This is a genomic window from Brevundimonas sp., from assembly GCF_047617075.1.
Lineage (GTDB): Bacteria > Pseudomonadota > Alphaproteobacteria > Caulobacterales > Caulobacteraceae > Brevundimonas.
In genome coordinates this window covers 217,476-262,596 of sequence record NZ_JBLGCI010000005.1, presented here as the reverse complement: position 1 = coordinate 262,596, position 45,121 = coordinate 217,476, and the positions used below count along the sequence as shown (strand labels likewise).

General features: G+C 68.6%; 45 protein-coding genes (1 of these 45 running past the window's edge). 27 read left to right on the top strand and 18 right to left on the bottom strand.

Annotation, left to right across the window (positions count from 1 at the left end; all coding sequences use genetic code 11):
* Positions 1–142: 142 nt before the first annotated feature.
* The gene (locus ACI8U3_RS07845) at positions 143–940 is read right to left on the bottom strand and encodes a WecB/TagA/CpsF family glycosyltransferase (RefSeq protein WP_415014308.1); all 798 of its coding nucleotides are present in this window, start codon (positions 938–940) and stop codon (positions 143–145) included.
* A gap of 150 nt (positions 941–1,090) precedes the next feature.
* On the opposite strand from ACI8U3_RS07845, the gene ACI8U3_RS07840 reads away from it, so the two are divergent.
* Entirely contained in the window at positions 1,091–2,395 is a 1,305-nt protein-coding gene (locus ACI8U3_RS07840; protein ID WP_415014307.1) for a UDP-glucose dehydrogenase family protein, read from the top strand.
* Positions 2,396–2,398: 3 nt separating this feature from the next.
* Here the strand turns inward: ACI8U3_RS07840 and ACI8U3_RS07835 are convergent, their stop codons facing one another.
* Positions 2,399–3,691 carry an MFS transporter gene (locus ACI8U3_RS07835; protein ID WP_415014306.1) on the bottom strand — a complete coding sequence of 431 codons (1,293 nt, stop codon included), beginning with the start codon at positions 3,689–3,691 and terminating at the stop codon, positions 2,399–2,401.
* Positions 3,688–4,164, bottom strand: a complete 477-nt coding sequence (locus ACI8U3_RS07830) for a cupin domain-containing protein (RefSeq protein WP_415014305.1) — start codon at positions 4,162–4,164, stop codon at positions 3,688–3,690. Before ACI8U3_RS07830 ends, ACI8U3_RS07835 begins: the two co-directional genes overlap by 4 nt.
* A 42-nt stretch (positions 4,165–4,206) precedes the next feature.
* Between ACI8U3_RS07830 and dapE the strand changes: the two genes are divergently transcribed.
* Positions 4,207–5,355, top strand: coding sequence for a succinyl-diaminopimelate desuccinylase (dapE, locus tag ACI8U3_RS07825; RefSeq protein WP_415014304.1), 1,149 nt, complete (start codon positions 4,207–4,209; stop codon positions 5,353–5,355).
* 263 nt (positions 5,356–5,618) lie between these two features.
* Here dapE and secA read toward each other — a convergent pair whose 3' ends face one another.
* Entirely contained in the window at positions 5,619–8,540 is a 2,922-nt protein-coding gene (gene secA, locus ACI8U3_RS07820) for a preprotein translocase subunit SecA (RefSeq protein ID WP_415014303.1), read from the bottom strand.
* 262 nt (positions 8,541–8,802) lie between these two features.
* Here secA and ACI8U3_RS07815 point away from each other — a divergent pair, with 262 nt between their 5' ends.
* From ACI8U3_RS07815 to ACI8U3_RS07800, 4 genes are read left to right on the top strand one after another with little or no spacing between them, the layout of a single operon-like run.
* Entirely contained in the window at positions 8,803–9,738 is a 936-nt protein-coding gene (locus ACI8U3_RS07815; RefSeq protein WP_415014302.1) for a peptidyl-prolyl cis-trans isomerase, read from the top strand.
* A complete protein-coding gene (gene argJ, locus ACI8U3_RS07810) occupies positions 9,735–11,108 on the top strand; it encodes a bifunctional glutamate N-acetyltransferase/amino-acid acetyltransferase ArgJ (protein ID WP_415014301.1) in 1,374 nt (457 codons plus the stop codon). Before ACI8U3_RS07815 ends, argJ begins: the two co-directional genes overlap by 4 nt.
* Entirely contained in the window at positions 11,105–11,515 is a 411-nt protein-coding gene (locus ACI8U3_RS07805) for a (deoxy)nucleoside triphosphate pyrophosphohydrolase (RefSeq protein WP_415014300.1), read from the top strand. Before argJ ends, ACI8U3_RS07805 begins: the two co-directional genes overlap by 4 nt.
* 19 nt (positions 11,516–11,534) lie before the next feature.
* Complete coding sequence (locus ACI8U3_RS07800) at positions 11,535–11,720, top strand: Flp family type IVb pilin (protein ID WP_415014299.1); 186 nt, start codon at positions 11,535–11,537, stop codon at positions 11,718–11,720.
* On the opposite strand, the gene fliP is transcribed toward ACI8U3_RS07800, so the two are convergent.
* Positions 11,717–12,490, bottom strand: coding sequence for a flagellar type III secretion system pore protein FliP (gene fliP / locus ACI8U3_RS07795; RefSeq protein WP_415014316.1), 774 nt, complete (start codon positions 12,488–12,490; stop codon positions 11,717–11,719). The two genes, ACI8U3_RS07800 and fliP, sit on opposite strands and share 4 nt — an antisense overlap.
* A gap of 56 nt (positions 12,491–12,546) precedes the next feature.
* Complete coding sequence (locus ACI8U3_RS07790) at positions 12,547–12,822, bottom strand: flagellar biosynthetic protein FliO (protein ID WP_415014298.1); 276 nt, start codon at positions 12,820–12,822, stop codon at positions 12,547–12,549.
* Positions 12,823–12,969: 147 nt separating this feature from the next.
* On the opposite strand from ACI8U3_RS07790, the gene flgB reads away from it, so the two are divergent.
* The 4 genes from flgB to ACI8U3_RS07770 all read left to right on the top strand — a co-directional run bounded on the left by flgB (position 12,970) and on the right by ACI8U3_RS07770 (position 17,637).
* Positions 12,970–13,383 carry a flagellar basal body rod protein FlgB gene (gene flgB, locus ACI8U3_RS07785; RefSeq protein ID WP_415014297.1) on the top strand — a complete coding sequence of 138 codons (414 nt, stop codon included), beginning with the start codon at positions 12,970–12,972 and terminating at the stop codon, positions 13,381–13,383.
* Between the two features lie 11 nt (positions 13,384–13,394).
* Entirely contained in the window at positions 13,395–13,814 is a 420-nt protein-coding gene (gene flgC / locus ACI8U3_RS07780; RefSeq protein ID WP_415014296.1) for a flagellar basal body rod protein FlgC, read from the top strand.
* 10 nt (positions 13,815–13,824) lie between these two features.
* Positions 13,825–14,133, top strand: coding sequence for a flagellar hook-basal body complex protein FliE (locus ACI8U3_RS07775; protein WP_415014295.1), 309 nt, complete (start codon positions 13,825–13,827; stop codon positions 14,131–14,133).
* Positions 14,134–14,232: 99 nt separating this feature from the next.
* On the top strand, positions 14,233–17,637 hold the full coding sequence (locus ACI8U3_RS07770) for an amidohydrolase family protein (RefSeq protein WP_415014294.1): 3,405 nt from the start codon (positions 14,233–14,235) through the stop codon (positions 17,635–17,637).
* Positions 17,638–17,701: 64 nt separating this feature from the next.
* Here the strand turns inward: ACI8U3_RS07770 and ACI8U3_RS07765 are convergent, their stop codons facing one another.
* The 3 genes from ACI8U3_RS07765 to ACI8U3_RS07755 all read right to left on the bottom strand — a co-directional run bounded on the left by ACI8U3_RS07765 (position 17,702) and on the right by ACI8U3_RS07755 (position 20,084).
* Positions 17,702–18,169, bottom strand: a complete 468-nt coding sequence (locus ACI8U3_RS07765) for a class I SAM-dependent methyltransferase (protein WP_415014315.1) — start codon at positions 18,167–18,169, stop codon at positions 17,702–17,704.
* A gap of 191 nt (positions 18,170–18,360) precedes the next feature.
* Complete coding sequence (gene aroB / locus ACI8U3_RS07760; protein ID WP_415014293.1) at positions 18,361–19,473, bottom strand: 3-dehydroquinate synthase; 1,113 nt, start codon at positions 19,471–19,473, stop codon at positions 18,361–18,363.
* A complete protein-coding gene (locus tag ACI8U3_RS07755; protein ID WP_415014292.1) occupies positions 19,470–20,084 on the bottom strand; it encodes a shikimate kinase in 615 nt (204 codons plus the stop codon). The genes aroB and ACI8U3_RS07755 overlap by 4 nt, the downstream gene beginning before the upstream one ends.
* Positions 20,085–20,093: 9 nt before the next feature.
* Here ACI8U3_RS07755 and ACI8U3_RS07750 point away from each other — a divergent pair, with 9 nt between their 5' ends.
* The 3 genes from ACI8U3_RS07750 (at position 20,094) to ACI8U3_RS07740 (ending at position 22,606) form a co-directional block, all read left to right on the top strand.
* Positions 20,094–20,999, top strand: coding sequence for a site-specific tyrosine recombinase XerD (locus ACI8U3_RS07750; protein WP_415014291.1), 906 nt, complete (start codon positions 20,094–20,096; stop codon positions 20,997–20,999).
* A 100-nt stretch (positions 21,000–21,099) separates the two neighbouring features.
* The gene (locus ACI8U3_RS07745; RefSeq protein ID WP_415014290.1) at positions 21,100–21,897 is read left to right on the top strand and encodes a DUF1295 domain-containing protein; all 798 of its coding nucleotides are present in this window, start codon (positions 21,100–21,102) and stop codon (positions 21,895–21,897) included.
* 76 nt (positions 21,898–21,973) lie between these two features.
* Positions 21,974–22,606 (top strand): hypothetical protein, encoded by a 633-nt coding sequence (locus ACI8U3_RS07740; RefSeq protein WP_415014289.1) that lies wholly within the window; start codon positions 21,974–21,976, stop codon positions 22,604–22,606.
* A gap of 6 nt (positions 22,607–22,612) precedes the next feature.
* On the opposite strand, the gene pyrF is transcribed toward ACI8U3_RS07740, so the two are convergent.
* Complete coding sequence (gene pyrF / locus ACI8U3_RS07735; protein ID WP_415014288.1) at positions 22,613–23,311, bottom strand: orotidine-5'-phosphate decarboxylase; 699 nt, start codon at positions 23,309–23,311, stop codon at positions 22,613–22,615.
* Between the two features lie 110 nt (positions 23,312–23,421).
* On the opposite strand from pyrF, the gene ACI8U3_RS07730 reads away from it, so the two are divergent.
* Complete coding sequence (locus tag ACI8U3_RS07730; RefSeq protein ID WP_415014287.1) at positions 23,422–24,120, top strand: MarC family protein; 699 nt, start codon at positions 23,422–23,424, stop codon at positions 24,118–24,120.
* 6 nt (positions 24,121–24,126) lie between these two features.
* Here the strand turns inward: ACI8U3_RS07730 and ACI8U3_RS07725 are convergent, their stop codons facing one another.
* The gene (locus ACI8U3_RS07725) at positions 24,127–24,546 is read right to left on the bottom strand and encodes an HIT domain-containing protein (RefSeq protein WP_415014286.1); all 420 of its coding nucleotides are present in this window, start codon (positions 24,544–24,546) and stop codon (positions 24,127–24,129) included.
* Positions 24,543–25,259: a ribonuclease PH gene (gene rph / locus ACI8U3_RS07720; RefSeq protein ID WP_415014285.1), complete on the bottom strand. Its 717-nt coding sequence runs from the start codon at positions 25,257–25,259 to the stop codon at positions 24,543–24,545. The genes ACI8U3_RS07725 and rph overlap by 4 nt, the downstream gene beginning before the upstream one ends.
* 52 nt (positions 25,260–25,311) lie before the next feature.
* Between rph and ACI8U3_RS07715 the strand changes: the two genes are divergently transcribed.
* From ACI8U3_RS07715 to grpE, 3 genes are read left to right on the top strand one after another with little or no spacing between them, the layout of a single operon-like run.
* The gene (locus tag ACI8U3_RS07715) at positions 25,312–25,866 is read left to right on the top strand and encodes a GNAT family N-acetyltransferase (RefSeq protein ID WP_415014284.1); all 555 of its coding nucleotides are present in this window, start codon (positions 25,312–25,314) and stop codon (positions 25,864–25,866) included.
* Positions 25,863–26,948: a heat-inducible transcriptional repressor HrcA gene (gene hrcA, locus ACI8U3_RS07710; protein WP_415014283.1), complete on the top strand. Its 1,086-nt coding sequence runs from the start codon at positions 25,863–25,865 to the stop codon at positions 26,946–26,948. Before ACI8U3_RS07715 ends, hrcA begins: the two co-directional genes overlap by 4 nt.
* Complete coding sequence (gene grpE / locus ACI8U3_RS07705) at positions 26,945–27,577, top strand: nucleotide exchange factor GrpE (RefSeq protein WP_415014282.1); 633 nt, start codon at positions 26,945–26,947, stop codon at positions 27,575–27,577. The genes hrcA and grpE overlap by 4 nt, the downstream gene beginning before the upstream one ends.
* A gap of 3 nt (positions 27,578–27,580) precedes the next feature.
* Here the strand turns inward: grpE and ACI8U3_RS07700 are convergent, their stop codons facing one another.
* Together ACI8U3_RS07700 and ACI8U3_RS07695 are read right to left on the bottom strand one after the other, a co-directional pair.
* Entirely contained in the window at positions 27,581–28,453 is an 873-nt protein-coding gene (locus tag ACI8U3_RS07700; protein ID WP_415014281.1) for a dienelactone hydrolase family protein, read from the bottom strand.
* 70 nt (positions 28,454–28,523) lie between these two features.
* Positions 28,524–29,156 carry an alpha-ketoglutarate-dependent dioxygenase AlkB gene (locus ACI8U3_RS07695; RefSeq protein WP_415014280.1) on the bottom strand — a complete coding sequence of 211 codons (633 nt, stop codon included), beginning with the start codon at positions 29,154–29,156 and terminating at the stop codon, positions 28,524–28,526.
* Between the two features lie 226 nt (positions 29,157–29,382).
* Between ACI8U3_RS07695 and dnaK the strand changes: the two genes are divergently transcribed.
* From dnaK to ACI8U3_RS07670, 5 genes are all read left to right on the top strand, one after another.
* On the top strand, positions 29,383–31,299 hold the full coding sequence (dnaK, locus tag ACI8U3_RS07690) for a molecular chaperone DnaK (protein ID WP_415014279.1): 1,917 nt from the start codon (positions 29,383–29,385) through the stop codon (positions 31,297–31,299).
* Positions 31,300–31,493: 194 nt separating this feature from the next.
* A complete protein-coding gene (gene dnaJ, locus ACI8U3_RS07685) occupies positions 31,494–32,690 on the top strand; it encodes a molecular chaperone DnaJ (RefSeq protein WP_415014278.1) in 1,197 nt (398 codons plus the stop codon).
* Positions 32,687–33,436 (top strand): 4-hydroxy-tetrahydrodipicolinate reductase, encoded by a 750-nt coding sequence (gene dapB / locus ACI8U3_RS07680; RefSeq protein ID WP_415014277.1) that lies wholly within the window; start codon positions 32,687–32,689, stop codon positions 33,434–33,436. The genes dnaJ and dapB overlap by 4 nt, the downstream gene beginning before the upstream one ends.
* Before the next feature lie 137 nt (positions 33,437–33,573).
* On the top strand, positions 33,574–35,274 hold the full coding sequence (locus ACI8U3_RS07675) for a glycoside hydrolase family 43 protein (RefSeq protein WP_415014276.1): 1,701 nt from the start codon (positions 33,574–33,576) through the stop codon (positions 35,272–35,274).
* A 56-nt stretch (positions 35,275–35,330) separates the two neighbouring features.
* Positions 35,331–35,672 (top strand): phage holin family protein, encoded by a 342-nt coding sequence (locus ACI8U3_RS07670; protein ID WP_415014275.1) that lies wholly within the window; start codon positions 35,331–35,333, stop codon positions 35,670–35,672.
* Here the strand turns inward: ACI8U3_RS07670 and ACI8U3_RS07665 are convergent, their stop codons facing one another.
* Positions 35,673–36,245 carry a DUF3828 domain-containing protein gene (locus ACI8U3_RS07665; protein WP_415014274.1) on the bottom strand — a complete coding sequence of 191 codons (573 nt, stop codon included), beginning with the start codon at positions 36,243–36,245 and terminating at the stop codon, positions 35,673–35,675. It abuts the gene before it with no gap.
* A 223-nt stretch (positions 36,246–36,468) separates the two neighbouring features.
* Between ACI8U3_RS07665 and ileS the strand changes: the two genes are divergently transcribed.
* Positions 36,469–39,333, top strand: a complete 2,865-nt coding sequence (gene ileS, locus ACI8U3_RS07660; RefSeq protein WP_415014273.1) for an isoleucine--tRNA ligase — start codon at positions 36,469–36,471, stop codon at positions 39,331–39,333.
* An 8-nt stretch (positions 39,334–39,341) separates the two neighbouring features.
* Here ileS and ACI8U3_RS07655 read toward each other — a convergent pair whose 3' ends face one another.
* A complete protein-coding gene (locus ACI8U3_RS07655; protein ID WP_415014272.1) occupies positions 39,342–39,722 on the bottom strand; it encodes a hypothetical protein in 381 nt (126 codons plus the stop codon).
* Between the two features lie 150 nt (positions 39,723–39,872).
* On the opposite strand from ACI8U3_RS07655, the gene rpoN reads away from it, so the two are divergent.
* The 3 genes from rpoN (at position 39,873) to ACI8U3_RS07640 (ending at position 42,677) form a co-directional block, all read left to right on the top strand.
* Positions 39,873–41,399 carry an RNA polymerase factor sigma-54 gene (rpoN, locus tag ACI8U3_RS07650; protein ID WP_415014271.1) on the top strand — a complete coding sequence of 509 codons (1,527 nt, stop codon included), beginning with the start codon at positions 39,873–39,875 and terminating at the stop codon, positions 41,397–41,399.
* A gap of 87 nt (positions 41,400–41,486) precedes the next feature.
* Entirely contained in the window at positions 41,487–42,131 is a 645-nt protein-coding gene (hpf, locus tag ACI8U3_RS07645; RefSeq protein WP_415014270.1) for a ribosome hibernation-promoting factor, HPF/YfiA family, read from the top strand.
* A gap of 81 nt (positions 42,132–42,212) precedes the next feature.
* Positions 42,213–42,677: a PTS sugar transporter subunit IIA gene (locus ACI8U3_RS07640; protein ID WP_415014269.1), complete on the top strand. Its 465-nt coding sequence runs from the start codon at positions 42,213–42,215 to the stop codon at positions 42,675–42,677.
* Here ACI8U3_RS07640 and ACI8U3_RS07635 read toward each other — a convergent pair whose 3' ends face one another.
* Both ACI8U3_RS07635 and ACI8U3_RS07630 read right to left on the bottom strand, forming a co-directional pair.
* Complete coding sequence (locus tag ACI8U3_RS07635; protein ID WP_415014268.1) at positions 42,678–42,932, bottom strand: DUF1150 family protein; 255 nt, start codon at positions 42,930–42,932, stop codon at positions 42,678–42,680.
* A gap of 84 nt (positions 42,933–43,016) precedes the next feature.
* Positions 43,017–43,436 carry an Hsp20 family protein gene (locus ACI8U3_RS07630; RefSeq protein WP_415014267.1) on the bottom strand — a complete coding sequence of 140 codons (420 nt, stop codon included), beginning with the start codon at positions 43,434–43,436 and terminating at the stop codon, positions 43,017–43,019.
* 210 nt (positions 43,437–43,646) lie between these two features.
* On the opposite strand from ACI8U3_RS07630, the gene ACI8U3_RS07625 reads away from it, so the two are divergent.
* Positions 43,647–45,121: the 5' portion of a methyl-accepting chemotaxis protein gene (locus ACI8U3_RS07625; protein WP_415014266.1), read on the top strand. 346 nt of this gene lie beyond the right edge of the window; the window shows 1,475 of its 1,821 coding nt (coding positions 1–1,475); it begins with the start codon at positions 43,647–43,649; the stop codon falls past the right edge of the window.

Below are 45,121 nucleotides of genomic sequence, written 5' to 3'. Positions count from 1 at the left end.
ATCAACTTCTAAGACCCAGACCTCCCGGCTCCGGCCGGGAGGGACGGACCTGGAAGATGTCGACGGCCATCGGCCAAGACTTCAAACGCCCCGCCCGGCTCTCGCCAGGCGGGGCGTTTTCTTGTGGAACGTGCGTGGAGGCTCAGGCCGTTCGGAACAGTCGGCGCCGGATGTCGCCCGTCGCCTGGGGCGCCAAGGCCCACGGCTCGACGAAATAGCGGTGGAACAGACGCTTCGGCTCGGTGGCGAAGCGCCAGAGCCATTCGACGCCCAGCCGTCCGGTCCACCGGGGCGGGGTCGCCACCGCCCCCGCCTCATAGGCCAGGGCGCCGCCGATGGGCATGATCACGCACGGCGGCAGGCGATCCCGGTTGGCCTCGATCCAGGTCTCCTGGCGCGGCATGCCCATGCCGATGAGCAGAATGTCGGGCCTATGGCTGCGGATGGACGCCAGAACGGCGTCGTTCTCAGGCCCCGCCACATCGAAGAAGCCGTTGCGTGTGGCCAGCTTCAGCGCAGGATGGCGTTCTGTGATCGCCGCGACAGCCTTTTCACCCACGCCGGGCGCGCAGCCCAGGTGAAACACCCGCCAGCCCTCTGAAGCCGCTCGCGCCCAGAACGCCTCGCGCCAGTCCAGATAGGTCAGGCGGTGGGCGCGGCTGACGTCATGGCCCATCAGCCGGCCCCAGGCGATCAGGGGGGTGGAATCGATCTCGATCCGGTCGGCGCGGGCGTATAGCGCCGCCATTTCAGGCGTATGTCGCCACAGATGCAGACTGTGCAGATTGTGATTGGCGATCAGGGCCGGGCGGCGGGCCGTGACCCGGCCCGCGATGAAATCCAGCAACTGATCCGCCGTCATGACGTCCATCTCCCCGCCCAGAAGGCGGATGCGACGCGGCGGCGCGGCCGGATCGTTCAGGTCGGCGACATCCCTCATGCGGCGAGAGTCGCACAACAGGGTTTCCCGGCCCTCAGCAAGAACGGTTAACCCGGTGTGACCAATGCATGAAGCGCGGCCGCACGGGGTGGCGCGGGCGCCTTGGTCCCGCTATGCCGCACACAAGCATTCCCCAATGAGGACCAGCCCATGCGCGTGGCGATGATCGGAACCGGCTATGTGGGCCTCGTCTCGGGCGCCTGTTTCGCCGACTTCGGCCACAGCGTGGTGTGCATCGACAAGGACGAGGCCAAGATCGCGCGCCTGAAGGACGGCGGCATTCCCATCTATGAGCCCGGCCTGGACGCGCTGGTGGCCAACAATGTGCGGGACGGCCGGCTGAGCTTCGCCACCGAGCCGGCCGAGGCGATCGCGCAGGCCGACGCCGTGTTCATCGCCGTGGGCACCCCGTCGCGGCGGGGCGACGGTCATGCGGACCTGTCCTACGTCCATGCCGCCGCCGCCGAGATCGCGGACCTGATGCAGGGCTTCACCGTGGTGGTGACAAAGTCCACAGTGCCGGTGGGCACGGGCGACGAGATCGAGCGCATCATTCGCGAGCGCCGCCCCGACGCCGAGTTCGCCGTGGTGTCCAACCCCGAGTTCCTGCGCGAGGGCGCGGCCATCGAGGACTTCAAGCGTCCGGACCGGGTCGTGGTGGGCGCCGATGACGAGCGCGCGCGCGAGGTGATGCGCGAGCTGTACCGGCCGCTGAAGCTGAACGAGACGCCGATCTTGTTCACGGGGCGGCGGACATCCGAGCTGATCAAATATGCGGCCAACGCCTTCCTGGCCATGAAGATCACCTTCATCAACGAGATGGCGGACCTTTGCGAGGCGGTGGGCGCGGACGTGCAGCAGGTGGCGCGAGGCATCGGCCTGGATAACCGGATCGGGTCCAAATTCCTGAACGCCGGGCCGGGCTATGGCGGAAGCTGTTTTCCCAAGGACACCCTGGCGCTGGTGCGGACCGCCGACGATGCGGGCTCGCCCGTACGGCTGGTGAAGACCACGGTGGAGGTCAATGACGCGCGCAAGAAGGCCATGGCCGGACGGGTCTCGGCGGCGGCGGGCGAGCTGAAGGGCAAGACGGTCGCCATTCTGGGTCTGACGTTCAAGCCCAACACCGACGATATGCGCGACGCGCCGTCGCTGGACGTGGTGCCGGCCCTGCTGGCCATGGGCGCCGCCGTGCGGGCGTTCGATCCCGAGGGCATGGAAGAAGCGGCCAAGGTTCTGGAGGGCGACGTCACCTTTGTAGACGGGCCCTATTCGGCGGTGGAGGGGGCCGACGCAGCGGTGATCCTGACGGAGTGGGATCAGTTCCGGGCGCTGGATCTGGACCGGGTCAAGCTGCTGATGAAGGCGCCGGTGGTGGTGGATCTTAGAAACGTCTATCGGCCCGAGGACATGCGGGCCCGCGGCTTCAAATACAGCTCCATCGGGCGAGCCTGACGCTCAGGTCAGCTTGTCAGCCTTGCGCAGGTCGGGGAACAGTTTGGCCCAGATGCCGGTGGAAGCCAGGGCGCCGAAGCCGCCGAACACCGCCGCGCCCACGGGGCCCAGAAAACGCACCGCCACGCCGGAGTAGGCCTCGCCCAGCTCGTTGGACGCGCCGATGAACAGCATGGAAACCGAGCTGACCCGCCCGCGCATGTGGTCGGGCGTGGCCAGCTGGATCAGGGTCTGGCGGATGTTGACGCTGATCATGTCCGCCGCCCCGCCCAGGAACAGCACGAAGGCCGACAGCCAGAACCAGTGGGACAGGCCGAAGGTCAGGGTGCAGACGCCGAACAGGGCCACGGCGCCGAACATCCAGGTCCCGCCGCGCCGCCGGATGGGAAAGCGCGACAGCCACACGGCCATGGTCAGGGCGCCCACGCCGAACGAGGCGCGCAGCAAGCCGAACCCTTCGGGTCCCACATGCAGGATGTCGCGGGCGAAGATGGGCGTCAGCAGGGCCACGCCCGCCAGCAGCACCACGATCAGGTCCAGCGAGATGGCGCCCAGCACCATCTTGGTCTTCCAGACATAGGCCAGCCCCTCCTGCACCGCCGCGAAGCGGGACGGGCCGCCAGGGACCTTCTCGGGCTTGCCGCTCGTGCGGATCAAGGCGATGGCGGCGGCCGCCGCAATGAACATGGACAGGGCCACCGCATAGGCCAGCGGCACGGAGATTCCGACGATCACCCCGCCCAGCGCCGGGCCGGCGATGGCGCCGGTCTGGAAGGCGATGGACTGGGCCGCGATGGCCGGCGGCAGGGCGCGGCGGCCCACCACCATGGGCAGGAAAGCCTGGGACGCGGGGGCCAGGAACGCCCGGCAGGCGCCGAACAGCGCCGCCACGGCCAGCAGACCCCACAGGGGCGGCGAGCCGTGGATGGCCATGGCCAGAAAGCCTACGGCGCACAGCCCCTCGACGATCACCGAAATGATGACGGTCAGCTTGCGGTCGCGGCGGTCTGCCATTTCCCCGGCGGGCAGGGTGAAGGCCAGCAGCGGCAGGAACTGCACCAGCCCCACAAGGCCCAGATAGAGGCTGGCCTGTTCGATGGGGTGGTCGCGCCGGGCGATCTCATAGACCTGCCACAGCAGGGCCGAGGACTGGGTCTGGATGGCCAGCACCGCCAACACGCGGCCGATCCACAGATAGCGGAAGTCGCGGATGCCCCAGGGGCTTTCGTGGCCGCCGCCCGGGATGTCCGGCTCGCGGGCGGACGGATTCGGATTTTCGGGGCTTTCTACGCTCACGACCGCCGCTGATACTTCGGATAGGGCGTCCCGTCGCGGTGGAAATAGCGGTCCGCGCCCTTGGGCAGGACCATGTCGATGTCCGGATAGTCGCAGCCGTCCCCACCAGGGGTGCGGGTTCCGACCTCGAGCAGCACGGCCAGCGCATCAGAACGGTTCTCGATCTTGTGGCCGTTGGGGACGCCCGCCTTGAAGCCCGCGCAATCGCCCGCGTTCAGGAGAGTCTCGCCGTCCTCCTCGACCAGCACCACCTGACCTTCAAGCACCCAGACGAACTCGTCCTCGCCCTCGTGCCAGTGGCGCTGGCTGGACCAGTCGCCGGGCGCCAGATGTAGCAGGTTGACCCCGAACTGCGACAGGCCCGCCGCATCGCCCAGACGCCAGCGGCGGCGGCCCAGACACGGCCCGGCGTGCTCGTCCGGATAGGTGGTTCCGTGGCCGGTGGAGGCGGCGTCCAGATCAATCTTCGGCATGACGGCCTTCTCGCGGGCGGCGGCCCGTCCTAAAGCTGGGCCATGACCGCATCTGTCGATCCCGTGCGCCTGACGCAAGACCTGATCCGTATTCCGTCCATCACCCCCGCCGACGAGGGGGCCATGGATATGGTGCAGGCCCAGCTGGAACAGCTGGGCTTCACCTGCCGCCGCATGCCGTTCGAGGGCATCGAGAACCTGTACGCCCGGCGCGGGACCGAGGGGCCGAACCTGTGCTTCGCCGGCCATACGGACGTGGTGGCCACCGGGCCGCTGGAGGCGTGGCGCCATCCGCCGTTCGCCGCCGAGATCGAGGACGGCTTGCTGTACGGGCGCGGCGCCGCCGACATGAAGGGCTGCATCGCCGCCTGGATCGCGGCGGTGGACGCCGTCCTGGCGAAGGGTGAGCCGGCCGGCTCCCTGTCGCTGCTGATCACCGGCGATGAGGAAGGCCGCGCCATCCACGGCACGAAAGCGGTGGTCCAGGCCCTGATGGATGAGGGCGAGGTGATCGACGCCTGCGTGGTGGGCGAGCCATCCTCGGCCCGCGCGCTGGGCGACACCATCAAGATCGGGCGGCGCGGGTCGCTGAACGCCTGGATCACGGTGAAGGGGCGGCAGGGCCACGTGGCCTATCCCGAGCGGGCGGCCAATCCGGCGCCGGTGCTGGCGCGGCTGCTGGCCGAGCTGGACGGCCATGTGCTGGACGAGGGCTATCCGGAGTTTCCGCCGTCCAACCTTGAGATCACCACCATCGACATCGCCAATCCGGCCATGAACGTGATCCCGGATACGGCCACCGGCCGGCTGAACATCCGCTTCAATCCGGCCCACACGGGCGAGAGCCTGATGGCCTGGATCCGCGAGCGCGTCGAGGCGGCGCAAGGCGCCAGCGGCTGCGGCGTGGGGGTGGAGTTCCTCCACTCCGGCGACGCCTTCCTGACCGAACAGGGGCCGTTCGTTCTGGCGGTTCAGGACGCGGTGGAGGCGGTGACGGGCCGCCGCCCCGAGCCCTCCACCAGCGGCGGCACCTCGGACGCCCGCTTCATCACTCGCATGGCGCCGGTGCTGGAACTGGGCCTGGTGGGCCAGACCATCCACCAGATCGACGAGCGCGTGCCGGTGCAGGAAATCATCGACCTGACGCGGGTGTATGAGCGCGTGATCGAGAGTTACTTCGCCCGGGCGTGAGCTCTTTTTTGTGCGCTATCGCTCGGCGCGCGGCGCGTCACTACTTGAGTGCGTTCTTTCCCTCCCCGTTCGGGGAGGGCGGTCGGCGCGAAGCGACGGCCGGGTGGGAAGGGCTCCACGACACGAGGGCGGTGTTTCGCGCGGCATGGCCCGCAGTCTGTGCGCGGCCTCGCCGAGCCGCCCCCACCCGCTTCGCCTTCGGCTCAGCCCTTCCCCGGACGGGCAGGGAAAAGGCGAGCCACGCGGCCCGCCCTTTCCCAGCGTCAGACCAGGGCGCCGTGGCAGTGCTTGAACTTGCGGCCGGAGCCGCAGGGGCAGTCGGCGTTGCGGCTTGTGCGCTCCCAGTTCGGCGGCAGGGCGTCCACCGGCAGGCGGGCGCGGTCGTCGCCGGAAAGGGCGCCTTCGGGGTTCTGGGCGGCCGGATTGTTCATCTCGTTCTCGCCGGTCAGCGGATTGAGGTGAATTTCCTGGAAGTCGCCCGCAGGCGGGGGCGGCGGCTCGAAGCGGAACTCCACCGTCATGACCCAGCGGGTCACATTGTGCCGCAGGTTGGTCAGCAGGGTCTCGAACAGCGAGAAAGCCTCGGTCTTGTATTCGTTCAGCGGGTCGCGCTGGCCGTAGCCGCGCAGGCCGATGACGCCGCGCAGGTGGTCCAGATGAACCAGATGCTCGCGCCACTGCATGTCGATCATCTGCAGCAGGAACTGGCGTTCCAGACCGCGCATCTGATCGGCGCCGATCTGGGCCTCGCGCTCGACCGCGCGGGCCTCGGCGGCGGCCTGAAGGCGCTCCTCGATCTCCTCGTTGGACACGCCTTCCTCGGCGGCCCAGTCACGCACCGGCACGTCCAGACCCAGCACCTTGCGGACCTGTTCGTCCAGGCCCTCGATGTCCCACTGCTCGGCGTAAGCCTTGGGCGGCATGTGGGTTTCGACCAGATCGGAAACCGTGTCGCGGCGGAACTCGCCCACCAGCTCGGACAGGTCCTCGGAGTCCAGGAACTCCTGACGTTGTTCGAACACCGCCTTGCGCTGGTCGTTCACGACGTCGTCGTACTTCAGCAGGTTCTTGCGGATGTCGTAGTTGCGCTGTTCGACCCGCTTCTGGGAGGTCTCCACGGCGCGGTTCAGCCACGGGTGGCTGATGGCCTCGCCCTCGGCCACCTTGAAGGTCTCCATGATGGAGGCCAGGCGATCGCCGGCGAAGATGCGCAGCAGATCGTCGTCGGTGGCCAGGTAGAATTTCGACGTGCCGGGGTCGCCCTGACGGCCGGTTCGGCCGCGCAGCTGGTTGTCGATGCGGCGGCTTTCGTGACGCTCGGTGCCCAGCACGAACAGGCCGCCGGCCTCCAGGGCCGCCTGTTTGTTGCGCTCGATGTCGGCCTTCAGCCGTTCGGACTCGGCCTGCTCCGCCTCGGGGGTGATTTCATTACCCATGGCGCGCTGTTCCTGGGTCCAGCGCGACATGCGCATTTCCAGGTTGCCGCCCAGCTGGATGTCGGTGCCGCGGCCGGCCATGTTGGTGGCGATGGTGACGGAGCCGGGCAGGCCCGCGTCGGCGACGATGAAGGCTTCCTGCTCGTGGTGGCGCGCATTCAGCACATTGTGCGGCACGCCCTTGCCCGACTTCACCTCGACGGTGAAGGCGTCCGCGCCCAGCTTCTCCATCAGCTTGGCGCCGGTGGAATCCGTCTCCAGCTCGCTGCGGGTCCAGATGGGCTTGATGCGGCGGCCACCCGCCAGCTGGGTCGCCTTCTCCAGGGACTCGGGCTTGAGACGCCAGACCTCGGCCTCCCAGGCGAAGGTCTGCAGCAGTTCAGACAGTTTTTCCGACTTCTCGATGGACACCGTGCCCACCAGGATCGGCTGGCCCGCCGCGTGGCGGTCGGCGATGGTCTTCGCCACCGCGAGGAATTTCTCGGCGGAGGTGCGGTAAACCTCGTCGTCGTGGTCGATGCGCTGGATCGGGCGGTGGGTCGGCACCTCCAGCACGTCCATCTTGTAGATGTCGTGGAATTCCGACGCCTCGGTGGCGGCGGTGCCGGTCATGCCCGACAGCTTGTCGTACAGGCGGAAATAATTCTGGATCGTCACCGAGGCCAGGGTCTGGTTCTCGGGCTGGATCTTGACGCCTTCCTTGGCCTCGATGGCCTGGTGCAGCCCCTCGGACAGGCGGCGGCCCTGCATGATGCGGCCGTTGAACTCGTCGATCAGCAGGATCTCCCCGCCCTTGACGATATAGTCCTTGTCCTTCTGGTACAGGGTGTTGGCGCGCAGGGCCTGGTTCACATGGTGGACCAGGGTGACGTTGACCGCGTCATAGAGGTCCAGCGAATCCTCGGCCAGCAGGCCGCGTTCGCGCAGTACGTCCTCGACCCGCTCCGAGCCGATCTCGGACAGCAGGGCCTGACGCTGCTTCTCGTCGTGGTCGAAGGTGTCCGTGTCCTTGATCAGCTCCTTAACGATGGCGTCGATCGTCATGTAGAGCTCGGACCGGTCGTCGGTGGGCCCGGAGATGATCAGGGGCGTGCGCGCCTCGTCGATCAGGATGGAGTCCACCTCGTCGACGATGGCGAAGTGGTGGCCGCGCTGGACCATCTCGCGCCGGTCATAGACCAGGTTGTCGCGCAGGTAGTCGAAGCCGAATTCGTTGTTGGTGCCGTAGGTGATGTCGGCGGCGTAGGACGCCTGACGCTGGCCCTGGGACAGGCCGTTGACGATGACGCCCACCTCCATGCCCAGGAAGCGGTAGACCCGGCCCATCCATTCGGCGTCGCGCCGGGCCAGATAGTCGTTCACGGTGATGACGTGCACGCCCTTGCCGGAAAGGGCGTTCAGATACACCGGGGCCACGGCCACAAGGGTCTTGCCCTCGCCGGTGCGCATCTCGGCGATGCCGCCCTTGTGCAGGATCATGCCGCCGGCCAGCTGGACGTCGTACTGACGCTGGCCCAGCACGCGCTTCGAGGCCTCGCGCACCACGGCGAAGGCCTCGTTCAGGATCTTGTCGAGGGTCTCGCCGCCTTCCAGACGGTCGCGGAACATCTGCGTCATCATGCGCAGTTCGTCGTCGCTGAGCGCCTCCATCTTGGGCTCCAGCGCATTGATGCGCTGGACGCGGCCCATGAAGTCCTTGACCTGGCGGTCGTTGTTGGAGCCGAAAAGCTTTTTGGCGAAGCCGAGCATGAAAAATCCGGTCAGGCGGTCGAGCCAGGGCTCGTTCTGCTACGTGGGGCCCAGAGAAGGGTCGGCGGAACGCCGGATGAGGGGTCTGATCCCTGCCCGGCCGCGCCCCGCAAAGGGAAATCGGGGGCCGTGCGATCGATCGAAAACCCCTCGACTTGGGCGCGGGCGAGACTTAAGCACCGGCCTATCCCCTGTCAACGCGAGGGCTTTTGCGGCACGGTTCCGTCAAGGGCCCTGACGGCCCGGATTCGAGGAGCGCCTCATGGGTCAGACCCTTCGCCATTTCACCGTCCTGATGCTGGTCATGACGCTGGCCGCGTGCGGGCGCGGCGCCGGGGACGAGACCCCGCCCGAGGCCGGGGACCGCGCCGTGGCGCGGGTGGAGGGGGCGCCCATCTGGGTCTCTGACGTCAAACGCGAGGCGGTGGCCCAGGGACTGATCGGCGAGGGTGAGCCGCTGGACGTGACGAGCGATCTGTTCCGGCGGGTGCTGGACGAGGTCATCGACCAGAAGCTGCTGGCCGCCGAGGCGGATCGTCGAGGCCTGGCCGACAGTCCCCTGGCCCAGCGGCGGCTGGAGGCCACGCGCGAACGCATCCTGGGCGACATGCTGGTGGAGACCACGGTCAACCGCGCCATCTCGGACGAGGCGGTGCAGACCCTGTATCAGGAGCAGCTGCAGCTGGCTCGCAACTCAGAAGAAATCCGGCTGCGGCTGATCCTGTCGGCCACGCGGGAGGAGGCCGACGCGGTGCGCGGCATGCTGACCGCAGGCGCCAATTTCGAGCAGCTGGCCATGCAGCGCTCCACCGACGAGACGACCCGGTTCTCGGGCGGGGATCTGGGCTATGCGACCCTGGATGTGATGCCCGCGGCCTATGCGGCGGCCCTGCGCGACGCGGCGGCCGGCGACACCGTCGGGCCGTTCGAGGCGGAAGGCGGCTGGGCCGTGCTGCGGGTCGAGGACCGGCGGCGCGAGACGCCCCCCACCCTCGAGCAGGCCCGGCCCCAGATCGTGCGCTACCTGACCTATGAGGAGGTGCGCCGACTGCTGGAACAGCTGCGGGGCCGGGCCGAGGTGGAGGTGATGCTGACCGGTGATCCGCTGGCCGTGCCCGGCGCGCCCGAAGAACCCGCCTCGGCGCCCCCCGCCGCACCTGCCGAAAACACCGCCCAGACCGAGGACGCCGACGCGTGAGCAAGACCCCTTCGACCCGCAAGGGCGTCTCCAACTCCATCGAGAAGGCGCTGGATCCGTTCGCCTCGGCGCTGAAACGGGTCACGCCCGCCAAGGCGACGCCCGCGTCCGCGCCGACCACCGGCAAGCCGGGACTGGCTGTGTCGCCGCTGGCGGTCCCCTTCCCCGCTATTCCGCCCATAGCAGGCGTGGAGATCGCTACGGCGCGGGCGGGCTTCTACAAGCATGACCGCCACGATCTGACGGTGTTCCGTTTCGCCGAGGGGACCAGCTGCGCCGGCGTATTCACCCGACATCAGGTGGGCTCCGCCCCGGTGGACTGGTGCCGTCGGCATCTGGAGGCCGAACACGGCGGTCAGGACGTGCGGGCGCTGGTGATCAACGCCGGCTGCGCCAACGCCTTCACCGGCAAGGCGGGGGCCGACGCGGCCCGGCGCACGGCCTCGGCCGCGGCCAAGCGCTTCGACTGCCGCCAGCGGGACGTGATGCTGGCCTCCACCGGCGTAATCGGGGTCGTGCTGGACGACCGCAAGATCGCCGCGCGCATGGCCGGGATCGAGGCGGGCCTGAAGGCGGACAACTGGGCCGCCGCCGGTCAGGCCATCATGACCACCGACACCTTCCCCAAGGGCGCATACGCCGAGGCGAAGATCGAGGGGGTGACGGTGCGCATCGCCGGCATCGCCAAGGGTTCGGGCATGATCGCCCCGGACATGGCCACCATGCTGGCCTTCATCGTCACCGACGCGGACATCCATCCCAATGTGCTGCGGGCCCTGCTGAACCTGCATGTGCGCACCACCTTCAACAGCGTGACCGTGGACGGGGACACGTCCACCAACGACACCTGCCTGCTGTTCGCCACCGGCGCTTCGGGCGCCCCGCGCATCGGGCGGGTCGGTGACCGGCGGCTGGCGGATTTCAGCCGGGCGCTGGACGCGGTGATGCTGGATCTGGCGCACCAGCTGGTGCGCGACGGCGAAGGCGCGACCAAATTCGTCAAGGTGACGGTGGAGAACGCCAAGTCCCCCGCCTCGGCGCGGCGGCTGGCCCGCTCCATCGCCGACAGCCCGCTGGTCAAGACCGCCATCGCGGGGCAGGACGCCAACTGGGGCCGGGTGGTCATGGCCGTGGGCAAGACCGAGGAGCCGGTGGACCGCGACCGCCTGTCCATACGCTTCGGCCCGCACTGGGCCGCTCGCGACGGGGCGCCGGCGTCCGACTATGACGAGGCGAAGATGAGCGCCTACATGAAGAACCCGGAGCTGGAGATCACCGTCGACGTGGGCTCGGGCCGGGCCGCGGCGACCGTCTGGACCTGCGATCTGACCAAGGGCTACATCGAGATCAACGGCGATTACCGCTCGTGACCACCCCTCTCCCCACCGTCCTCGTGGTCGCCGCCGCCCTCATCGACGCGGACGGGCGCGTGCTGATCGCCCAGCGGCCCGAGGGCAAGCAGATGGCGGGGCTGTGGGAGTTTCCCGGCGGCAAGGTGGAGCCGGGAGAGCGGCCGGAGCAGGCGCTGATCCGGGAGTTGCGCGAGGAATTGGGCATCGAGACGAAGGAGGCCTGTCTGGCGCCGTTCGTTTTCGCCAGCCACGCTTACGATTCGTTTCACCTGTTGATGCCACTGTATCTGTGCAGACGCTGGGAAGGGACGGTGACGCGCCATGAGCACGCCGCCCTGGCATGGGTCAGGCCGAACCGCATGTCGGACTATCCCATGCCCCCCGCCGACGCGCCGCTGGTCGCCTGGCTCAGCGACTTTCTGTGACCCAAGCCGGAGGGCGGGCATGAAACGGTTTCTGGTTCGCCTGACGCGGGATGAGCGCGGCGCCACAGCCATTGAGTACGGCCTGATCGCGGCGCTGGTGTTTCTGGTCATCCTCGGCGCGGTGACCCTGTTCAGCGAGAATGCGACGAACGTGCTGATCGGCGCGGCCAACGCCATTTCAGGCGCGGCGTCGGGCGAAGGCTAGCCGGCGCCCGACGCGCGCTGGAAGCTCTCCACCAGCGATCCGGCCACCAGTCGCCAGCCGTCCACCAAGACAAAGAAGATCAGCTTGAACGGCAGGCTGATGATGACCGGCGGCAGCATCATCATGCCCATGGACATCAGGACGGACGCCACCACCAGATCGATGACCAGAAACGGCACGAACAGCAGAAAGCCGATTTCGAACGCGCGCTTTAGCTCGGAAATCATGAAGGCGGGCGTGACCACGCGCAGGGGCAGGTCCTGAACGTTCTCCGGCGGATCAATGCGCGACATGCGCACGAACAGTTCCAGATCCCGCGGGCCGACCTGATCCAGCATAAAGCCCTTCACCGGCTCGGCCGCCGCGTCGAACGCTTGGGGCAGCTCCATCTGCTGGTCCATCAGGGGGCGGATGCCGGAATCGTAGGCGGCCTGCCAGGTAGGCGCCATGACGATGGCGGACAGGAACAGGGCCAGGGACACCAGCACCGCATTGGGCGGCGACTGCTGCATGCCCAGGGCGGTGCGCAGCAGCGACAACACCACCACGATGCGGATGAAGCTGGTGGTCATGATGACGATGGACGGCGCCAGCGACAGCACCGTGATGAGGCCCACCAGCTGAACCACACGCTCGGTGAGGCCTGCGCCGGTGCCCAGGTCGATGTTGATGGCCGAGCCCGCGCCCCCCTGGGCCGCTTCCTGAGCGATGGCCGCCACCGGCAGAAGCAGACCCAGGGCGAGGCTGACCAGGGTGACGATCAGCGACAGTCGAAAGGCGCGCTTGAGTTCGGCGCGGGTGGGCGCGCAGAAGACGGCCGACAGGGTCACGACGGCATATCCTTCCCGCGCGGCTCGATCAGCTCCTTGCCCTCGCCCAGCAGGATCAGCCGCTCCTCGTCGTCCACGCGGACCAGGATGAGGCGGCGGGCCGGGTCCAGGACCAGGGTCTCGATCACCTGCAGGCGCCGCTCGCCCCGCGTGCCCTGAAAGCGCTCCATCAGGCCGGGCGCATAGCGGCGCAGGGCATAGGCGGCCAGGCCGATCAGGCCGAGCGTGATGGCCAGGCCAAGGATGGCGCGCGCGAAATCGAGAAAACCCATCAGGAATCGGCCCCGCCGGCGACACGCCGGATTCGGACCCCAGCATTAAGGATCGTGGTTAATGACCGGTTTAGGAAACCCCCTGTTAACCATGCACCCGGCATTTTCCGCCGGGTAAGCCCCACAAGCCATCATGGCGGGAGTCTCATGCGCCTGGACAACATCCCCCTGTTCGACGCCATTCGCGGCCAGCTCGGCTGGCTTGGCGAGCGTCAACGGGTCATCGCCCAGAACGTGGCCAACGCCGATACGCCGGGCTACGCCGCCCGCGACCTGCGCGCGCCGGACGACTTCGCCCACGCCATGATGCGGCAGACGCAAGGGGTGGGGATGATGCGCACCAGCACGGCCCACATGGCGATCCAGCCCCAGCGGTCGGTCAACTACGCCTCCATGACCTCGCCGGATTCCGAAACCACCCTGGACGGCAATTCGGTGGTGGTGGAGGAGCAGATGCTGCGCATGGCCGAAAGCCGCATGGCCCACGACGCAGCCATCGGCTTCTACCAGAAGTCCCTGAACATGCTGCGCATGGCCGCCCGCAAGCCCGGCGCCGCGTAAAGGAGTGACCGATGCCTGATCCCGTTCCGCCCCGGAACCCGACCATGAACATCGCGGCCTCGGCCTTGCGGGCCCAGCAGTCGCGCATGCGGATCATCGCCGAGAACATCGCCAACGCCCAGTCCACGGCCCTGGTGGCCGGCGGCGAGCCCTATCGTCGTCAGATGCCGGTGTTCCAGACCCAGCAGCTGGACGGCGGCACGGGCGTGCAGCTGGCCGAGGTGCGGCAGGACATGGGCGATTTCCGCATGGAATACGATCCGTCCCACCCGGCGGCCAACGACGAGGGCTATGTGATGCGGCCCAATGTGGACACCCTGGTGGAGGCCATGGACATGCGCGAGGCCCAGCGGGCCTATGAGGCCAATCTGAACGTCATCGAGACGGCGCGGTCCATGGACACCCGCATTCTCGACCTGCTGAAGCGCTAGGAGCTAGCCCATGAACCCCATGATGGCGGCGCGAGCCTATGCGGCGGCGCAAGGGACGGCGGCTCCGTCGGCGCCCGGCGGAAACGTCGCCCCGGCGGGCGGCTCGGAATTCTCCAACATCCTGCAATCGGTGATCGGCGACACGGTGCAGCAGTCCCGCGCGGCGGAAAGCCAGATGTCCGCCGCCGTGCAGGGCCGGGCCGAGCTGATCGACGTGGTCACCGCCGTGACCTCGGCCGAGGCCTCGCTGGAGACCGTCATGGCCGTGCGCGACCAGGTCATCAGCGCCTATCAGGAAATCATGCGCATGCCGATCTGATCGGCGCGCATCGTCCTGCCCTCTCGCCAAGCCCGCTTCATGTCGTCTAGACAAGGCGCGCGGTCGTGCGCCGCGAAGCTGTCGGGTGGGAGTATCCAAATGAAGCGCATCCTGTTGGCGAGCGTCGCCGTGCTGGCGATCGGCGGTCCCTCTTTCGCCCAGGAGCCCCCGGCCCCGACGCCGGAACCGGTCCCCGCCGACCGGTCCGCCGACGAGAACAGCCCCGAACAGCAGGAACAGGAGCCGCGGCCGGTCGAGCAGGAACTGGCGCAGCAGGAAGCCCTGGGATCAGGCCCAACCGAACCGCCGCCGGGCGCCGAGGAAGCGGACGAGGCCTGGGACGTGAACAATCCCATGGGGCCGGCGCGCGACATCTCCATTGACGTCACCCAGGGCACCTGGATGTCCGTGGACGTCAGCCCCGACGGAACCGAGATCGTGTTCGACATGCTGGGCGACCTGTACGTCATGCCCATCGGCGGTGGACAGGCGACGAACCTGACATCCGGCGTGGCGTGGGACATGCACCCGCGCTGGTCCCCGGACGGACGCCACATCGCCTTCACCTCGGACCGTGGCGGCGGCGACAACGTCTGGACCATCGATCGGGCCACCGGCGAGACCACCCAGATCACCGATGAAGGCTTCCGCCTGCTGAGCCAGCCGGACTGGACGCCGGACGGCGAGTTCATCGTGGCGCGCAAGCATTTCACCTCCGGCCGTTCGCTGGGGGCGGGCGAGATGTGGCTGTATCACCGCTCGGGCACCGGGTCGGGCGTGCAGCTGACCGAGCGTCGCACGCAGCAGAAGGACTCCGGCGAACCCGTGTTCTCGCCGGACGGCCGCTATCTGTATTTCAGCGACGACGCCACGCCGGGGGGCGTGTTCGAATACAGCAAGGACCCCAACGGCCAGATCTATGTGATCCAGCGCCTCGATCGCGAGACCGGCGAGGTCGAGCCCTACGTCACCGGGCCGGGCGGCGCGATCCGGCCGACGCCGTCGCCCGACGGCCGCTGGCTCGCCTTCATCCGGCGGGTTCGCTACCAGTCGGTGCTGTACCTGATGGACATCGAGTCCGGCCGCGAGATCCCGATCTATGACGGGCTGGATCGCGACCTTCAGGAGACCTGGGCCATTCACGGGGTCTATCCGGGCATCAGCTGGACCCCGGACAGCGAATCCATCGTCTTCTGGGCCGGCGGCGACATCCGCCGCATCGACGTCGACAGCCGCGAGGTGGCCGACATCCCGTTCCGGGTCGCCGACACCCGCCGGGTTCAGGACGCCCTGCGCCGCCCTGTGGAGGTGGCGCCGGAGCAATTCGACGTGCGCATGGTCCGCTGGGCCCAGACCTCGCCCGACGGTCGCCGCGCGGTGTTCGAGGCCCTGGGCCATCTGTGGATCCGCGACCTGCCCACCGGCGAGGCCCGTCGCCTGACCCGCCAGAACGATCATTTCGAGCTGTACCCGTCCTGGTCGCGGGACGGCCGCTCCATCGTCTACACCACCTGGGACGATGAGGATCTGGGGACCGTCCGGGTGGTTCCAGCCTCGGGCGGGAACGGCCGCGTGGTGAGCCCGGGGCCGGGACACTATGTGGAGCCCGTATTCTCCCCGGACGGCGAGACGATTGTCTATCGCACCGTATCGGGCGGCGGGCTGCGCTCCAGCCTCTACAGCCGCGACACGGGCGTGTACGCCATCCCCGCGGCGGGCGGTGAGCCCAGACGGGTTGTGGACTCCGGGTCGGACCCGCAATTCGGCGCGTCCAGCGACCGGCTGTTCTATGCGGCCTCGGGCGCCGAGGGCGCGCGGGAGTTCCGCTCCATCGACCTGGACGGTTCGGACGAGCGCACCCACCTGACCAGCCAGTATGCGGCGGAGTTCTCCATCTCGCCGGACGAACGCTGGATCGCCTGGACGGAGCGCTTCAACGCCTATGTGACGCCCTTTGTCGGCACGAGCCGGGGCCTCAGCCTGAGCGCGGGCGGCGGCGCCCTGCCCCAGACCCAGGTCACGCGTGACGCGGGCGAATGGCTGCACTGGTCCGGCGACTCCAGCCGCCTGCAATGGTCGCTGGGGCCGGAGCTGTTCTCGCGCAATCTGAACGAGGCCTTCGCCTTCGTGGACGGCGCGCCAGAGACCCTGCCCGAAGCGCCCGAGCGCGGAATCAACTTGGGCTTCAGCCATCCCACGGCGGCGCCCGATGGGGTGCTGGTTCTGACCGGCGCGCGGCTGATCACCATGAACGGCGACGAGGTGATCGAGAACGGGACCATCGTCATCGACGGGAACCGCATCGCGGCGGTCGGCCCGGCCGGATCGGTCGAGGTTCCGGCCGGCGCGCGGACGGTGGACGCCTCCGGCGCCACCATCATTCCCGGCATCATCGACGGCCACTGGCACGGGTCCATGGGGTCCAACGAGATCATCCCGCAGCAGAGCTGGGTGAACTACGCCTCGCTGGCCTTCGGCGTCACGACCATCCACGACCCGTCCAACGACACCAGCGAGATCTTCGCCCACAGCGAACTGGCCCGCGCGGGCATGGTTCTGGGGCCGCGCATCTTCTCCACCGGCACGATCCTGTACGGCGCCGCCACGCCGTTCACGGCGGTGGTGGAGGATCTGGACGACGCCCGGTCCACCCTGCGGCGGATGCAGGCGGCCGGCGCCTTCAGCGTCAAGAGCTACAACCAGCCGCGCCGGGACCAGCGCCAGCAGATCATCCAGGCCGCGCGCGAGCTGGACATGATGGTGGTGCCCGAGGGCGGCTCGCTGTTCCAGCACAACATGACCATGGTGGTGGACGGCCATACCACCATCGAGCACGCCATCCCCCTGGCCCGCCTGTACGACGACGTGCACCAGCTGTGGAGCCAGACGGGGGTCGCCTACAATCCGACCCTGACGGTGGCCTACGGCGGCAACTGGGGTGAGAACTACTGGTACCAGGAAAGCGAGGTCTGGCGGAACGAGCGCCTGCTGCGCTTCGTGCCGCGGCGTATCGTTGACGCCCGCGCGCGTCGCCCTGTGCATGTGCCGGAGGAGGAGCTGAACCACATCTCCGTGGCCCGCGAAGCGGCGCGCCTGGCGGAGCTGGGCGTGCCGGTCCTGCTGGGGCCGCACGGCCAGCGCGAGGGTCTGGGCGCCCACTGGGAGATGTGGATGCTGGAACAGGGCGGCATGAGCCCCCATCAGGCGCTGCAGGCCGGCACCATTCAGGGCGCCCGCGCCCTGGGCATGGACCGGGACATCGGCTCGCTGGAGGTCGGCAAGCTGGCGGATCTGGTGGTGCTGTCCGAGAACCCGCTGGAGAACCTCAGGAACTCCACCGCGATCCGCTACACCGTGATCAACGGCCGTATCTTCGACGACAACATGGATGAGCTCGGCGGCCAGGCGCGCGCGTCCTTCTGGTTCGAGGGTGAGGCCGGCGACACCCTGGCGCCGGATGAGACCATCGGCGGCGTCCACGGCCACGACCACGGCGAGCACTGATCGACCCGACCGCCCCCTCCCCAGGCGGGAGGGGGCGGGACAGTTCGCGCGCTGGCCGGTTGGGTCAGGCGGGCCTTTTCCGCCCCTGGACCGGTTTCTCGAACAGAGCGACCAGCGGGCCGTGAAGACCGGCCCGCCAACCGAACCGTCGGCCGATCCAGTGCATGGTCCGGTCCGAATAGAACACCACATGGCTGGGCTGGCGGCGGTAGCGCCAGCCTGCAAAGTCCCGGTCCAGGGTCAGGCGCTCGGTCATGACCGACAGCAAGCCGCCGGGCTTCAGCAGGGCGTCCAGCCGGGCGAAGACCTCGCCGGGCCGGTGCAGGTGCTCGACCACCTCGGTGCAGGTGATGAAGTCCCAGGTCTGCGCGAGCACGCTCGGATCGGGTCGGAAGATGGGATCATAATCCGCCGTTGGATGGCCCGCCTCGGCGAGCATGAGCGACAGGGTCGGCCCCGGCCCGCAGCCGAAATCCAGCCCTTTCGCGCCCGGTTTCAGGCGCGGCAGCAACGGGTCCAGCGCCTGTTGCAGGAAGGCGCGATAGCGGGCGTCGTCCGGGTCGTTCCGGTGCAGGGCGTATTCCGCCCGCTCTTCCTCCTGCGACGGACGCTGCGCCGGGTCGAGGAAGGTCAGGTCGCAGGCTCCGCAGCGGAAATAGCGCAGACCCCCGGTGTGGGCGAAGGACGGCGCGTTCGCCGCCGCGCACAGGGGACAGGCCGGGTTCAGGCCGCGCCCTCGGCGAGCAGGAATGCGCGGACCTTGTCCGGATCGACGCCCTTGACCACCTCGGCCCGGCCGATGCCGCGCGCAAGAATGAAGGTCAGGGCGCCGCCCTCGGCCTTCTTGTCACCGGCCATCAGGGCGATGAGGTGTTGGGCCTCAAACGCGCCCGCCTGATCCAGCCGGGTGGGCAGACCCGCCGCCGCAGTGACGGCCTCTACCCGGCGCGCGTCGCCCTCTTCGCAAAGCCCCAGACGCGCCGAGAACCGGAACGCCATGCAGCAGCCCAGCGCCACCGCCTCGCCGTGTGTCAGGACTTCGTCGTAACCCAGCGCCGTCTCCAGGGAATGGCCGAAGGTGTGGCCCAGATTCAGCAGGGCGCGGCGCCCTGCCTCCTTCTCGTCCTCACTGACCACCGAGGCCTTGATCCGCACCGAGCGCACCACGGCTTCGGTCAGGGCGGCCGGATCGCCCGCCGCGCCCGCAGCCCCGTGCCCGCCCAGCCAGTCGAAGAATTCCGCGTCGCAGATCAGGCCGTGCTTGAGCACCTCGGCCCAGCCCGAGCGAAGCTGCCGCGCCGGCAGGGTCTTCAGAATGTCGATGTCGGCCAGCACCAGACGCGGCTGGTGGAACGCGCCCACCAGATTTTTGCCGCGCGGGGTGTCGATGGCGGTCTTGCCGCCCACCGAGGAATCCACCTGGGCCAGCAGGGTCGTGGGAATCTGAATGAAGTCGATCCCGCGCATGTAGAGCGCCGCCGCCAGTCCGGCCAGATCGCCCACCACGCCGCCGCCCAGCGCCACGATCATGTCCTTGCGGTCCAGCCCGACCTCGGCGCAGCGGTCCAGCACCTGCTCCAGATGCGCGAACGACTTGGACGCCTCCCCGGCCGGAACCGTGGCCAGTTCGGCATGAACGCCATGAGCCTTGAGGCCCGCGATCAGGGCCGGGGCGTGCAGGGCCGCCACCGTCTCGTCCGATACGATCAACACGCGCGGCTGCTTCAGCAGGGCCGCGATGCGCGCGGGGCCCGCCGTGGCATCCGCCAGAAGGCCGGAGCCGACCAACACCTCGTAAGGAACGAAGCCAGCGCCGGAGACTGGGATGGCCGTCATGCGCGTGTCTCCACCTGGTGATCCGTCAGGGCCTTGATGATCGCCTCCACCGCCTCTGCGTGGGCGCCGCCGCCCGTCTCCACCACGAGGTCGGCCTCGGCGTAAATGGGATAGCGCGCCTCGGCCAGACCTTTCAGGATTTCGGCCGGGTCCTTGCCGCGCAAAAGGGGCCGGGTGTCCCGCTTGGCTACGCGCCGGGCGACGATGTCCAGGTCAGCCTTGAGCCAGACGGTGACGGCGTGGCGCTTCAGATGCGCCCGGGTGTCCGGGTTCAGCATGGCCCCGCCGCCGGTGGCCAGCACGATGGGCCGTCCTTCCAGCAAGCGCCGCATGACCCGCGCCTCGCCGTCGCGGAACGCGGCCTCGCCCAGGGCGGCGAAGATGTCGGACACGCTCATGCCCGCCGCTTCCTCGATCTCGTCGTCGGCGTCGCAGAATTTCATGCCCAGCCGCGACGCCAGCCGTCGGCCCACGGTGGATTTTCCCACCCCCATCAGCCCGACCAGGGCTATGGTGCGTGTGGTGAGATGTTTCAGTTCAAAAGCGGGGAGGCCGGCGGTCATGATCAGTGAAACCCTTGCACGACCCGGTGTTCGTCGCCAACCGCCCATGAGGGTTTCGTGACGGTTTCGCCCGCTTCGCCCCAGATCGAGGCCTTTCTTGAAATGATGGCCGTGGAGCGGGACGCCTCGCCCCACACCCTGTCGGCCTACGCCCGTGATCTGAACGACGCCGAGGCCTCGGCCTCGGGCGGGCTCATGGCGGCGGACGAGACGGCTATCGAGGCCTGGTTCGCGGACCTGTCGCGGCGCGGCCTGTCGCCCGCCACCCAGGCGCGGCGCCGTTCGGCCGTGCGCCAGTTCTATCGCTTCGCCCTGGCCGAGGGCTGGCGGGCGGATGACCCGTCCCGCCGTCTGGACGCCCCAAAACAGGGCCGCCCCCTGCCGAAAACGCTCAGTCGGGACGAGATCGAGCGCCTGATCGCCGCCGCCACGGCGCGCGAGGGGGCGGGTGGGGTGCGTCTGATCTGCCTGATGGAGCTGGCCTACGCCTCTGGCCTGCGGGTGTCGGAGCTGCTGGGCCTCAAGGTGCAGGCGGTGCGGCGCGATCCGGCCTATCTGATCGTACGGGGCAAGGGCGGCAAGGAGCGGCTGGCGCCCCTGAACGACGCCGCCCGCACCGCGGTTAAGGCGTGGCTGGTCCTGCGCGACGCGGAAAAGGCGCGCGGCGACAGTTCCTGGCTGTTTCCGTCGGGCGGCAGGAGCGGCCATTTGACCCCGCGCCGGTTCGCCCAGCTGCTGGATCAGGCGGCCGTGGACGCCGGGATCGACCGGGCCCGGGTCAGCCCCCACGTGCTGCGCCACGCCTTCGCGACCCATCTGCTGGAAGGCGGCGCGGACCTGCGCATCGTCCAGACTCTGCTGGGCCACGCCGACATCGCCACCACACAGATCTACACCCACGTGGCCACGGACCGGCTGACCGAGGTGATGAAAAGCAAGCACCCTCTGGCGAACAAGGACTAGTATCGCCTGCGCGATGGCGCGAACGCCTCGAGCCGCCGTCGGCGAAATTCAGCCTGACCGGCATCCTCTGGTTGATCGGACTCGTTTCTGGAGCATGGTCATGATCGATATTCTTTCCCTGCTCGCCCGAAATCTGGCCCTGATCGTGGTCGTCATGCTGGCCCTGTGGGTGCTGGCGCTGAGGTTGAAGGACGTCAGCTTCATAGACGGGGTCTGGGGCCTGGGCATGGTGCTGCTGGCGGGGGCGACGTTCGTGCAGACGGACGGCGATCCCCTGCGCAAGGGGCTGCTGGCCGGGCTTTGCGCCGTGTGGGGAATACGGCTGGGCGTGCACCTGCTGAAACGCTGGCGCGCTCACGGCGCGGACAGGCGGTATCAGGCCCTGCTCGAGGACCGGGCGAACAAGGGGCAGTCCTTCGGCCCGGCCTCGTTGATGTTCGTGTTCCTGCCCCAGGCGGTTCTGCTTTGGCTGACCTGTCTGCCGGTGCAGCTTGGACAAGTCGCGGCGACGCCGGCCGTGGGCGTGGTCGGCTGGATCGGCGCAGGGCTGGCGCTGTTCGGCATCGTGTTTGAGACCATCGGCGACGCCCAGCTGGCGGCGTTCAAGCGGGATCCGGACAGCAAGGGCAAGGTGCTGGACACCGGGCTTTGGCGCTACACCCGCCATCCCAACTATTTCGGCGACGCCTGCGTCTGGTGGGGCTTGTGGCTGGTGGCGGCCGAGACGACGCCCGGACTGTTCGCGATTCTGGGCCCGATCTTCCTGACCTTCACCCTGACCAAATGGTCCGGCGCGCCCACCACCGAGGGCGGCATGCACAAGTCGCGCCCCGGCTATGCGGACTATGTGCGGCGGACCAGCGGTTTCTTCCCTCTTCCGCCGAAGAAGCCCGGCTGAATTCGCGCCGGGAGCGATAAACGAACCAAGTCCGGGCGGCCGCGTTAACCTTTGCGGCCGAGCTGGAGAAACCGCCATGAAATCTGTGTTGTCGATCGCCGGAGCCGGGGCGCTGGGCGTCCTGATGCTGTCCGCCGCCCCCGCCCTGAGCCAGAGTTACTACGGCGGCGGCTATGGAGCGGGTTACGATTATGATCGGGGCGCCTACGCCTATGGGAACGCCTACGCGGGCCAGAACCAGTCCTACGGCTACGACCGACGCGGTTCCTATGACCGGGGGTATGGCGACCGGGGATATGACAGAGGGCGGGGCGACTATCGCGATCAACGGCGTCACGACCGTTATGACCCGCCCCAGCGGCCGGCGCCCTACACCAGCTACAATTCCTACGGCGTGAACAGCGCCCATGTGACCGGCTACAGCTACGGCTATGGCGGGACGGGTTATCCCTACGCGCAGACGCAGAGCTATAGCTACCGCCATGCCCAACCGTCCCATGGCTACAGCCAGTACGGCTACGCCGACCGGGGCGGACGCTACGGCTATTCGCGGAACTATCGCCATGACCAGCGCCGGCCCGGCTATCGCGACCGCTACGGCTATCACGACGACCGGCCGCCGGTGCGCCACAGCGGTTATCGGTACGACAACGACTACCGGTACGACCGCGACTGCCATTGCCAGGACGTCTATCTGTACGACCGCTGAGGATCGTCAGGCGGCGGTCATTTCCTGAACGATGGCTTCGGCCGCCGCGCGCGGATCGGGGGCGGCGGTGATGGGGCGGCCCACCACCAGATGGGTCGCGCCCGCCTGCAGCGCCGACGCCGGAGTGGCGGCGCGGGCCTGATCGTCCAGGGCGGCGCCCGCCGGGCGAACCCCCGGGGTGACGATCAGGAAGTCCGGGCGGCCTGCGGCCTCGGCCAGCGCGCGAACCTGCGCCGCCTCATGGGGGCTTGAGACCACCCCGTCGACGCCCGCGTCCAGCGCCTGACGCACCCGCAGCGCCACCAGGTCGGCGGCGGACAGGCTGTGGTCGTCGGCGCTCAGGTCCGCGTCCGTCAGGCTGGTCAGGACGGTGACGCCCAGAATTTTCAGGCCGGAGTCCTCGGCGCCCTTTCTGGCCGCCGCCATCACCTGGGGCCGGGCGTGGACCGTCAGCAAGTCACAGCCGGACCCGGCCAGGGCGGCGGCCGCCTTTTCCACCGTCGCGCCGATGTCGTGCAGCTTCCAGTCCAGAAAGACTCGCTTGCCGTCCGCCTTCAGATCGCGGGCCAGGGCCATGCCGTCGGTGGCGAACAGCTGCAGCCCCACCTTGTAGAACGCGACCGCATCGCCCAGCCGTTCAGTCAGGGCGCGGGCCTCGTCCGCCGTGGACAGGTCGAGGGCGCAGATCAGGCGAGAATCGGACATGGCGAAGTCTCCGGAGCGCTCGTGAAGCGAACGCGGGTTGCGAAGCGGCGCGGTCCGGCCGATAGAGGCGAGACGCGGGGCAGAACAGATTTTCAGGCCAAGACATGGACATGAACGCCGTCGATCTCGGGGTCAACCTTTTCGTGGCCCTGTTCGCCCTGGCCGATCCCATCGGCAATGTGCCCATCTTCGCGGCCGCCACCCTGGGCGCCACGGCGGCGCAGCGGCGCGGCATCAGCGGCATGATCGCCCTGACCATGATCGGGTTTCTGGTCTTCTTCTTCGTCACCGGTCTGGCGCTGCTGGAGTTCTTCGGCATCTCGCTGGCGGCGTTCCGGATCGCGGGGGGCATCCTGCTGCTGTTCCTGGGTCTGGATATGACGCGGGATGACTTCCTCAAGGCCTTCGCCGACGTTGATCCCACCAATGACCCGGGAGACGTGCGCGGCTATGCGCGGCGCCGGTTCCAGCGTCTGGTGGTGCCCATCGCCATTCCGCTGCTGATCGGCCCCGGCGCCATTTCGGCGGTGATCATCCAGGCGGGCGAGGCCCGCGAGATCGGCGCGGCCGGCTGGGCCGCCGGTCTGGGCGCCATCGTGGCGGTGTCGGTGGTGACCTTCGCCTGCTTCTCGGTCTCGGGACTGATCAGCCGCCTTCTGGGCGAAGTGGGCATGGCCATCGTGGTGCGGGTGCTGGGCCTGATCCTGTGCGCCCTGGCCGTTCAGTTCATCATCGTGGGTCTGGGCGAGGCCACCAACGGCTTCATCAATCTGGCCGCCTCGGCGCCCTACGGCGACGGCGGGCACTGAGGCGGGTCAGCCCTTGCGGACAGCGGTCAGGATTTCGTCCCGCACCTCTGGCGCATAGGGAACGGCGGGGCCGCGCCCCCAGACCGGATCGGGCCACAGGCCATCGTCGCGGCGACGGCCGACGATGTGAACGTGCAGCTGGGCGGTGACATTGCCGATGGCGGCGACGTTCAGTTTCTCCACCGGCCGCATGGACCGCTGGCCCATGGCCCGCACCACGGCGCCCGCGCGCACCGTCTCCTCCATCAGCACGGCCCGCTGTTCCTGCGCCAGGTCGTCCAGCTCGACCACGCCTTCGAGGCGCGGGATCAGGATCAGCCACGGGAAGCGCGCATCATCCTGCATCCGCACCTGACACAGCGGCCAGTTCGCCGCCTCGATCGAACCGGCATCAAACGCGGGATCGGCGGCGAACGACCGGCTCATCGGCCCAGCGCCGCCCGCTGCAGGGCGAACAGTTCCGCGCATCCGCCTTCGGCCAGAACGAACAGGCGGTCGAACTCCGCCCGGCTGAAGCCGCGCTTCTCACCGGTGGCCTGAATCTCCACGATGTCGCCCGATCCGGTCAGGACGAAGTTGGAATCCGCCTCGGCGTTGGAATCCTCTTCATAATCCAGATCAAGCACCGGCGTGTCGGCGAACACCCCGCACGACACCGCCGCCACCTGATCCAGAATGGGGTCGGTCTTCAGCACGCCCTCGTCCTTCAGATAGTTGAGGGCCGAGGCCATTGCGACCCAGGCGCCGGTGATGGCGGCGGTGCGGGTGCCGCCGTCCGCCTGGATCACGTCGCAGTCGATCAGCACCTGACGTTCGCCCAGAGCCTTCATATCCACCACCGCTCGCAGGGAGCGGCCGATCAGGCGCTGGATTTCCTGCGTCCGGCCCGACTGCTTGCCCGCCGCCGCCTCGCGCCGGCCCCGGGTGTGGGTGGCGCGCGGCAGCATGCCGTATTCCGCCGTGACCCATCCCTGCCCCTTGCCGCGCAGCCACGGCGGCAGGCTTTCCTCAACCGAGGCGGTCACCAGAACCTTCGTGTGGCCGAAGCTGACCAGGCACGAGCCCTCGGCGTAGCGATTGACCCCGGTTTCGAGGGTGACGGGGCGAAGCTGTTCGGGCGTGCGGTCAGACGGGCGCATGGATCTCGCTTATCGTATTGGAAGTGGTCGCCCGGAGGCTTATCCTGAATGGGTGAGCCTGTCCCGTCCCGACGCCATGAATTCCGTCCGCCTGCGCCCGGCCACGCCGACCGACGCGGCGCTTTTGCACGCCTGGGACCGGGAGCCGCACGTGATCAGGGCGGTCACCGACGACCCGACCGCCGAGGAAGCCTTCATCGACGCGGACTGGGAACAGGAAATCCGGGATCAGTCGGCGGTCAGCTATTTCCTGATCGGCGAGGAGAACGGCCGTCCCGTCGGGGCCATGCAGGTGATCGACCCACACCTGGAGCCGACGCACTACTGGGGCGGGATTGAGCCGAACCTGCGCGCGCTGGACATCTGGCTGGGTCCGGCGGACGCCCTTGGCCGGGGCATCGGCGCCGCCATGATGACACAGGCCATCGACGCCTGTTTCGCAGATGCCGAGGTGACGGCCATCGTCATCGACCCGCTGGCGTCCAACGCCGATGCGCACCGGTTCTACCGGCGGCTCGGCTTCCGCCCCTTGGAGCGCCGCCTGTTCGGGCCGGACGAGTGCCTGGTTCATCGGCTTGAGCGGGCGGAATGGGAGGCCAGATCATGAGCCTGTTCGCACCCTCCGCGCCCCTCACGGTTCTGGACGACCGGGCGCGCGACATCTTCCGGCGCATCGTGGAGACCTATCTGGAGACGGGCGACCCGGTGGGCTCGCGGACCCTGTCCCTGAGCGGGGTGTCCCTGTCCCCGGCCTCCATCCGCAACACCATGCAGGACCTGACCCATGCGGGGCTGCTGCATTCCCCCCATGCGTCGGCGGGCCGGGCGCCCACCCATGCGGGCCTGCGCCTGTTCGTGGACGGGCTGCTGGAGATCGGCGACATCACCCAGGAGGAGCGCCGCGAGATCGACGCGCGTCTGGCGGTGCACAAGGGCGCGGCGGGACGCGGCGGCTTCGAGGAGGCGCTGGACGCGGCTTCGTCGCTTCTTTCGGGTCTGGCGGGCGGCGCCGGGGTCGTGGCCAGCCCGGTGCGCGAGACCGGCGTGCGGCATGTGGAGTTCGTGGCCCTGGGCGAGGATCAGGCACTGGCCGTTCTGGTGGCCGAGGACGGGACGGTGGAGAACCGCCTGATGCCGCTGAGCGCCGGGGTCACGCCATCCACCCTGCAGGAGGCGTCCAATTTCCTCAACGCGAAGCTCAAGGGACGCCCCCTGAATGAGGCCCGCCGCGAGATGAGCGCCGAACTTCAGGCGGCGCGACGCGAACTGGACGCCACCGCCGCCCGGCTGGTTGAGGACGGCCTGGCCGCCTGGTCCGGCGGACCGGATCGCGAGCGGGCCCTGATCGTGCGCGGCCGCGCCAATCTGTTGCAGGACCGCGAGGCGCTGGAGGATCTGGAGCGGGTGCGCATTCTGTTCGACGATCTGGAGCAGAAGGAACAGCTGATCGGCCTTCTGGACGGGGTCACCAACGCCCAGGGCGTGCGTATCTTCATCGGCGCTGAAACGAGACTGTTTTCACTTTCGGGTTCCGCCGTGATCGCGGCGCCCTATATGTCGGGCCGACAGAGGGTTCTGGGCGCCATCGGCGTGATCGGACCCGCGAGACTGAACTACGCCCGTGTCATTCCGTTGGTGGACTATACCGCCCGGGTGCTGGGCCGGATGCTGGACGGACAGGAAACGTGAGCGACACCTACAACGACCGAAACGACGCTGAAGCGCGCGAAGACGCCGAACTCAACGCCGAGGCGGGGCTGGACGCCGATCCCAATGACGAGCTGGCCCATGAGGACGATGGTCTGGGCCCCGTCGACGCCCTGATCGCCGAGCGTGACGAGTGGAAGGACCGCGCCCTGCGCGCGGTGGCCGAGGCCGACAACGTCAAGCGCCGCGCCGAGCGCGAGATGAACGACGCGCGCGCCTACGCCATCACCCGCTTCGCCCGGGATTTGCTGGGCGTGGCCGACAATCTGTCGCGCGCCCTTCAGGCGGCGCCCAAGGAGAACGCCGACGCCGCCGTGGGCGGCCTGGTCACCGGTCTGGAGATGACCGAGAAGTCGCTGCTGTCGGCCTTCGAGAGCAACGGCCTGACCCGCGTGGCGCCCGAGGCGGGCGAGGCCTTCGACCCCAACCTGCATCAGGCCATGATGGAGCAGCCCTCGGACTCCGTGGCCGCCGGCCAGGTCGTCCAGACCATGCAGGCGGGCTACGCCCTGTTCGGGCGGGTGGTTCGCCCCGCCATGGTGGTGGTGGCCGCGCGCGGCTCGAACGGCGGCTCGCAGGAGCCCGGCGCCCGCGTCGACGCGAAGGTCTGAGCTTTAGAGGTGGGTCTGGAAGTGCGCCAGCAGGCGTGACCAGCCGTCCGTCGCCGCCTCGGCCTGATAGCTGGGGCGGTAATCGGCGTGGAAGGCGTGCCCGGCGCCCGGATAGACCACGATCTCGCTCTCGGTCTGGCCCGCGCTGGTCAGGGCGTCGCGCATGGCCTGAACCGACGCCAGCGGAATGCCCCGGTCGTCCTCGCCGTAGAGCCCCAGCACCGGCGCCTTGAGGTCGGCGGCCAGATCGACCGGCCAGGGCGCGCCGCCCGTGGCGCCCTCTTCAGGAGCCAGTCGCCCGTACCAGGCCACGCCGGCCTTGAAGGCGGCATATCGGGCCACGGCCTGCCAGACCACCTTGCCGCCCCAGCAGAAGCCGGTGATCCCCACCCGCGAACTGTCGGCCCAGATCTGGCCGTGAAGCCACTCCAGGGCGGCGTCCACGTCCCCCATGACCTGTTCGTATCCGGCCGCGCCCACGATCTCGAACACCCGCGCCATATCCGACAGGGGCGCGGGGTCTTCCACCCGCACGAAGAAGGCCGGCGCGATGGCGGCGTAGCCTTCCTTGGCCAGGCGGCGGCACACATCCTGAATATAGGCGTGGACCCCGAAGATCTCCGACGCCACCACCACGATGGGGAACGGCCCCTCGCCCTCGGGCCGGGCCACATAGGCGGGCAGATCGAACCCGTCCGGCGCGGGCAGGGTCACGGTCTCGGTCACCAGCCCCGCCTCGTCCGTCACCACCGGCTCGGCCGATTGGGACACCGCGGCCGTCGCATAGCCGGCGAACAGAAGGCCGCCCAGAAGACGGCGGCTGATCGTGAAATCGTCGGGCCGAGGGCCTTCGGGACGGATCAGATTGACGGTCATGGGACGCCTCCGGTGATCGAGCAGGCGCAACTGTGCGCCCCCCGCTGACCCAGGTCGAGTCACGACCCGTTCAGAGCGCGCGCCTGAGGGTCAGATTCAGGCGTCCACCGCCCGGCAGCAAGGTGGAAGAGCCGCCGAGGATCCTGTCGATTCCGTGCCGGGCCAGCCGCGCCGGTCCCGACAGCATGCAGACATCGCCCGAGGCCAGCCGCACCGACCGTGTCCGCCCTCCCCCCGCCGCCCCGATCCGGAACACCGCCGTATCCCCCAGAGAGATCGACAACACCGGCGCGTCCAGGTCCTTCTCATCCTTGTCCTGATGCAGGCCCATACGGGCGTCGGCGTCATAGAGATTGACCAGACAAGCGTCCGGCGGCTCCGGCCACCCGGTCAGGTCGTCCCACAAAGTCAGCAACATCTCCGGGATCGGCGGCCAGGGCGCGCCTGTTTCGGGGTGCGCCGCCTGATAGCGATAGCCCGCCCGGTCCGACACCCATCCCAGCGGCCCCATATTGCTCATCCGCACAGAGAACGGCCGCCCGCCCGGCGTCACTGGCCGATACAACGGCGCGCCCTCAAGCGCGGTCAGCACCTGATCGCGCAAAAGCGCCTGATCCGGCGCCGTCAGCCGTCCCGGCCAGAGCCTGAATCCGTCGAGGGTGTCGTCCATGGCGGTGTCGGGCGGCGGGGTCATGGCCGTCATATCGGACGCCGCCGATCTCGCGCCAAGCCCTTGCACCCCTTGCGGGCTTTCCCATATCCGACCGGAACGTGGACAAGGCCCTATTCCTTTGAGGGAATTGTTCGCTTAAGGAGCCCCACCGCCGGTTCGCCCGGCAAGTCTACCAACCCACAGGGGGCGGTCACGCGCGGCGCTTGATCAAAAGGCCGCCGCATCGCCCGCCGATACGGAGTGAAATACAACGCCCATGAGCAAGATCATCGGCATCGACCTCGGCACCACCAACTCGTGCGTCGCGGTCATGGACGGCAAGAACCCCAAGGTCATCGAGAACGCCGAGGGCAACCGCACCACCCCGTCGGTGGTCGCGATCCAGGATGACGGCCAGTCCCTGGTCGGCCAGCCGGCCAAGCGCCAGGCGGTGACCAACCCCGAGAACACCTTCTTCGCCATCAAGCGCCTGATCGGCCGCAATTATGACGACCCTGTCGTGGCGAAGGACAAGAAGATGGTCCCCTACGAGATCGTCAAGGGTCCCAACGGCGACGCCTGGGTGCGCGCCCACGGCAAGGATTATTCGCCCCAGCAGATTTCCGCCTTCACCCTTCAGAAGATGAAGGAGGCCGCCGAGGCCTATCTGGGCGAGAAGGTCGAGAAGGCGGTCATCACCGTCCCGGCCTATTTCAACGACGCCCAGCGTCAGGCCACCAAGGACGCCGGCAAGATCGCCGGTCTGGAAGTGCTGCGCATCATCAACGAGCCCACCGCGGCGGCGCTGGCCTACGGTCTGGACAAGAACGACGGCCAGAAGATCGCCGTCTATGACCTGGGCGGCGGCACCTTCGACGTTTCGATCCTGGAGATCGGCGACGGCGTTTTCGAGGTGAAGGCCACCAACGGCGACACCTTCCTCGGGGGCGAGGACTTCGACCTGCGTCTGGTCGATTATCTGGCCGATGAGTTCAAGAAGGAGCAGGGCGTCGACCTGCGTCAGGACAAGCTGGCCCTGCAACGCCTGAAGGAAGAGGCCGAGAAGGCCAAGAAGGAGCTGTCCTCGACCACCCAGTACGAGGTCAATCTGCCCTTCATCACCATGAACGCCTCGGGCCCGCTGCACCTGAACATCAAGCTGTCGCGCGCCAAGCTGGAAGCCCTGGTGGACGACCTGATCCAGCGCAGCATCGAGCCGTGCCAGAAGGCCCTCAAGGACGCGGGCCTCAAGGCCTCGGACATCGATGAGGTGATCCTGGTCGGCGGCATGACCCGCATGCCCAAGGTGCAGGAAGCCGTGAAGGCCTTCTTCGGCAAGGAGCCGCACAAGGGCGTGAACCCCGATGAAGTGGTGGCCCTGGGCGCCGCCGTTCAGGCCGGCGTGCTGCAGGGCGACGTCAAGGACGTGCTGCTGCTGGACGTGACCCCGCTGACGCTGGGCATCGAGACCCTGGGCGGCGTGTTCACCCCCCTGATCGAGCGCAACACCACCATCCCCACCAAGAAGAGCCAGGTGTTCTCCACCGCCGACGACAACCAGTCGGCCGTGACCATCCGGGTGTTCCAGGGCGAGCGCCCCATGGCGGCGGACAACAAGATCCTGGGCCAGTTCGACCTGATGGGCATTCCCCCGGCGCCGCGCGGCATGCCCCAGATCGAGGTGACTTTCGACATCGACGCCAACGGCATCGTCAACGTCGGCGCCAAGGACAAGGCCACCAACAAGGAACAGTCGATCCGCATCCAGGCCAACGGCGGCCTGTCGGACGACGACATCGAGAAGATGGTCAAGGAGGCGGAAGCGAACGCCGCCGCCGACAAGTCCCGCAAGGAGCTGGTGGAGGCCCAGAACGGCGCCGACAGCCTGATCCACTCCACCGAGAAGGCCATGTCCGAACACGGCGACAAGGTCTCGGCCGACGACAAGGCCGCCATCGAAACGGCCCTGGCCGACCTCAAGTCCGCCCGCGAGGGTGAGAACGCCGAGGACATCAAGGCCAAGACCCAGACCCTGGTCCAGGCGTCCATGAAGCTGGGCGAGGCCATGTACGCCGCCCAGCAGGGCTCCGGCGACGGCGCCGAGGGCGCCCAGGCCGAGCAACCCGCCGACGACGGCGTGGTGGACGCCGAGTTCGAGGAAGTCTCGGACTCCGACGACAAGAAGAGCGCCTGATCGGCGGTCTGACGACCAAACGCCCCGTTCGCCTCGCCAGTGAGGCGAGCGGGGCTTTTTTCTGAACCCGGATGGCTATACCCCTGACCCTCATGCGGACATTGCATCCGCCGGGGCGGACACCATCTGACACATGACGACAGCGCCGAAGCCCTTCGGCGCGACGGGGCGAAACAAGGAATCGGGTACGCCTTATGGCGCGTGACTACTACGAAATCCTGGGCGTCGAGCGGACCATCGACGCGGCCGGCCTCAAGGCCGCCTATCGCAAGCTGGCCATGCAACACCACCCCGACCGCAACGGCGGGTGCGAGGACTCGGCCAGCAAGTTCAAGGAAATCAGCGAGGCCTACGGCGTCCTGTCGGACGACCAGAAGCGCGCGGCCTATGATCGCTTCGGCCATGCCGGCGTGAACGGCGGCGCGGGCGGCGGCGGCTTCGGACGCGGCGGCGGCCAGGGCTTCCACGACATCAACGACATCTTCTCCGAAGTATTCGGCGAGGCGTTCGGCGACGTCTTCGGCGGGGCCCGGTCCTCGCGCGGCGGACCGCGCCGGGGCTCGGACCTGCGTCACGATCTGGAGATTTCTCTGGAAGAAGCCTACCGGGGCCTGGAGGCGGAAATCACCGTCCCCACCACCGCCACCTGCGAAACCTGCAACGGCTCGGGGGCCAAGGCGGGCAGCCAGCCCACCACCTGCGCCACCTGCGCCGGACAGGGCCGGGTGCGTCAGGCCAACGGCTTCTTCGCGGTGGAGCGCACCTGCCCCCACTGCGGCGGTCAGGGCAAGGTCATCAAGGACCGCTGCGGCTCGTGTCACGGCCACGGCCAGGTGCGCAAGAACCGCACCCTGTCGCTCAAGATCCCCGCGGGCGTGGACGACGGCTCGCGCATCCGTCTGGCGGGCGAGGGCGACGCAGGGCTGGGCGGCGGCCCGCGCGGGGACCTTTACGTCTTCCTGTCGGTGAAGCCCCACGAGTTGTTCGAGCGGGACAATCTGGACCTGCTGGTCACCGTGCCGGTGCCCATGACCGTGGCGGCGCTGGGCGGCGAGATCGAGGCCCCGTGCCTGGTGTCGGAGGCCTGCGACGGCCAGTGCCGGGCCAGCGTCAAGGTCCCCGAGGGCGCCGAGACCGGAAAGACCGTACGCATCAAGGGCAAGGGCATGCCCCGGCTGGACGGCCGCGGCCGCGGCGACCTGGTGGTGGAGCTGTTTGTGGAGACGCCCCAGAACCTCACCGCCCGTCAGAAGGAACTGCTGAAGGAACTGGCCGAGTGCTGCGGCGAGGCCCAGAATCCCCGCAACTCCGGCTTCGCATCCAAGGCCAAACGGTTCTGGAGCGAAATCACCGGCAATGACGACGCGCCCCGCAAGGAAAGCGCGGCTTGAGCGGCGTGATCCATGTGGGCGTCTCCGGCGCCCGGGGCCGCATGGGCCGCGCCGTCGGCCAGGTGCTGGACGCGCGCGAGGATCTGGTGGTGGCCGCCCGTTTCGACCGGGGCGAGACCCCCGATCTCAGCCTGTGCGATGTGGTCATCGATTTCTCCACCCCTGACGCTTCCGTCGAACTGGCGCGCCACGTGGCCGAGCGCGGCGGTCCGGCGCTGGTGATCGGCTCCACCGGCCTGACCGACGAACAGGAAGCGGAGATCACGAAGGCCGCCGAAAAGATCGCCATCGTCCGCAGCGGCAATTTCTCGCTCGGCGTCAACATTCTGGTGGGTCTGGTGGAGCGCGCCGCCGCCCGTCTGGATGCCGCCGACTGGGACATCGAGGTGCTGGAAAGCCACCACCGCAAGAAGGTGGACGCCCCCTCGGGCACCGCCCTGATGCTGGGCGAGGCCGCCGCCGAGGGGCGCCACGCCGATCTGGCCGACCTGCGCATTCCAGCTCGCGAAGGCATCACCGGCGAGCGCCAGCCCGGCTCCATCGGCTTCGCCGCCCTGCGCGCCGGGGGCATCGTGGGCGACCACACCGTGCTGTTCGCCTCGGATGACGAGGTGCTGACCCTCAGCCATTCGGCCATCGACCGGTCCCTGTTCGCAAAGGGCGCCGTGGCCGCCGCCGTCTGGGTCAAATCCCGCGCCCCCGGCCTCTATGACATGCAGGACGTGCTGGGCTTCAGGCAGGCCTAGAGCCAGCGGGAGCTTGCCGTCCGCCTGCCCCCGGATTCAGAGGGCTCCCCGCCATGATCCCGATCGTCTGGACAACCCTGCGGCGACGTTTCATGATAGCGCTAACAATGACGCCGCCCGGCGGCGCGGGAGACATCATGAAACACGCCCTGACGGCCCTCGCCGCCGGCCTCGCCCTGACTGCGCCCGCCTTCGCGCAGGACACCGCCATCGCCCGCTTTGACTGGTTCGCCTATGAGGGCGCCGACCCGGAGCACGCGGTGGTCCAGCCCGGCCCCGGCCAGTTCCGCAATCCGATCCTGTCCGGCTTCTATCCCGACCCGTCCAACACCCGCGCGGGCGAGGACTATTATCTGGTCACCTCCACCTTCGCCTATTTCCCCGGCCTGCCCGTCTTCCACAGCCGCGACCTGGTCAACTGGACCCAGATCGGCAACGCCATCGACCGGCCGGACCAGGTGGATTTCGGAACTCTCGGCCTGTCGCGCGGCCTGTTCGCCCCGACCATCGAGCACCACGCGGGGACGTTCTATATCCTGAACACCTGCGTGGACTGCGGCGACAATTTCGTCATCACCGCCACCGATCCGGCGGGGCCGTGGTCCGACCCGGTGTGGCTGCCGGATCTGGCGGGCGGCATCGACCCGGCCCTGTTCATCGACGAGGACGGCTCGGCCTGGATCCTCAACAACGGACCGCCGGACCGCGAGCCGGAATACGACGGCCACCGCGCCATCTGGATCCAGCGCTTCGGTCTGGAGACCCTGTCCACCCATGGCCCGCGCACCCTGCTGGTGGACGGCGGCGTGGACTTCTCCACCCGGCCCATCTGGATCGAGGGGCCGCACATCTACAAGGTGGACGGCCGCTATGTGCTGACCGCGGCCGAGGGCGGCACCGCCGAGGCGCACTCCCAGGTCGCCCTGGTCGCCGACCGTCCCGACGGCCCCTATACGCCGGCGCCCGACAACCCCTTCCTGACCCAGCGCGACCTGCCCCGCGACCGGGATTTCCCCATCACCTCGGCGGGGCACGCCGATCTGGTCCAGACGCCGGACGGCGACTGGTGGGCCACCTTCCTGGCCGTGCGTCCCTATGGCGAGGACTTCTACAACACCGGGCGCGAGACCTTTCTGATGCCCGTGACGTGGGAAAACGGCTGGCCCCGCATTACCGCGCCGGGTGAGGTCATCCCCCATGTGATGGACCGCCCCGACTTGCCGCAGCAGCCCGCGCCCGACCTGCCCACCACCGGGCCCTTCAGCGTCACCGAGGACTTCGACGGCGAGACCCTGCCGGTCCACTGGCTGACGGTGCGAAACCCGCGCTCGGATTGGTTCAGCGTCGCTGACGGCGCCCTGCACCTGACCGCCCGGCCGCAGGGTCTGGGCGACATGGCCAATCCGTCCTTCGCCGCCCGGCGCCAGCAGCACATGACGGCAGCCGCCTCCACCGAGGTGCGCTTCACCCCGGCCCACGACGGCGACCGCGCGGGCCTCGCCGCCTTCCAGAGCGACGACTTCTGGTGGTTCATCGGCGTCGGCCGTCATGAGGGTCAGGACGTAGTTCTGGTCGAGCGCCGGGCCGGGCCGGACGATCCGGCGCGCGGCGTCATCGTCGCCGCCGCCCCCCTGCCCACCCGTCCCGGCGAACCCCTGCGCCTGCGCGCCAGCGTGGATGTGGGCGAGATCGATCTGGCCTTCGCCGCACCGGACGGCGAGTGGACGCCGCTCGTCGAGGACGGCGACGCCAGCATCCTCAGCACCCGCACCGCCGGCGGCTTCGTCGGGTCGGTGTTCGGCGCCTACGCCTATTCCCCCGCCGGTCCCGCCGATTGATGCAGCCAATCCCCGCGCCGCGCGCTATGCTGGCGCCGGTTCAAAGGGAGGCGCGCATGGTCCGTTTCATCGTCCAGTGGCTGGTCACAGCCCTGGGGCTGTGGCTGTCGTCGGTCCTGATCGCGGGCGTCGAGTTCCGCGACACCACCGTCCTGATTCTGGCCGCCCTGGTGCTGGGTCTGATCAATGCGGTGATCCGGCCCATTCTGGTGATCATCACCTTCCCCATCACGGTCATCACCCTGGGCCTGTTCCTGCTGGTGGTGAACGCCGCCATGATCGGCCTGGCCTCGGCCTTTTTCGACGGCTTCACGGTCAGCGGCTTCTGGCCCGCCATCGGCGCCGCCGTGGTCACCGGGGTGGTCAGCTGGATCGCCGGCGCATTCATCCGCGACTGATCACTCCGCCAGCGTCCGCCGGAACGAGAAGCCTTCGTCGGTGCGGATGTCGTCCACGCGCCAGCCGTCCGCCTCGCGCCGCAGGATGAACAGCGGCGCCCGCGCGCTCTCGGCGTCACCTTCCTTGCCGAAGTCGAAGCGGGCGCGCACCGCCGCCCGGTCCGCCGTGGCCTCGGTCACGCTCACATCCCGCAGGGTCAGGCCATAGGGGTCCTGGCACAGGCAGACCGGATCGGCCTCCAGCGCCGGATGCACCCCCCCGTCCGCCCCGTCTCGCGCCCGGTCCAGCATCCGCACCACCTCGGCGGTGAACACGGTCTGGTCCATGCTCTCGGCCAGAGGCGCGAAGGCGTCATCCTCCATCCGCACATAGAGGTCCCGCACGAAGGCCTCCGCCTCCTCGCGCGCCGTCTCCGCCGGGTCGGGCGCAGCCGGCGCCGGGTCAGCGGCAGGTTTCGCCTCGGCGACCGCAGCCTCAGCCTCGCCCTGATGCGCCTCCGCCGCTGGCTCTTCCGCGCCGCCGCAGGCCGCCAGACCCGCCGCCAGCACGCCCGCAATCATCATCCGCCGCATCACGCCCCTCCTCTTTTGTCGCCCCTTCATATCAAGAGCCGCCGCCCGGCCTGACCACTGTCCAATGCTGACGGCCTCTGCTAGACCGGCCGCCATGACGGTTCGCGCGCGCATCATCCTGATTTCCATTCGCCGCCCGGCGTAGCGCTTCAGGGCTTGGCCCCGCGCACGTCGGGGTCCAGAAATCACCCGCAACCGACAAGCATACCAGCCTGAGACACCCATGGCCGACGCCCCCCAGACTACCGATGGCCGCGACTATCGCGACACCGTCTTCCTGCCCGACACCCCGTTCCCCATGCGCGGCGGTCTGCCGAAGAAGGAGCCGGAGATCCTGGCCGCCTGGGGCGACCTGTACGCCGCCCTGCGCAAGCAGCGTCAGGCCGAGGGCGCGCCCCTGTTCGTGCTGCACGACGGCCCGCCCTACGCCAACGGCGACATCCACATCGGCCATGCGCTGAACAAGACGCTCAAGGACTTCGTGGTCCGCTCCCAGTTCCTGCTGGGCAACGACGTGGACTACGTCCCCGGCTGGGACTGCCACGGCCTGCCCATCGAGTGGAAGATCGAGGAGCAGTTCCGGGCCAAGGGACGCCGCAAGGACGAGGTCTCCAAGGCCGAGTTCCGCCAGGCCTGCCGCGATTACGCCGCCGGCTGGATCGACGTGCAGCGCGAGCAGTTCAAGCGCCTGGGCGTGATCGGAAACTGGGACGGCCGCTACGCCACCATGGACTTCGCCACCGAGGCGGCCATCGTGCGTGAATTCCACAAGTTCAAGAACTCGGGCCAGCTCTATCGCGGCTCCAAGCCCGTCATGTGGTCGCCGGTGGAGCGCACGGCCCTGGCCGACGCCGAGATCGAGTACCACGAGCACAACAGCCCCACGATCTGGGTCAAGTTCCCCGTCACCGGCGCCACGGACGATCATCCCGACGACCTGCTGGCCTTCCGCCACGCCACGCCGTCCATCGTCATCTGGACCACCACCCCGTGGACCGTCCCGGCCAACCGCGCCATCAGCTATGGCCCCGAGATCGACTACGGCCTGTATGAAGTCACGGCGCTGGAGGAAGGGCTAGAGTTCGAGCCCTGGGCCAAGCCGGGCGACCGCCTGATCCTTGGCGACAAGCTGGCCGAGGACGTGTTCAAGGCGGCGAAAATCGCCACATGGACCCGCATCGACGATATCAATCCGTCCGGTCTGGAGTGCGCCCACCCGCTGGCCGCCCTGCACCCCGGCTTCGGCTATTCGGTGCCGCTGCTGGCCGGCGACCATGTGACCGATGAGGCGGGCACCGGCTTCGTGCACACCGCCCCGGGCCACGGGGCGGACGACTATGACGTCTGGCGCGCCCACGGCCATCACGAGATCCCCGACACCGTCGATCCCGACGGCGCCTACTATGAGCACGTGCCCCTGTTCGCCGGCCTCAAGGTGCTGGAGACCGAAGGCAAGAAGACCGGCAAGTTCGGCCCGGCCAACCCCGCCGTGATCGAAAAGCTGATCGAGGCCGGGACCCTGCTGGCGCGCGGCCGCACCGAGCACTCCTATCCGCACAGCTGGCGCTCCAAGGCCCCGATCATCTTCCGCAACACGCCCCAGTGGTTCGTGCGGCTGGACGGCGACAACGACCTGCGTGAGAAGGCCCTCGCCGCCATCGACACCACCACTTTCCACCCGGCGGGCGGGCGCAACCGCATCCGCTCCATGGTCGAGACGCGCCCCGACTGGCTGATCAGCCGCCAGCGCGCCTGGGGCACGCCGCTCGCCATGTTCGTGGACAAACAGACCGGCCAGCCCCTGCACGACGACGCCGTGGACGCCCGCATCGTCGAGGCGATCGAGGCCGAGGGCGCCGACGCCTGGTTCACCCGGCCCGACAGCGATTTCCTCGGCGCCGGCCATGACCCGGACCGCTACGAGAAGGTCGAGGACATCCTCGACGTCTGGTTCGACTCAGGCTGCACCCACGCCTTCACCATCGAGGGCCGAAAAGACTCCAAATGGCCCGCCGACCTCTATCTGGAAGGTTCGGACCAGCACCGCGGCTGGTTCCAGTCGTCCCTGCTGGAGGCCTGCGGCACCCGCGGCCGCGCCCCCTATGAGGCGGTTCTCACCCACGGCTTCACCCTGGATGAGAACGGGGAGAAGATGTCCAAGTCCAAGGGCAACACAGTCAATCCCCTGACCGTCATCAACGAGTCCGGCGCCGACATCCTGCGCCTGTGGGTGTCGGTGGTGGACTACGCCGAGGATCAGCGGATCGGAAAGCAGATCCTGCAGACCACGGTGGACGCCTATCGCAAGCTGCGGAACACCGTCCGCTACCTGCTGGGCGCCCTGAACGGCTTCGACGAGGCCGAGCGCCTGACCGATCTGGACCAGTTCCCGCCGCTGGAACGCTACATCCTGCACCGCCTGTGGGAGCTGGACGGCCAGGTGCGCGACGCCTACGCCCGCTACGATTTCCAGGACGTGGTGCGCCCGGTGCTGGACTTCTGCTCCGGCGACCTGTCGGCCCTGTATTTCGACATCCGCAAGGACAGCCTGTACTGCGACCGCCCGGACAGCATCAAGCGCCGAGCCGTGCGCACGGTCATGGACGAGGTCTTCACCCGCCTCACCGCCTGGCTGGCCCCCCTGACCCCCTTCACCATGGAGGAGGCCTGGACCACCCGCTTCCCCGAAGCTGGCTCCAACTGCGCCCGCGTCATCCCGGCGACTCCCGCCGAATGGGAGAACGCGGCCGAGGCCGAGCGCTGGGCGAAGGTCGACACGGTGCTGGAACAGGTCAACGACGCCCTTGAGGCCGCCCGCCGCGACAAGCTGATCGGCGGCGCCCTGGACGCCTGGCCCTCGGTCACGGCGCCCGCAGACGCTATCAGCGCCTTCGACGGTCTGGACCCGGCCGAGGTGTTCCGCACCTCCGGCGCCGAACTGGCCGAGGGCGAGACGGCGGTGACGGTCAAGGTCGCCGACGCTCCCAAATGTCGCCGCTGCTGGCGCCGCATGCCGGACTTCAGCGAATCCAGCGGCCTGTGCGGTCGGTGCGAGGACGCCGTGGCGGCCATCGACGCCGGGCGCTGATCAGCCCGTCAGTCGACGCACAGGGTCGCCGCGGCCCGGCCGTTCTCCACCCGGGTGAAGCAGCCGAAGGGCGAGGAATTGGCCTGGCACTGGCCGGTGACGGCCTGGCCTTCCGGCGGGCGCTTGTCGTCGGCCAAACGGCACTCGCCCTGGCACTGGGCCGCGTCGGTGCACGGCTGTCCCGCGTCGGCATAGGAGACCACGCATCGGTAGGCGCCCAGCCGGCCTTCGCGCCGCCAGTCGCCGCCCGCGGCCTCGCACCCGGACTGATCGGCGGGGATCTGCGGGGACGGACCGGATTCCGTCAGCTCCGTGGCCGGGGCCGGCTCGGCGGGCATGCAGCTGATGCACAGAAACGCCAAGGCGGCGGCGGGGATCCAGGTCTTCATGGGCGCTCCGTTCGGGTCCTTCGCACTTAGCGCACGCGCGGGCGAATCGTTCAACGACGACGGCCTTAGAGGCGCGTTAACCCTCGGGGGGCATGGTCGTCAGCAAGTTTCGGGCCACACGGCCCGGGGTGAGCAGACAGGGGCGACGCCGTGATCGGGCAAAGGCTGGAGATCAGACAGGGCCAGGGGCTGGTGATCACGCCCCAGCTGCAGCAGGCTATCAAGCTTCTGCAACTGTCGAACCTCGAGCTGGACGCCTTCGTCGAAGCCGAGCTGGAGCGCAATCCCCTTCTCCTGCGCGAGGAGGGAGACGGCGATCCGGAAGAACGCCGCGACAGCGACGCCCCTGTTGAAGCCGCCGACGACCGCGACCCCTCAGAGCGCGACCTGACCGAGGGCTCGGCCCGCGACGCCGAGGGCGCCATGGACGCCCGCGAGGACGACCTGTACGGCGACGCCGCCCCCGGCGAGCGCAGCGGCGACCGCGCCGCCGACGAGGCGGGACAGCCGGGCCTGTCCGAATGGTCCGCCGTCGGCAAGGGCGGCGGCCTGCCGGCGGGCGAGGGCTCCGATGAGCGGCCGGACCGGCGCGAACAGACCCTGTGGGAACACCTTCTGGATCAGGCCGCCGTGGCCGGGTTCAGCCCCGCCGACCACGCGGTGGCCCAGGCCCTGATCGACATGACCGACGAGGGCGGTTATCTGCGCGGCGACCTGAACGAGGTGGCCGACCGGCTGGGTTGTGGCTTGGACAAGGTGGAGGCGGTGCTGGCCGTCTGCCACGGGTTCGAGCCCACCGGGGTCATGGCCCGCTCGGCGCCGGAATGCCTGAAGCTGCAGCTGATCGAGCGCAACCGCTTCGATCCGGCCATGGAATGTCTGCTGGACAATCTGGAGCTGCTGGCCCGGCGCGACATGGCGGCGCTGAAACGCGCCTGCGGCGTGGACGATGAAGACATCCGCGAGATGATCAGCGAGCTCAAGGCCCTGACGCCCCGGCCCGGCGCGGCCTTCGGCGGCGAACCGGCCCAGACGGTTGTGCCGGATGTCTTCGTGCGCCCCGATCCGGCGGGCGGCTGGCGGGTGGAGCTGAATGGCGACACCCTGCCGCGCCTGCTGGTGGACAAGCGCTACCACGGCCTGGTCTCCGGCGGCGCGCGGGGCGAGGAGGAAAAGACCTTCGTGGCCGACTGCGCGGCCCAGGCCAACTGGCTGGTGAAAAGCCTGGATCAGCGGGCCAAGACCATCCTCAAGGTGTCGTCCGAGATCGTGCGCCAGCAGGACGCCTTCCTGGCCTTCGGGGTTGAGTTTCTCCGGCCCCTGAACCTCAAGACCGTGGCCGACGCCATCGGCATGCACGAATCCACCGTCAGCCGGGTCACCTCCAACAAATATGTGGCCACCCCGCGCGGGGTGTTCGAGCTGAAGTTCTTCTTCACCGCCTCCATCGCCGCCACCGATGGCGGCGCGGCCCATTCGGCCGAAGCCATCCGTCACCGGATCAAGTCCATGATCGACAACGAGGTCCGGGACGGCGACGTGCTCAGCGACGACCGCATCGTCGACATCCTCAAGGAGGCGGGCGTCGACATCGCCCGGCGCACCGTGGCCAAGTACCGGGAAGCCCTGCGAATTCCCTCGTCGGTGGAGCGCCGCCGGATGCTGAAATCCGCCTGAAACGGCGCCGCTTCACACCCGCGTGAGAAAAGACCGAAAACCCCTGTTCCGCTTGACACCAAACGCGCTCAGGCGCGTTCTTGGGGCATGCAGATTCAAGTCAGCGGCAAGCATGTGGATGTCGGCGACGCGTTAGGCTCGCGCATCTCCCAGGAACTTGAAGACGGGATCGGAAAATACTTCGAACGCGGCGGAGAGAACGCCGAGGTCGTGGTTTCCCGCGACGGACACCAGTTCAAGGTGGATTGCTGGGTCCGTCTGGCCTCGGGCCAGACGCTGGTGACCCACGGCCTCGGCGGTGACGCCCACGCGGCCTTCTCCGAGTCCCTGGACAAGCTGGAAAAGAGGGTCCGGCGTTACAAACGCCGCCTCAAGGACCACCACGCCGGTCCGCGCGGTCTTTCGCCCGAGCAGCAGGAAAACGCCGCCCGCGAGGTCGCCTCCCTGACGGTGTTTCGCAACCCGGACACGGTCGAGGACGAGGATTTCGGGGAGGCCGGTTCGCCCGGCGACGCCCCCGCCGCCATGGTCATCGCCGAAAGTCATTCGGAGATTCGCACCATGACCGTGGGCCGCGCGGTGCTGGAGCTGGACCTCACCGGCTATCCGGTGCTGATGTTCCGCAATGCAGGCCACGGCGGCATTTCCGTGGTTTACCGGCGACCCGACGGCAATGTGGGCTGGATCGACCCTGAGAGGACCCAGCCTTCACGGAACGGTCAGGGTTCCTGAGTTAAAAGCTTTCCCCCGAGGACCTAAGCGTCTAAAGGGGCGCCGCCTCCCGGCAAGAGTTAACAGCGTTTCGGGGTTATGATGGACATCGGTGAATTGCTCACGCGTGACGCGATCGTCACGCGTGGCGGGGCGTCGTCCAAGCGGCAGGCCCTGAACATGGTGGCCGATGTGGCCGCGCCGATTCTAGGGATCGACCATACCCGCGTGCTTGAAGCGCTGATGGAGCGCGAGGCCCTGGGCTCCACCGGGCTGGGCGGCGGCGTGGCCGCCCCGCACGCGCGTCTGGAGGGTCTGGACCGGGTTACAGGCGTGTTCGTGCGGCTGGATCATCCAGTGGAATTCGACGCCGTGGACGACCGGCCTGTGGACCTGATGTTCGCCCTGTTCGCCCCTCCGGGCGCCGGCGCCGAGCATTTGCGGGCCCTGGCTGCGGTTTCCCGGCTTCTGCGGTCGTCGGAATTGCGGGAACAACTGCGCCATGCCCGCACCACCGACGCCATCAACGCCCTGTTTGTGCGGGAGCGGCCCGTTCAGGCGGCCTGATTAGTGGACTGACACGGGCGCCAGCTCGTGCGCCACGGCGGCGGCGAAGGCCGTCTCGCGGTCGATCATGACCGCCAGCCGCTCGCCGTCAGCGCCGTGCACGGCGTAGAGGGTCTGGTCGGGCTCCAGCTCAAGCCCGCGGATGTCGTCCACGCGCGCATCGGCCAGCACGTCGGCGGCCTTGATTTCGCGCACATAGACCAGGTCCGGCGCGCCCAGGGCGGTAAAGTCGTCTTTGGTCATGACCGGGGTCATGGGAATCTCCTTCATGAGGCAAACGCCTGGGCGGGCGCGCGGTTTCGACGCGCGTCATCCGTCTTCAGGCGGCAGGACAATTGATCAGCCGGCGGTGATCGGAATGCGCTTGATGGTTTCGGCGCGCTCCGGCCGCTTCAGGTCCACGTGCAGCAGGCCATGCTCAAGCGCCGCACCCGTGACCTCCAGCCCGTCCGCCAGAACGTAACTGCGCACAAACCCGCGCGCCGCTATGCCCCGGTGCAGATAGGCGTTATCGCCCTTGCCGGCCTCATCGCGCTTTCCGGCGATGGTCAACTGGCGGCCTTCAAGGGTCACAGACAGTTCATCGGGCGTGAAACCGGCCACCGCCAGGGTGATCCGCACGCCCTTCTCGCCCCGGTCCTCAACATTGTAGGGCGGGTAGCCCTCCGAGGCCGCCTTGGCGGCCCGGTCGATCAGGGCTCGGGTCTGGTCGAAGCCCAGCAAGAAGGGGCTGTCGAACATCAGGGTTCGCGTCGTCATTCCAGTCCTCGCGACAAGCGACTGTCAGGCCGGTCCGCATCCCCCCGTGATCGGCGAGGACGCCCGGCGTCTCCGTTTAGATAGGAAACCCGCTTGTCGCGATCAACTGCCCGCGAACGCTGGCTTTGCGCCTTCTTAAGGCTTGTTGTGATGAAATCCTCTGGCCTGCCCTCTGTCATTTTGGGGCCGGCGATATTGGAGCGACATATTTTGTCCGTTTTTGAAACCTTGTCCCTGTCGGCCAAGGTCACCCTGCTCACTGTGACCGGGTTGATCGTCCTTGGCCTGTCCCTGACCCTGACCGCTTCGCACCTGATGACGCGCGAAGCCGAGGCCCGCGCTCTCGAGCGTCAGGAGACCAATATGCGCGTGGCCTGGCAGGTTCTGGGCGGCTACGGCGAAACCTTCACGCTCCGGAGCGAGGGCATTTACGCCGGCGAGACCTTGCTGAACGACAATTTCACGCCGGTGGATCAGATCAAGACGCTGGTCGGCGGCACCGCGACAGTCTTTCAGGGCGACGTGCGGGTCACCACCAACGTCGAGCGGCCCGAGGGCGGACGCGCGGTGGGCACGCAGCTGGCCCGAGGCCCCGTCTGGGACGCCGTGCTCAGGGACGGACAGCCCTATCGCGGCGAGGCCGATATCCTCGGCACGCCCTTTTTCGTGGCCTACGACCCGATCCTGAACCCGGCCGGCGAGGTCATCGGCGTCCTTTACGTCGGCATTCCCCGCGCTGATTTCATGGCGTCCGTGGAGCAGACGCGGCTCTGGCTCCTGGGCCTGGGGATTCTCGCCACCGCCCTGATCGCGGCGGGGGGCGCGCTGGCGGCGCGCGGGATGTTCCAGCCTCTTGCGGCCCTTGGCGGCGCAATGACCGCCCTGGCCGCCGGACGGACGGATATCGAGACACCGGGCGCGGCGCGCCGCGACGATGTGGGCCATATGGCGCGAGCCGTGGTCGCCTTCCGAGACGCCGAGATCGCGCGCCGCAGGCTGGAGAGCGAGGCCGAATCCGCGCGCGCCGACGCCGACGAACAGCGCCTGTCCGCAGAGCAGGCCAGAACGCTCGAAGCTCAAAGCGACCGGGCCATAATCACGGCTCTGAGCCGCGCCCTGTCCGCTCTGGCCGACGGCGATCTGACCCACCGCATCACCGCCGACCTGCCGCCCAAGGCCGAACAGCTGAAGGTCGATTTCAACACCGCTGCTGACAAGCTGGGCGAGGCCATGCGGACGATCATGATCGCGGTGGACGCCCTGACGTCGGGCGTCGGGGAGATCCGCGGGGCCGCAGACGACCTGTCGCGCCGGACCGAGCAGCAGGCCGCCGGGCTGGAGGAGACCGCCGCTGCGCTGGATGAGATCACCGCCACGGTCCGCCATGCCTCCGACGGCGCCGGTCAGGCGACCCGGGAAGCTCGCGCCGCCCGTGAAGCCGCGCGCTCCAGCGGAGACCTCGCGGTCCAGGCCGTGGACGCCATGGGCGATATCGAGCAGTCCTCGACCCAGATCAGCCAGATCATCGGCGTGATCGACGAGATCGCCTTCCAGACCAACCTGCTGGCCCTGAACGCCGGCGTCGAGGCCGCCCGCGCCGGAGAGGCCGGTCGCGGCTTCGCCGTGGTTGCGTCAGAGGTTCGGGCCCTGGCCCAGCGCTCGGCCGACGCGGCCAAGGAGATCAA

Coding starts and splice junctions, on each gene's coding strand:
- ACI8U3_RS07745 (WP_415014290.1), top strand. CDS start 21,100: ATGATCGATATTCTTTCCCTGCTCGCCCGAAATCTGGCCCTGATCGTG.
- pyrF (WP_415014288.1), bottom strand. CDS start 23,311: ATGTCCGATTCTCGCCTGATCTGCGCCCTCGACCTGTCCACGGCGGAC.
- ACI8U3_RS07800 (WP_415014299.1), top strand. CDS start 11,535: ATGAAACGGTTTCTGGTTCGCCTGACGCGGGATGAGCGCGGCGCCACA.
- ACI8U3_RS07630 (WP_415014267.1), bottom strand. CDS start 43,436: ATGACGACGCGAACCCTGATGTTCGACAGCCCCTTCTTGCTGGGCTTC.
- ACI8U3_RS07775 (WP_415014295.1), top strand. CDS start 13,825: ATGAACCCCATGATGGCGGCGCGAGCCTATGCGGCGGCGCAAGGGACG.
- ACI8U3_RS07655 (WP_415014272.1), bottom strand. CDS start 39,722: ATGAAGACCTGGATCCCCGCCGCCGCCTTGGCGTTTCTGTGCATCAGC.
- ACI8U3_RS07725 (WP_415014286.1), bottom strand. CDS start 24,546: ATGAGCCGGTCGTTCGCCGCCGATCCCGCGTTTGATGCCGGTTCGATC.
- ACI8U3_RS07740 (WP_415014289.1), top strand. CDS start 21,974: ATGAAATCTGTGTTGTCGATCGCCGGAGCCGGGGCGCTGGGCGTCCTG.
- flgB (WP_415014297.1), top strand. CDS start 12,970: ATGCGCCTGGACAACATCCCCCTGTTCGACGCCATTCGCGGCCAGCTC.
- ACI8U3_RS07840 (WP_415014307.1), top strand. CDS start 1,091: ATGCGCGTGGCGATGATCGGAACCGGCTATGTGGGCCTCGTCTCGGGC.
- hpf (WP_415014270.1), top strand. CDS start 41,487: ATGCAGATTCAAGTCAGCGGCAAGCATGTGGATGTCGGCGACGCGTTA.
- ACI8U3_RS07640 (WP_415014269.1), top strand. CDS start 42,213: ATGGACATCGGTGAATTGCTCACGCGTGACGCGATCGTCACGCGTGGC.
- dapE (WP_415014304.1), top strand. CDS start 4,207: ATGACCGCATCTGTCGATCCCGTGCGCCTGACGCAAGACCTGATCCGT.
- ACI8U3_RS07815 (WP_415014302.1), top strand. CDS start 8,803: ATGGGTCAGACCCTTCGCCATTTCACCGTCCTGATGCTGGTCATGACG.
- ACI8U3_RS07675 (WP_415014276.1), top strand. CDS start 33,574: ATGAAACACGCCCTGACGGCCCTCGCCGCCGGCCTCGCCCTGACTGCG.
- flgC (WP_415014296.1), top strand. CDS start 13,395: ATGCCTGATCCCGTTCCGCCCCGGAACCCGACCATGAACATCGCGGCC.
- ACI8U3_RS07695 (WP_415014280.1), bottom strand. CDS start 29,156: ATGACGGCCATGACCCCGCCGCCCGACACCGCCATGGACGACACCCTC.
- aroB (WP_415014293.1), bottom strand. CDS start 19,473: ATGACGGCCATCCCAGTCTCCGGCGCTGGCTTCGTTCCTTACGAGGTG.
- ileS (WP_415014273.1), top strand. CDS start 36,469: ATGGCCGACGCCCCCCAGACTACCGATGGCCGCGACTATCGCGACACC.
- ACI8U3_RS07635 (WP_415014268.1), bottom strand. CDS start 42,932: ATGACCCCGGTCATGACCAAAGACGACTTTACCGCCCTGGGCGCGCCG.
- ACI8U3_RS07770 (WP_415014294.1), top strand. CDS start 14,233: ATGAAGCGCATCCTGTTGGCGAGCGTCGCCGTGCTGGCGATCGGCGGT.
- dnaJ (WP_415014278.1), top strand. CDS start 31,494: ATGGCGCGTGACTACTACGAAATCCTGGGCGTCGAGCGGACCATCGAC.
- ACI8U3_RS07755 (WP_415014292.1), bottom strand. CDS start 20,084: ATGGGCGGTTGGCGACGAACACCGGGTCGTGCAAGGGTTTCACTGATC.
- ACI8U3_RS07845 (WP_415014308.1), bottom strand. CDS start 940: ATGAGGGATGTCGCCGACCTGAACGATCCGGCCGCGCCGCCGCGTCGC.
- ACI8U3_RS07700 (WP_415014281.1), bottom strand. CDS start 28,453: ATGACCGTCAATCTGATCCGTCCCGAAGGCCCTCGGCCCGACGATTTC.
- ACI8U3_RS07665 (WP_415014274.1), bottom strand. CDS start 36,245: ATGCGGCGGATGATGATTGCGGGCGTGCTGGCGGCGGGTCTGGCGGCC.
- ACI8U3_RS07830 (WP_415014305.1), bottom strand. CDS start 4,164: ATGCCGAAGATTGATCTGGACGCCGCCTCCACCGGCCACGGAACCACC.
- ACI8U3_RS07730 (WP_415014287.1), top strand. CDS start 23,422: ATGAACGCCGTCGATCTCGGGGTCAACCTTTTCGTGGCCCTGTTCGCC.
- hrcA (WP_415014283.1), top strand. CDS start 25,863: ATGAGCCTGTTCGCACCCTCCGCGCCCCTCACGGTTCTGGACGACCGG.
- dnaK (WP_415014279.1), top strand. CDS start 29,383: ATGAGCAAGATCATCGGCATCGACCTCGGCACCACCAACTCGTGCGTC.
- ACI8U3_RS07670 (WP_415014275.1), top strand. CDS start 35,331: ATGGTCCGTTTCATCGTCCAGTGGCTGGTCACAGCCCTGGGGCTGTGG.
- secA (WP_415014303.1), bottom strand. CDS start 8,540: ATGCTCGGCTTCGCCAAAAAGCTTTTCGGCTCCAACAACGACCGCCAG.
- ACI8U3_RS07790 (WP_415014298.1), bottom strand. CDS start 12,822: ATGGGTTTTCTCGATTTCGCGCGCGCCATCCTTGGCCTGGCCATCACG.
- rph (WP_415014285.1), bottom strand. CDS start 25,259: ATGCGCCCGTCTGACCGCACGCCCGAACAGCTTCGCCCCGTCACCCTC.